58 protein-coding genes (2 of these 58 only partly in view) are annotated in these 55,825 nt (G+C 74.5%); 33 read left to right on the top strand and 25 right to left on the bottom strand.

Annotated elements, in window-relative coordinates:
* From pstC to HL663_RS01320, 7 genes are all read right to left on the bottom strand, one after another.
* Positions 1 to 122 carry the beginning of a phosphate ABC transporter permease subunit PstC gene (gene pstC, locus HL663_RS01350; RefSeq protein ID WP_173026710.1) on the bottom strand. Its footprint begins 898 nt before the window's first position, so only the first 122 of its 1,020 coding nucleotides appear in the window; it begins with the start codon at positions 120 to 122; the stop codon falls past the left edge of the window.
* A gap of 110 nt (positions 123 to 232) precedes the next feature.
* Positions 233 to 1,357, bottom strand: a complete 1,125-nt coding sequence (gene pstS / locus HL663_RS01345; RefSeq protein WP_173026709.1) for a phosphate ABC transporter substrate-binding protein PstS — start codon at positions 1,355 to 1,357, stop codon at positions 233 to 235.
* Between the two features lie 342 nt (positions 1,358 to 1,699).
* Positions 1,700 to 2,644: an NUDIX hydrolase gene (locus tag HL663_RS01340; RefSeq protein WP_286175843.1), complete on the bottom strand. Its 945-nt coding sequence runs from the start codon at positions 2,642 to 2,644 to the stop codon at positions 1,700 to 1,702.
* 11 nt (positions 2,645 to 2,655) lie between these two features.
* Complete coding sequence (locus tag HL663_RS01335) at positions 2,656 to 4,968, bottom strand: RNA degradosome polyphosphate kinase (RefSeq protein WP_173026707.1); 2,313 nt, start codon at positions 4,966 to 4,968, stop codon at positions 2,656 to 2,658.
* Positions 4,969 to 5,020: 52 nt separating this feature from the next.
* Positions 5,021 to 6,115: a beta propeller repeat protein gene (locus HL663_RS01330; protein WP_173026706.1), complete on the bottom strand. Its 1,095-nt coding sequence runs from the start codon at positions 6,113 to 6,115 to the stop codon at positions 5,021 to 5,023.
* Between the two features lie 143 nt (positions 6,116 to 6,258).
* Positions 6,259 to 7,140: a mycothiol synthase gene (mshD, locus tag HL663_RS01325; RefSeq protein ID WP_173026705.1), complete on the bottom strand. Its 882-nt coding sequence runs from the start codon at positions 7,138 to 7,140 to the stop codon at positions 6,259 to 6,261.
* Position 7,141: 1 nt separating this feature from the next.
* Positions 7,142 to 7,849 (bottom strand): winged helix-turn-helix transcriptional regulator, encoded by a 708-nt coding sequence (locus tag HL663_RS01320; RefSeq protein ID WP_173026704.1) that lies wholly within the window; start codon positions 7,847 to 7,849, stop codon positions 7,142 to 7,144.
* Between the two features lie 21 nt (positions 7,850 to 7,870).
* Here HL663_RS01320 and HL663_RS01315 point away from each other — a divergent pair, with 21 nt between their 5' ends.
* Together HL663_RS01315 and HL663_RS01310 are read left to right on the top strand one after the other, a co-directional pair.
* Positions 7,871 to 8,164, top strand: a complete 294-nt coding sequence (locus HL663_RS01315) for a MoaD/ThiS family protein (protein WP_173026703.1) — start codon at positions 7,871 to 7,873, stop codon at positions 8,162 to 8,164.
* A 16-nt stretch (positions 8,165 to 8,180) separates the two neighbouring features.
* On the top strand, positions 8,181 to 9,155 hold the full coding sequence (locus tag HL663_RS01310) for a hypothetical protein (protein WP_173026702.1): 975 nt from the start codon (positions 8,181 to 8,183) through the stop codon (positions 9,153 to 9,155).
* 116 nt (positions 9,156 to 9,271) lie between these two features.
* Here the strand turns inward: HL663_RS01310 and HL663_RS01305 are convergent, their stop codons facing one another.
* Positions 9,272 to 9,643 (bottom strand): DsrE family protein, encoded by a 372-nt coding sequence (locus HL663_RS01305; RefSeq protein WP_173026701.1) that lies wholly within the window; start codon positions 9,641 to 9,643, stop codon positions 9,272 to 9,274.
* 12 nt (positions 9,644 to 9,655) lie between these two features.
* Here HL663_RS01305 and HL663_RS01300 point away from each other — a divergent pair, with 12 nt between their 5' ends.
* Positions 9,656 to 10,165, top strand: a complete 510-nt coding sequence (locus HL663_RS01300; RefSeq protein WP_173026700.1) for a heme-binding beta-barrel domain-containing protein — start codon at positions 9,656 to 9,658, stop codon at positions 10,163 to 10,165.
* A gap of 35 nt (positions 10,166 to 10,200) precedes the next feature.
* Here HL663_RS01300 and HL663_RS01295 read toward each other — a convergent pair whose 3' ends face one another.
* A complete protein-coding gene (locus HL663_RS01295) occupies positions 10,201 to 11,268 on the bottom strand; it encodes an LCP family protein (protein WP_286175842.1) in 1,068 nt (355 codons plus the stop codon).
* Between the two features lie 58 nt (positions 11,269 to 11,326).
* Here HL663_RS01295 and HL663_RS01290 point away from each other — a divergent pair, with 58 nt between their 5' ends.
* From HL663_RS01290 to HL663_RS01250, 9 genes are all read left to right on the top strand, one after another.
* Positions 11,327 to 11,746, top strand: a complete 420-nt coding sequence (locus tag HL663_RS01290; RefSeq protein ID WP_173026699.1) for a Fur family transcriptional regulator — start codon at positions 11,327 to 11,329, stop codon at positions 11,744 to 11,746.
* On the top strand, positions 11,743 to 12,774 hold the full coding sequence (gene ygfZ, locus HL663_RS01285) for a CAF17-like 4Fe-4S cluster assembly/insertion protein YgfZ (RefSeq protein WP_286175841.1): 1,032 nt from the start codon (positions 11,743 to 11,745) through the stop codon (positions 12,772 to 12,774). The genes HL663_RS01290 and ygfZ overlap by 4 nt, the downstream gene beginning before the upstream one ends.
* A 75-nt stretch (positions 12,775 to 12,849) precedes the next feature.
* Positions 12,850 to 13,710, top strand: a complete 861-nt coding sequence (locus HL663_RS01280; protein ID WP_173026698.1) for a beta-keto acid cleavage family enzyme — start codon at positions 12,850 to 12,852, stop codon at positions 13,708 to 13,710.
* A 160-nt stretch (positions 13,711 to 13,870) separates the two neighbouring features.
* Positions 13,871 to 14,368: a DUF4395 domain-containing protein gene (locus tag HL663_RS01275; RefSeq protein WP_173026697.1), complete on the top strand. Its 498-nt coding sequence runs from the start codon at positions 13,871 to 13,873 to the stop codon at positions 14,366 to 14,368.
* Between the two features lie 145 nt (positions 14,369 to 14,513).
* Positions 14,514 to 14,888 (top strand): helix-turn-helix domain-containing protein, encoded by a 375-nt coding sequence (locus HL663_RS01270; RefSeq protein WP_173026696.1) that lies wholly within the window; start codon positions 14,514 to 14,516, stop codon positions 14,886 to 14,888.
* Between the two features lie 83 nt (positions 14,889 to 14,971).
* Positions 14,972 to 15,676: a hypothetical protein gene (locus tag HL663_RS01265; protein WP_173026695.1), complete on the top strand. Its 705-nt coding sequence runs from the start codon at positions 14,972 to 14,974 to the stop codon at positions 15,674 to 15,676.
* A 117-nt stretch (positions 15,677 to 15,793) separates the two neighbouring features.
* The gene (locus HL663_RS01260) at positions 15,794 to 16,804 is read left to right on the top strand and encodes an asparaginase (protein WP_286175840.1); all 1,011 of its coding nucleotides are present in this window, start codon (positions 15,794 to 15,796) and stop codon (positions 16,802 to 16,804) included.
* Complete coding sequence (gene dtd / locus HL663_RS01255; RefSeq protein WP_173026694.1) at positions 16,801 to 17,226, top strand: D-aminoacyl-tRNA deacylase; 426 nt, start codon at positions 16,801 to 16,803, stop codon at positions 17,224 to 17,226. Before HL663_RS01260 ends, dtd begins: the two co-directional genes overlap by 4 nt.
* Positions 17,227 to 17,242: 16 nt before the next feature.
* Positions 17,243 to 17,575 (top strand): DUF2516 family protein, encoded by a 333-nt coding sequence (locus HL663_RS01250; RefSeq protein WP_173026693.1) that lies wholly within the window; start codon positions 17,243 to 17,245, stop codon positions 17,573 to 17,575.
* On the opposite strand, the gene HL663_RS01245 is transcribed toward HL663_RS01250, so the two are convergent.
* A complete protein-coding gene (locus tag HL663_RS01245; protein ID WP_173026692.1) occupies positions 17,560 to 18,363 on the bottom strand; it encodes a class I SAM-dependent methyltransferase in 804 nt (267 codons plus the stop codon). The two genes, HL663_RS01250 and HL663_RS01245, sit on opposite strands and share 16 nt — an antisense overlap.
* Positions 18,364 to 18,460: 97 nt before the next feature.
* Here HL663_RS01245 and HL663_RS01240 point away from each other — a divergent pair, with 97 nt between their 5' ends.
* The 4 genes from HL663_RS01240 (at position 18,461) to HL663_RS01225 (ending at position 21,912) form a co-directional block, all read left to right on the top strand.
* Entirely contained in the window at positions 18,461 to 19,261 is an 801-nt protein-coding gene (locus HL663_RS01240; RefSeq protein WP_173026691.1) for a hypothetical protein, read from the top strand.
* Positions 19,258 to 20,574, top strand: a complete 1,317-nt coding sequence (gene mshA / locus HL663_RS01235; RefSeq protein ID WP_173026690.1) for a D-inositol-3-phosphate glycosyltransferase — start codon at positions 19,258 to 19,260, stop codon at positions 20,572 to 20,574. Before HL663_RS01240 ends, mshA begins: the two co-directional genes overlap by 4 nt.
* The gene (locus tag HL663_RS01230; protein WP_173026689.1) at positions 20,571 to 21,092 is read left to right on the top strand and encodes a type III secretion system chaperone family protein; all 522 of its coding nucleotides are present in this window, start codon (positions 20,571 to 20,573) and stop codon (positions 21,090 to 21,092) included. The genes mshA and HL663_RS01230 overlap by 4 nt, the downstream gene beginning before the upstream one ends.
* An 82-nt stretch (positions 21,093 to 21,174) precedes the next feature.
* The gene (locus HL663_RS01225; RefSeq protein ID WP_173026688.1) at positions 21,175 to 21,912 is read left to right on the top strand and encodes a phosphoglyceromutase; all 738 of its coding nucleotides are present in this window, start codon (positions 21,175 to 21,177) and stop codon (positions 21,910 to 21,912) included.
* Between the two features lie 30 nt (positions 21,913 to 21,942).
* On the opposite strand, the gene HL663_RS01220 is transcribed toward HL663_RS01225, so the two are convergent.
* From HL663_RS01220 to phoU, 4 genes are all read right to left on the bottom strand, one after another.
* Entirely contained in the window at positions 21,943 to 23,919 is a 1,977-nt protein-coding gene (locus tag HL663_RS01220; RefSeq protein ID WP_173026687.1) for a hypothetical protein, read from the bottom strand.
* Positions 23,920 to 24,352: 433 nt separating this feature from the next.
* Positions 24,353 to 26,266, bottom strand: a complete 1,914-nt coding sequence (locus tag HL663_RS01215; RefSeq protein WP_173026686.1) for a SigE family RNA polymerase sigma factor — start codon at positions 26,264 to 26,266, stop codon at positions 24,353 to 24,355.
* A 57-nt stretch (positions 26,267 to 26,323) separates the two neighbouring features.
* Entirely contained in the window at positions 26,324 to 27,241 is a 918-nt protein-coding gene (ppk2, locus tag HL663_RS01210; RefSeq protein ID WP_173026685.1) for a polyphosphate kinase 2, read from the bottom strand.
* A 56-nt stretch (positions 27,242 to 27,297) separates the two neighbouring features.
* Positions 27,298 to 27,987 carry a phosphate signaling complex protein PhoU gene (phoU, locus tag HL663_RS01205; protein WP_173029928.1) on the bottom strand — a complete coding sequence of 230 codons (690 nt, stop codon included), beginning with the start codon at positions 27,985 to 27,987 and terminating at the stop codon, positions 27,298 to 27,300.
* A gap of 191 nt (positions 27,988 to 28,178) precedes the next feature.
* On the opposite strand from phoU, the gene HL663_RS01200 reads away from it, so the two are divergent.
* A complete protein-coding gene (locus tag HL663_RS01200) occupies positions 28,179 to 29,372 on the top strand; it encodes a sensor histidine kinase (RefSeq protein WP_173026684.1) in 1,194 nt (397 codons plus the stop codon).
* Entirely contained in the window at positions 29,369 to 30,049 is a 681-nt protein-coding gene (locus HL663_RS01195; protein WP_173026683.1) for a response regulator, read from the top strand. The genes HL663_RS01200 and HL663_RS01195 overlap by 4 nt, the downstream gene beginning before the upstream one ends.
* 55 nt (positions 30,050 to 30,104) lie before the next feature.
* On the opposite strand, the gene HL663_RS01190 is transcribed toward HL663_RS01195, so the two are convergent.
* Positions 30,105 to 30,623, bottom strand: coding sequence for a hypothetical protein (locus HL663_RS01190; RefSeq protein ID WP_173026682.1), 519 nt, complete (start codon positions 30,621 to 30,623; stop codon positions 30,105 to 30,107).
* A gap of 266 nt (positions 30,624 to 30,889) precedes the next feature.
* On the opposite strand from HL663_RS01190, the gene HL663_RS01185 reads away from it, so the two are divergent.
* Genes HL663_RS01185 through ispF form a run of 3 tightly spaced genes read left to right on the top strand, consistent with a single transcriptional unit; the run spans position 30,890 to position 32,602 of the window.
* Positions 30,890 to 31,372: a CarD family transcriptional regulator gene (locus HL663_RS01185; protein ID WP_173026681.1), complete on the top strand. Its 483-nt coding sequence runs from the start codon at positions 30,890 to 30,892 to the stop codon at positions 31,370 to 31,372.
* 30 nt (positions 31,373 to 31,402) lie between these two features.
* Entirely contained in the window at positions 31,403 to 32,104 is a 702-nt protein-coding gene (ispD, locus tag HL663_RS19300; RefSeq protein WP_286175838.1) for a 2-C-methyl-D-erythritol 4-phosphate cytidylyltransferase, read from the top strand.
* 9 nt (positions 32,105 to 32,113) lie between these two features.
* Positions 32,114 to 32,602 carry a 2-C-methyl-D-erythritol 2,4-cyclodiphosphate synthase gene (gene ispF / locus HL663_RS19295; protein ID WP_286175837.1) on the top strand — a complete coding sequence of 163 codons (489 nt, stop codon included), beginning with the start codon at positions 32,114 to 32,116 and terminating at the stop codon, positions 32,600 to 32,602.
* 121 nt (positions 32,603 to 32,723) lie between these two features.
* On the opposite strand, the gene HL663_RS01175 is transcribed toward ispF, so the two are convergent.
* Both HL663_RS01175 and HL663_RS01170 read right to left on the bottom strand, forming a co-directional pair.
* Positions 32,724 to 35,435: a fibronectin type III domain-containing protein gene (locus HL663_RS01175; RefSeq protein WP_173026680.1), complete on the bottom strand. Its 2,712-nt coding sequence runs from the start codon at positions 35,433 to 35,435 to the stop codon at positions 32,724 to 32,726.
* Between the two features lie 133 nt (positions 35,436 to 35,568).
* The gene (locus HL663_RS01170; RefSeq protein WP_173026679.1) at positions 35,569 to 35,898 is read right to left on the bottom strand and encodes a transcriptional regulator; all 330 of its coding nucleotides are present in this window, start codon (positions 35,896 to 35,898) and stop codon (positions 35,569 to 35,571) included.
* A gap of 153 nt (positions 35,899 to 36,051) precedes the next feature.
* Between HL663_RS01170 and HL663_RS01165 the strand changes: the two genes are divergently transcribed.
* From HL663_RS01165 to HL663_RS01145, 5 genes are all read left to right on the top strand, one after another.
* A complete protein-coding gene (locus HL663_RS01165; RefSeq protein WP_173026678.1) occupies positions 36,052 to 37,146 on the top strand; it encodes an S-(hydroxymethyl)mycothiol dehydrogenase in 1,095 nt (364 codons plus the stop codon).
* Positions 37,143 to 37,811, top strand: coding sequence for an MBL fold metallo-hydrolase (locus HL663_RS01160; RefSeq protein WP_216842646.1), 669 nt, complete (start codon positions 37,143 to 37,145; stop codon positions 37,809 to 37,811). Before HL663_RS01165 ends, HL663_RS01160 begins: the two co-directional genes overlap by 4 nt.
* A 136-nt stretch (positions 37,812 to 37,947) precedes the next feature.
* On the top strand, positions 37,948 to 39,381 hold the full coding sequence (gene cysS, locus HL663_RS01155; RefSeq protein ID WP_216842645.1) for a cysteine--tRNA ligase: 1,434 nt from the start codon (positions 37,948 to 37,950) through the stop codon (positions 39,379 to 39,381).
* 1 nt (position 39,382) lies between these two features.
* A complete protein-coding gene (gene rlmB / locus HL663_RS01150; protein WP_173026676.1) occupies positions 39,383 to 40,336 on the top strand; it encodes a 23S rRNA (guanosine(2251)-2'-O)-methyltransferase RlmB in 954 nt (317 codons plus the stop codon).
* Positions 40,337 to 40,465: 129 nt separating this feature from the next.
* Positions 40,466 to 41,113: a hypothetical protein gene (locus HL663_RS01145; RefSeq protein WP_173026675.1), complete on the top strand. Its 648-nt coding sequence runs from the start codon at positions 40,466 to 40,468 to the stop codon at positions 41,111 to 41,113.
* Positions 41,114 to 41,224: 111 nt separating this feature from the next.
* Here HL663_RS01145 and HL663_RS01140 read toward each other — a convergent pair whose 3' ends face one another.
* The 5 genes from HL663_RS01140 to HL663_RS01120 all read right to left on the bottom strand — a co-directional run bounded on the left by HL663_RS01140 (position 41,225) and on the right by HL663_RS01120 (position 45,499).
* Entirely contained in the window at positions 41,225 to 41,647 is a 423-nt protein-coding gene (locus tag HL663_RS01140; protein WP_173026674.1) for a DUF2752 domain-containing protein, read from the bottom strand.
* Position 41,648: 1 nt separating this feature from the next.
* A complete protein-coding gene (locus HL663_RS01135; RefSeq protein ID WP_173026673.1) occupies positions 41,649 to 42,110 on the bottom strand; it encodes a DUF4190 domain-containing protein in 462 nt (153 codons plus the stop codon).
* 108 nt (positions 42,111 to 42,218) lie between these two features.
* Positions 42,219 to 42,935, bottom strand: coding sequence for an RDD family protein (locus tag HL663_RS01130; protein WP_173026672.1), 717 nt, complete (start codon positions 42,933 to 42,935; stop codon positions 42,219 to 42,221).
* Positions 42,936 to 43,041: 106 nt separating this feature from the next.
* Complete coding sequence (locus tag HL663_RS01125; protein WP_173026671.1) at positions 43,042 to 44,283, bottom strand: DUF4032 domain-containing protein; 1,242 nt, start codon at positions 44,281 to 44,283, stop codon at positions 43,042 to 43,044.
* A 115-nt stretch (positions 44,284 to 44,398) separates the two neighbouring features.
* Complete coding sequence (locus HL663_RS01120) at positions 44,399 to 45,499, bottom strand: ABC transporter ATP-binding protein (protein ID WP_173026670.1); 1,101 nt, start codon at positions 45,497 to 45,499, stop codon at positions 44,399 to 44,401.
* A gap of 199 nt (positions 45,500 to 45,698) precedes the next feature.
* Between HL663_RS01120 and HL663_RS01115 the strand changes: the two genes are divergently transcribed.
* The 4 genes from HL663_RS01115 to HL663_RS01100 all read left to right on the top strand — a co-directional run bounded on the left by HL663_RS01115 (position 45,699) and on the right by HL663_RS01100 (position 50,919).
* Entirely contained in the window at positions 45,699 to 46,127 is a 429-nt protein-coding gene (locus HL663_RS01115) for a CBS domain-containing protein (RefSeq protein ID WP_173026669.1), read from the top strand.
* A gap of 403 nt (positions 46,128 to 46,530) precedes the next feature.
* Positions 46,531 to 48,264: a serine/threonine-protein kinase gene (locus tag HL663_RS01110; RefSeq protein ID WP_173026668.1), complete on the top strand. Its 1,734-nt coding sequence runs from the start codon at positions 46,531 to 46,533 to the stop codon at positions 48,262 to 48,264.
* Positions 48,261 to 49,721 (top strand): threonine/serine exporter family protein, encoded by a 1,461-nt coding sequence (locus HL663_RS01105; protein ID WP_173026667.1) that lies wholly within the window; start codon positions 48,261 to 48,263, stop codon positions 49,719 to 49,721. Before HL663_RS01110 ends, HL663_RS01105 begins: the two co-directional genes overlap by 4 nt.
* A 55-nt stretch (positions 49,722 to 49,776) precedes the next feature.
* Positions 49,777 to 50,919, top strand: a complete 1,143-nt coding sequence (locus HL663_RS01100) for an LCP family protein (protein ID WP_173026666.1) — start codon at positions 49,777 to 49,779, stop codon at positions 50,917 to 50,919.
* Positions 50,920 to 50,930: 11 nt separating this feature from the next.
* Here the strand turns inward: HL663_RS01100 and csrA are convergent, their stop codons facing one another.
* The 3 genes from csrA to flgN are packed head-to-tail and all read right to left on the bottom strand — an operon-like array spanning position 50,931 to position 52,208.
* Positions 50,931 to 51,248, bottom strand: a complete 318-nt coding sequence (csrA, locus tag HL663_RS01095; RefSeq protein ID WP_173026665.1) for a carbon storage regulator CsrA — start codon at positions 51,246 to 51,248, stop codon at positions 50,931 to 50,933.
* A 34-nt stretch (positions 51,249 to 51,282) separates the two neighbouring features.
* Entirely contained in the window at positions 51,283 to 51,687 is a 405-nt protein-coding gene (fliW, locus tag HL663_RS01090; protein ID WP_173026664.1) for a flagellar assembly protein FliW, read from the bottom strand.
* Between the two features lie 8 nt (positions 51,688 to 51,695).
* Positions 51,696 to 52,208: a flagellar export chaperone FlgN gene (gene flgN / locus HL663_RS01085; RefSeq protein ID WP_286175836.1), complete on the bottom strand. Its 513-nt coding sequence runs from the start codon at positions 52,206 to 52,208 to the stop codon at positions 51,696 to 51,698.
* 249 nt (positions 52,209 to 52,457) lie between these two features.
* On the opposite strand from flgN, the gene HL663_RS01080 reads away from it, so the two are divergent.
* From HL663_RS01080 to fliD, 3 genes are all read left to right on the top strand, one after another.
* Positions 52,458 to 53,321: a sigma-70 family RNA polymerase sigma factor gene (locus tag HL663_RS01080; RefSeq protein WP_173026662.1), complete on the top strand. Its 864-nt coding sequence runs from the start codon at positions 52,458 to 52,460 to the stop codon at positions 53,319 to 53,321.
* A 157-nt stretch (positions 53,322 to 53,478) separates the two neighbouring features.
* The gene (locus tag HL663_RS01075; protein WP_216842644.1) at positions 53,479 to 54,306 is read left to right on the top strand and encodes a flagellin N-terminal helical domain-containing protein; all 828 of its coding nucleotides are present in this window, start codon (positions 53,479 to 53,481) and stop codon (positions 54,304 to 54,306) included.
* A 92-nt stretch (positions 54,307 to 54,398) separates the two neighbouring features.
* Positions 54,399 to 55,825: the 5' portion of a flagellar filament capping protein FliD gene (fliD, locus tag HL663_RS01070; RefSeq protein WP_173026661.1), read on the top strand. It continues 439 nt past the right edge of the window; only the first 1,427 of its 1,866 coding nucleotides appear in the window; it begins with the start codon at positions 54,399 to 54,401; its stop codon lies off the right edge, out of view.

Raw genomic sequence — 55,825 nt, 5'->3', positions numbered from 1 at the left:
GCCCCGCCGAAGAGCCGGTCACCGAGGCGACCGGTGCCGGCGCCGTCCCCGTGGAGCGGTGGGCGTCCGTCGGGTCCGGGCAGCTCGTCGGCGGCCGAGCGGCCGGTGATGGAGGTCGACACGGCTTCCTCGCAGTTCTCTCGTCGGATGGTGGTCGTGCCGGAGGGGGCGGGCCGGTCGGGCCCGCCCCCTCGCGGTCAGGTCAGCGGCCGCGGCCGCCGGCCGATACTGGTCAGGACAGGGCCTCGATGGCGGCCTCGACCTTGGTCTGGACCGAGCTGGGGAGCGGGGCGTAGCCGATCTCCTCGAGGCTCTTCTGCACGTCCGCGGAGGCGAAGTGCTTGAGGAAGGACTTGATGTTCTTGCCCTTCTCGGCGTCCTTGTTCTTGGAGCAGACGATCTCGTAGGTGACGAGGAGGATCGGGTAGGCGCCGGCCTCCTGGGTCGCGTAGTCGAGCTTGAGGCGCAGGTCGTTGCCCTCGCCGTCGGGCTGGGCGGCCTCGACGGCCTTGCCGACGGTCTCGCCGGTCAGCTCGACGGCGCCGGCGCCGTTGTCGACCTTCGCGACACCGAGGTCGTTGTCCTTCGCGTAGCTCCACTCGACGTAGGTGATGCCGCCGTCGGTGGACTTGACGCCCTCGGCGACACCGGCGGACTTCTCCTTGCCCTCGCCCGTGCCGGTCCACTTCTTCGCCGGCTCGGCCGTCCAGCCACCGTCGGAGGCGGCCGAGAGGTACTTGGTGAAGTTCTCGGTCGTGCCCGACTCGTCGGAGCGGAAGAAGACCTTGATGGCGGTCGACGGGAGGGTGACGCCGGAGTTGACCGCCGCGATCTTCGGGTCGTTCCAGGTGGTGATCTTGCCGGCGAAGATGTCGGCGGCGACGGCCGGCGTCAGGGTGAGCGAGTCGACGCCCTTGACGTTGAACGCGATCGCGATCGGACCGGTGACCATCGGGAGGTTCCAGGCGGGGGAGCCGCAGGTCTGCGCGGCGGCGTCGGACTCGACGATCCCGTCCTTCTCCTCGGTCTTCAGCGCCGAGTCGGAGCCGGCGAAGTCGACCTGGCCGGCGATCATCTGCTTGATGCCCGCGCCGGAGCCGGTCGGGTTGTAGTTGACCTGGGCGCCGGTGCATGCGGCCTTGTAGGAGGCGGCGGCCTCGTCGAACGCGTTCTTCTGGGCGGAGGAGCCCTCGGCGTTCAGGGTGCCGTCGAAGCAGTCCGCGGTGGCGGCGGAGCCGCTCGAGCCGCTGCCGGCGGTGGCGCCGGTGCCCGCGTTGTTGTCCGAACCGCACCCCGCAAGGGCGATGGAGCCGACCAGGGCGATGCTCGCGAGCTGGCCGAAACGGAGGGTCTTCACTGGTGTGCCTCTCGGAGGTCAAGGGAGTCGTGGTGCCGGACATCGATGTCCGACGCTGAGGACGGTAAGGAGGCCGGGTGACGCCGTGGCCCGTCACCGGTGAACGGGGCGTGAACAGCACCCGAGCATCGGCCGACGGGTTGGTCAGGCCACGGGGACGGGTGCGTGTCGCGGGCGACGACGACGCCCCGGGACGCCCCCGCACCGCCCTGCGAACGTGTGTGAAGGACGTCGGCATGACGACGTTCTTCACACACGTTCGCGATGGGGGCGCGGGTGGGGTCGGGCTCCGGGGTGGGGTGGGCCGCGGATGGGGTCGAGCTTCGGGGTGCGAGGTGCGGGTCAGGGCAGGTGGCGCTCGACGGCGACGACGCGGGCCGCCGCCCCGGTGCCGGCGACGTGCAGGACGAGGGCCTCGCCCTTGACGAGCTTCGCGTCGGCCGCCGCGAGCAGCAGCGCCCGGTCGGCCGCGGAGGCGTCCGCCGCCAGGGGCGCGAGCACCTCGAGCACCGCGGGGAGCACCGGGCCGTGCGAGCAGAGCACGGTCGGCCGGCCCGCCTCGAGCAGGCGCAGGACGCGCCGCGGGGCCTTCGTGGGGTCCTCCTCGAAGCCCTCCTCCGACAGCCCGCCGCGGGTGCGGACGCCGAGCCCGGCCGAGTCGGCGAAGGGCGCCACGGTCGCGACGCAGCGCACGGACGGGGAGCTGACGACCCGTCGGGGCGCGTACGCCGCGAGCACCCCGACCAGCGCCGAGGCCCGGGTCACGCCGGCGGCGTCGAGGGGCCGCAGCGTGTCGTCGCCCCCGGACCACGCGCCGCGCGCGACGGCGCGGGCGTGCCGGACGACCACGAGCGGCCAGGTGTCGAGCGAGCCGGCCTGGTGGTGGCGGACGAGGGCGCGCAGCTGCTCGCGGTCGCGGGCGTAGTCGAGCCGGTCGTGGGCCTCGCGCGGGTCGAGCCACGCGACGTCGTCGATCTCGTTGACCAGCTCGCCGCTGCCCCCGACGACGCGCGCCGCCCAGTAGCGCACCACCTTGTCGGCGGGCCGGCCGTCCTTGTCGAGCATCGTGTACCGGGCCTCGGGCAGCGGCACCCCGAGGCGCACCCGCAGCCCGGTCTCCTCCTCGGTCTCCCGGGCGGCGGCCGGCGCCCACTCCTCGCCGGCGTCGAGCTTGCCCTTGGCCCAGGCCCAGTCGTCGTAGCGCGGGCGGTGCACGAGGGCCACCTGCAGCGCGTGGCCGCGCACCCGCCAGGGGAGGGTCCCGGCGGCCGGGATCGTCGTCGGCACGGCGGCGCCGATCAGCGGCGCCGGGCCTTGCGGCGGCGCTTGGCGTGCATCTCGACGAGCGCCGACTGCAGGTCCTCGAGCGGCTGGCCCTCCTCGTCGAGGTGGTGGCGCGTCCATCGACCGTCGGGCCCCAGCGCCCAGTGCGAGTACTTCTCTGCCGCACCGCGTTCCATGAGCGAGCGCAGGTCGTCGATGTGCCGCGGGTCGGTGAGCCGGACGAGTGCCTCGACGCGGCGGTCGAGGTTGCGGTGCATCATGTCGGCGCTGCCGATGTAGACGAGCGGGTCGCCCCCGCCGCCGAAGAAGAAGATGCGCGAGTGCTCGAGGAAGCGCCCGAGCACCGAGCGCACCTCGATCGACTCGGACAGCCCCGGCACCCCCGGCCGCAGCGCGCAGATGCCGCGCACCCACAGCTGCACCCGCACGCCGGCCTGCGAGGCGCGGTAGAGGGCGTCGATGATCTGCTCGTCGACGATGGAGTTGACCTTGAGGCCGATGTAGCCGCTGCCCGGCTCCGCGCGCTCGTGCTCGATCTCCTGGTGGATGTGCGCGACGAGGCCCGAGCGGACCGAGCGCGGCGCGACGAGGAGGCGGCGGAACTTGCTGCGCGGGGCGATGCCCGACAGCTGGTTGAACAGGCGGCTGAGGTCCTCGCCCACCTGCTCGTCGTCGGTGAGCAGCCCGAGGTCCTCGTAGAGGCGCGCGGTCTTCGGGTTGTAGTTGCCCGTGCCGACGTGGCAGTAGCGGCGCATCCCCTCCGCCTCCTGGCGGATGACGAGGCAGAGCTTCGCGTGGGTCTTGAGCCCGACGATGCCGTAGACGACGTGGACGCCCGCGTGCTCGAGCTTGCGGGCCCAGGAGATGTTGTTCTCCTCGTCGAAGCGGGCCTTGATCTCGACGACCGCGAGCACCTGCTTGCCGGCCTCGGCGGCGTCGATGAGGGCGTCGATGATGGGGCTGTCGCCGCTCGTGCGGTAGAGCGTCTGCTTGATCGCGAGGACCTTGGGGTCGGACGCGGCCTGCTCGAGCAGCGCCTGCACCGAGGTCGAGAACGAGTCGTACGGGTGCTGGAGCAGCACGTCCTGCTTGCGGATCGAGGCGAAGATGTCGCGCGCCTTGGCCGACTCGGTCGGCGCGAGGTCGGCGTTGGTGCGCGGCACGAACGGCTCGAAGTGCAGCTCGGAGCGCTCGAGGTCGGCGATGACGTTGAGCGCGCGCAGGTCCAGGGGCGCGGGCAGCCGGTAGACCTCGGTGCCGTTGACCCCGAGCTCGCGGACGATGAGGTCGAGGACGTGGTCGTCGATGTCCTCCTCGACCTCGAGGCGCACCGGCGGGCCGAAGCGGCGCCGGGTCAGCTCGCGTTCGAGCGCGGTGAGGAGGTTCTCGTTGTCGTCCTCCTCGACCTCGAGGTCCTCGTTGCGCGTCACCCGGAAGGTGAAGTGCTCGCGGATCTCCATCCCCGGGAAGAGCTGGTCGAGGTGCGCCGCGATGACGTCCTCGAGCGGCACGAACCGGGTGTCGTACATGTCGGCGAGCGGGGACTCGTCCGGCCCGGGCTCGACGCGCACGAGCCGCGGGAGCATCGGCGGCACCTTGACGCGGGCGAAGTGCTCCTTTCCGGTGCGCGGGTTGACGAGGATGACCGCGAGGTTGAGCGAGAGGCCCGAGATGTACGGGAAGGGGTGCGCCGGGTCGACGGCCAGCGGGGTGAGCACGGGAAAGAGGCGCGAGGTGAAGACGCCGCCCAGCCGCTCGCGCTCGTCGTCGGAGAGGGCGTCCCAGTGGACGATCGTCACGCCCTCGGACTCCAGCGCCGGGCGCACCTGCTCGGCGTAGACGCGGGCCTGCATCGTCATCAGCTCGTGCGCGACGAGGCTGATCTGCTCGAGGACCTCGCGCGGCTCGAGGCCGGACGCCGAGCGCACGGCGATGCCCGTGGCGATGCGCCGCTTGAGCCCGGCGACGCGGACCATGAAGAACTCGTCGAGGTTCGAGGCGAAGATCGCGAGGTAGCGCGCGCGCTCGAGGAGCGGGACGTTGTCGTCGGCCGCGAGCTGGAGGACACGCTCGTTGAACTGCAGCCACGAGATCTCGCGGTCGAGGAAGCGGTCGGCGGGCAGGCCCTCGTCGTCCTCGGGCTCGGCGTGGTGCGCGCCGCGGACGAAGCGACCGTTGGCGCTGCGCGGCTGCTGCCGGGTCTCCGTGGCCGAGGCGCTCGCGATGGAGACCTCGCTGACGATGGCGCCCTCGGCCGACGCGTCGGCCGCGGCGTCGCGCGCCGTCCCGCCCTGCTCCTCGACGTCCACCGCCGTCTCGTCCGTCATGCGTCCATCCTGTCAGGTCCGTGCCCGGGCGGTCAGCCCGCTCACGGCCGGTTCAGCCGATGGACACCCGCGCGACACGGCCCTTGCCCCCGGCGGCCCAGCAGGAGCCGTCGGTGGTGCAGTCGACGGTGTGGAACCCGGTGTCGGAGAGCCGGTACCAGGAGCGCCCGGCATCCAGCGTCACGCTGACGCCGCCGACCTCGCCGCTCTCGCCGACCGTGACCGCGCCCCGGCGGACGCCGGGCAGCCAGGCGACGTCCTCGCCGAGGTGCTCCAGGTCGCCGGCCGAGGCCCAGCGCCGGCCGTCGCGGCTCACCGAGGTGGCGTCCGCGCCGTCGTCCGGGGCGGAGAAGTCGCCGCCGACGGCGAGCCCGCCGACACCCGGTCGGACCGCGATGCCGAAGACGCCCGCCGCCTCGCCGGCCGGGATGCGCGAGTCGGTGGCCGTCCAGGTGCGGCCGAGGTCGCCCGAGCGGAAGACCCGCGAGCGCTCGCCGCCGCTGCCGAACCACGCGTCGCGCCCGGAGACGGTGAGGCACTCGCCGCTGGCGGAGAAGTTGGCCTCACCGGTGCTGTCGGGCATCCCGGTGCTCGGCAGGACCCGCCACGAGCGCCCGCCGTCGGTGGTGCGGGCGATGCGGAAGCGGCCGTCGACCGGGTCGCTCACCGCGAGGCCGGTGCGGCCCCCGGGGAAGAACGCGAGGCAGTTGTAGAACGCGGCGGGCTCGGTGCTGCGGAAGGTCTCGGTCCACGTCCGACCGTCGTCGCGGGTGCGGTAGATGCGGGAGGCCTCGCCCTCGCCGATGGCCAGCACGGTGACCGTGCCGCGCCCGGTGACCTCGACGTCGCGGAAGTTCAGCCCCTCGGTCTGCGGCGGCGAGACGTCGGTCCAGTGCCGGCCGCCGTCGTGGGTGCGCCACACGCCGCCGGGGCCGCCCGACACGCTGCCGCCCGCGACCCAGGCCGTGCGCCGGTCGACGGCGTCGAGGCCGCGGAAGGACTGGTCGGCGTCGACCACCCGGGTGGAGGTGGCGAGGCGGGGGGCGTGGTGACGGTCAGCGCCCGCGGCGTGCGCCGGAGCGGCGGCGACGAGGGAGGCCGCGAGCGCGGCGACGGAGACGAGGGCGGCGGGCAGCGATCGGCGCATGCGGGCACTCTCCCGCTGCCCGCCCGCTCGCGCCACCCGGGGCGCCCGGCGTGCCCTCCCGAGGCCCGTCGCGCGCTACACCGCAGTAAGTGTTGCTGCAGCGACGGGTACTGCGGTGTAGCCGGGACGGAGGCGGGGGAGGGTCAGCGGGGGACGGTGTACTGCACGTCGACCGCGGCGTCCTCGAAGCCGAGCCGCGCGTACGTGCGCCGCGCCGCGGTGTTGTCGCCGTCGACGTAGAGCTCGACCTCGGCCAGGCCGCGGCGGGCCAGGTGCGCCGTGCCGAGGCGGGTCAGCGGGCCGCCGAGGCCGTGGCCCTGCTCGGCCGGGTCGACCCCCACGACGTAGACCTCTCCGCTCCTGGAACCGGGTTCGACCTTGGTCCAGTGGAAGGCCACGACGCGGCCGTCGCGCTCGACGAGGATGAAGCCCTCGGGGTCGAACCAGTCCTGCTCCATCCGCTCGCGCAGGTCGGCCACCGTGAGCCGGCCCTGCTCGGGATGGTGCGCGAAGGCGGCGGCGTTGAGCGCGACCCAGTCCTCGTCGTCGCGCCCCGGCTCGAAGGCCCGCGCCGTGCAGCCCTCGGGCAGGACCGGGTCGGTGGCGTCGTCGGCGGTGAGCGGACGGGCCATCCGGAACAGCTCGCGGGTGCGCTCGAGCCCGGCGGACGCCGCGAGCGACCGGGCGGCCGGCAGGTCGCCGTGCGCCCACACCGAGCGGGTGTCCTCGGCGAGGGCGGCGTCGAGCAGCGCGCAGCCGTGCCCGGCGCGCCGGTGCGCCGCGTCGACGACGAGCTCGGCGACGGCGTCGGGGGTTCCGGCGGACGCGACCTGCGCGTACCCGACGACCTCGTCGCCCTCGCGCCGCACGAGGTGGACGACCCCGTCGCGCGCGGGACCGACGGCCAGCCGGAAGGCCTCCGAGACCGCGCCGACCCCGTCGGCCTCCTCGGCCCGGGCCCACAGCCCGCGCAGGGCCGCGGCGAGGTCGCCGTCGACGGCCTCCAGGTGGATGGTGTCGCCCACGTCAGCCCTCGACCTCCTCGAGCTCGCCGTCGACGCCCGCGGCCTCCGGGACGAAGCGGTAGCCCACGTTGCGCACCGTGCCGATGAGCAGCTCGTGCTCGGTGCCGAGCTTCGCCCGCAGCCGGCGCACGTGGACGTCGACGGTGCGGGTGCCGCCGAAGTAGTCGTAGCCCCAGACCTCCTGGAGCAGCTGCGAGCGCGTGTAGACACGGCCCGGGTGCTGCGCGAGGTACTTGAGGAGCTCGAACTCCTTGTACGTGAGGTCGAGCAGCCGCCCGCGCAGCCGCACGGAGTAGGTGGCCTCGTCGATGACGAGCGCCCCGGCCGTGATGGGCCCGGCCTCGTCGTCGGCCGTCTCGGCGCGGCGGCCGAGCGCGAGCCGCAGCCGGGCCTCGACCTCGGCCGGGCCGGCGGTGTCGAGGAGGACGTCGTCGAGGCCCCACTCGCTCGTCAGGCCGGCGAGCCCGCCCTCGGTGACGACGGCGAACAGCGGCCCCGACACCCCGGTCGTCGTGAGGACGCGGCAGAGGGAGCGTGCCATCGCCAGCTCGCGGCGGGCGTCGACGAGCACCCCGTCCGCGTCGGGTGCGTCGACGAGCGCCGACGCCTCCGCCGGGAGGATGCGAACATGGTGGCTGAGCAGCCCGAGCGCCGGGAGGACCTCGGCCGCGGGGGCCAAGGTGTTCGTCAACAGCAGCAGGTGGGCCATCGCCCCACAGGATAGGCGGTCATGGACGTACGGCACGGGGCCACGGCCTCCGATGGGACAGACGCCTCCGCGGGGGCGGTCGTCACGGTGCGCTACTGGGCCGGGGCCCGGGCCGCGGCCGGGGTCGACGGCGAGAGCGTGCCGGCGCCGCCGACGGTCGGCGGCCTGATCGCCGCCCTCGCGCAGGCCCGGCCGGGGCTCGCCGCGGTGCTGCCCGTCTGCTCGGTCCTCGTCGACGGCCTCGCGGCCTCCGGGGACGACCCCCTCCCGCCGGGGGCCACGGTCGAGGTGCTCCCGCCGTTCGCCGGTGGGTGATGCGAGGATGCCGGGCGTGGACGAGCACCCGGACGGCGCAGGCGCCGAGGCATCCGACGCGCCCGTGGGGGCCGACGGTGCCTCGGGGGACGGCGCGCCCGGCGTGACGGCGCTCGACACCGTCCCCGCGGACGCGCCGGTGGACGGCGCCTCGGGGGACGGCGCCTCCGCCGTCGAGACGCGGGCCTCGCGCCGCGCCCGGCTGGAGTCGCTGCGCCGGCACCCGGTCCTGCCCGAGATGGCGACCGTCGTGCGGCCGCTGGTCGTGGCCGTCACGCTCGTCCTCGGCGCGCTCCTCGTCCTCGCCCTGCGCACCGACGCCGTCGTCCTCGCGGCGGGCCTCGCCTGGACCGGCCTCGTCGTCGCGTGGGGCTGGCCGCGCCTGCTCGGCAGCTCGAGCCGCTTCGGGGCCTCCCTCGCGGTCGGTGTGGCCGGCGTGCTCGCGCCGGCGGCCGGGGCCGCGACCTCCGACGAGCCGTGGCTGCGGCTCGTGCCGGTGGCGCTCGCCGTCGCGCTCGGCGTGATGTTCGTCCACCAGATCGTCCGGCGTGACGGCCGCCCGCGCCTCACGGAGTCGATCGGCATCACCGCGTTCGGCCTCGGCCTCGTCGCCGTGGGCACGACGTGGCTGCCGCTGGCCCGCTCGCCCCGCCCGACCGACCTCGCGACGGCCGCGCTCGTGGCCGTCGCCGTCGGCTCGCTCGCCGACCTCGCCGCCGGGGTCCGGGTGTTGCGTGGGTGGCTGCTCCCGCTCTCGATGCTCCTCGGCGGCGCGGGTGCGCTCGTCACGGCGAGCGTCCTCGGGGGGCCCGGGGCGGGGACGGCCGCCCTCGTCGGCGTCCTCTGCTCGGCCGTCGCGCACGCGCTGCGCCGCACCCTCGTCGTCCTGCCGCCGGTCACCGCGGTCCGCTGTCAGCTGGCGACCGGGGCCGCGTCGCTGCTCGTGCCGGGGGTCGTCGCCTACGGCATCTCGCTCTGGCTCGTCGGCTGACCGACGCGTGCAGAAAGTGACGAAAGTGTCGATTCCTGCACGCTCCGGGGTCGGTGGTGCGTGCACCAACTGACGAAAGTGTCGATTGCTGCACGCCCCGATGGGCCACCGCCGGCTCAGTAGACGAGCGCCCGCGTCGCCGGCGCCACGACCTCCTCGACGAACGCGGCGGCCCCGCGGATGGTCGCCCCGGGCAGCAGGTCGTCGACGGTGAGGTCCCGCCGGGCCGCGCACTGGCCGCAGACCGTGACCCGGCCGCCCTCCAGCACCGCGTCGCGCAGCTCGGCCAGCGGCGCGGAGTGCGGCAGGTCGACTGCCTCGGCCCGCCCCGGCACCGCCATCCACGCGGCGTCCCCCGTCAGCCAGAGGCTCACCTCCAGCCCGGACGCGAGCGCCGTGGCCGCGACGGTGAGGCCCTGGGCCAGCCGCTCGGGGGCCTCCGGACCGCACGTGACCTTGACGACGAGGGTGGAGGCGGCGTCATCCATAGACTGGACCCTATGGTCTTCACGCTCGACACCACCCTCCACGAGGATCTCGCCCCCCTCGCCTGGCTCGTCGGCACCTGGGCGGGGGCCGGCCTCGTCGGCTACCCGACCATCGAGTCGCAGCGGTTCGGGCAGGAGGTCGTCTGCAGCCACGACGGCCGCCGCTTCCTGCGCTGGGAGTCGCGTACCTGGCTCCTCGACGACGAGGGCAACCAGGTCCGCCCGCTCGCGACCGAGACCGGCTTCTGGCGCCCGGTGACCGAGGCGTCCGACGGCACCAACGTCGAGCTGCTCCTCGCGCACCCCACCGGCTTCGTCGAGATGTACGCCGGCGTCGCCGAGCCCGCCAAGGTCGAGCTGCGCACCGACGGCGTGATGCGCAGCCCCGACGCCAAGGAGTACACGGCGGCGCACCGGCTCTACGGGTACGTCAACTCCAACCTCATGTGGGTCATGGACATGGCCGCCGTCGGGAAGCCGCTGCAGTCCCACGTCTCCGCGGAGCTCAAGCGCGTCGAGTGACGCCGGGCGCCCCCGGGCCCCTCTGGACCTGGGGGTCAGGGGGCGACGTAGACGTCGAGGTAGTCGTCCATCCGGTCCGCGCGCAGCGCCTTGCCGAGCAGCGCCATGCCCTGCTCGTCGACGATGTCGATGCTGCCCGCGTTCGGGTCCGTCCCGAAGCCGGAGAACGGCGCCGTCGCGAAGACGACGTCCGAGGCGCGGATGCCGCGCAGCTCGAGGGCGTAGTCCTTCATCGTCCCGATGCTCAGGTCCCGGTCGACGACGAGGTTCTTCGTCGCGGCGTCGGCGAACCGGGCGACGGCCAGCGGGTTGCGGACGGTCTCGCCGCTCGTCGCCTTGAGCAGCAGCGCCTTGACGAACGCCAGCTGGCGCTTGCCGCGGGAGATGTCGCCCTCGCTCAGCTCGTAGCGCTCGCGGACGAACGCCAGCGCCTGCTCGCCGTCGAGGGTGTTCCAACCCTTCTGGATGGCCTTGCCGCCGTTGCCGTTCGCGTCGTTGCCCTCCTCGGCGTAGACGCGCACGCCGCCGACGGCGTCCGTCATGTTCTTGAAGCCCTCGAAGTCGGTGCGGGCGACGTGGTCGATCTTGATGCCGACGAGGTCCTGGAGGGTCTCGACGAGCAGCGGCTCGCCCCCGAACGCGTAGGCGGCGTTGATCTTGTTCTTGCCGTGGCCCGGGATGTCGACGAAGAGGTCGCGGGGGAAGTGGACCATCTGGATGGACGTCGGGTCCTTCGGCACGTGGACGAGGACGATGACGTCGGCGCGACCGCGGTCGGCGCCCCGGCTGTCGGACCCGATCAGCAGGAAGTTCGTGCCCTTGTCGCGGCCGATCGTGATCGGCGTGCCGTCGGAGGCGACGGTCGGCGGCGGCGCGGTCGGCAGGAGGTCGGCCTGCGTGACGTTGTCGGAGACGCGCCAGCCGAGGTAGCCGACGAACCCGCCGACGGCGAGCGCGACGAGCAGGACGAGCACGCCGACGACGGTCAGCACCCGGCGCAGGCGCCGCCGCGGGGGGCGCTGCCCGCCCTCGTCGGGGGCGTCGTCGGGGCGCTCGGGGCGGTCGTCACCGAACCCGAGCAGGTCGAGGTTCTGTCCGCTCACCGGGTCAGTGTAGGAAGGCGGGCTGGGTGACGTCCGGGGGTCGGCCTACATTGGAGGGGTGAGCGACCTCGGTGAGCGCCTGCGTGCGCGCGGCAAGCGTCTGACGACGCAGCGCGAGCGCGTGCTCGCGGCCGTGGGCCGGCTCGGGCACGCCACCCCCGACGAGGTGGCCGACGCCGTCGCCACCGACGGTGGGGGCGCCGTGCCGGTCTCGACCGTCTACCGCTCGCTCGACGCGCTCCAGGAGCTCGGGCTGATCGCCCACACGCACGTCGACCACCGCAGCCCCAGCTACCACCTGGCCGAGCACGCGACCCACCTCCACCTCGTCTGCCGCGGTTGCGGCTGGGTCGGCGAGCTCCCGCTCGACGTCGCCGACGAGCTGGTGGCCCGGGTCGACGACCGCCTCGGCTTCGCCGCCGACGTCGGTCACGCCGCCGTCCACGGGCTGTGCCGCACCTGCCGGGAGGACCCGTGACCGCATCCGTCCAGACCACCCGCTCCCCGCTGCTCGACCGCCACGGTGCGGTCGAGGGCGAGGGGCTCGACGCCGGGGTCGCCGCCCACTACGGCGACCCGATGCGCGAGCAGCGCCTGCTGGCCGAGGGGCTGGCCGTCGTCGACCTCTCGCACCGCGGCGTCGTCACGGTGAGCGGCCCCGATCGGCTCACCTGGCTGCACTCGATGACGACCCAGCAGCTGGCCGGGCTGGCGCCGCGCAGCTCCGCGGAGTCGCTCGTGCTCTCGCCCAAGGGCCACGTCGAGCACGCGCTGCACGTCGTCGACGACGGCGCCACGACGTGGCTCTCGCTCGAGCCCGGCACCGCGCCCGCGCTCGTCGCGTGGCTGGAGTCGATGCGCTTCATGCTGCGCGTCGAGGTCGCCGACGTCAGCGACGCCTGGGCCGTCCTCGGCGAGCCCGTCGGCTCCGAGTCCGCCGACGGCGAGCCGCTCGCCTGGGTCGACCCGTGGCCCCGGCTCGTCGGTGACACCGCCGCCTACGGCCCGGTCGAGGGGCACGCCGGCGAGGGCCGGGCGTGGCGCGAGCTGCTCGTGCCGCGCGGCGGGATCGAGGCCGCCGTCGGTGACCGGCCGCTCGCCGGCACCTGGGCGGCCGAGGCACTGCGCGTCGCCGCGTGGCGCCCGCGGTTCGGGCACGAGACCGACCACCGCACCATCCCGCACGAGGTCGACTGGCTGCGCACGGCCGTGCACCTGCACAAGGGCTGCTACCGCGGCCAGGAGACGATCGCCCGGGTCCACAACCTCGGGCGGCCGCCGCGGCGGGTCGTCTTCCTCCACCTCGACGGCTCCGGGCACGTCCTGCCGGCCGTCGGGTCGCCGGTCACGCTCGAGGGCCGCGAGGTCGGGCGGCTGACGAGCGTCGCGCGCCACCACGAGGACGGGCCGGTCGCGCTCGCCGTCGTCAAGCGGTCGGTCGCCGAGGACGTCGATTTCGTCGTCGACGGCATCTCGGCCGCACAGACCGTCGTCGTTCGGGGCTGATTGCCGAAGATCCTCCGGCGTGGGTGCATCGGCGCCGGATGGCGGTCGGGCGGTCGAGCCTGACAGGATGACGCCATGACGACGCCGTCCGCCGGGGTGACCGGCACCCTCATCACCGTCGCGCCGACCGGGGCGGAGCACGCCAAGGCCGACCTCCCGCAGCTGCCGACGACCCTCGAGGAGGTCGTCGAGACCGCGCAGCGCTGCGAGGCCGCCGGCGCCTCGCTCGTCCACCTGCACATCCGCGACGCCGAGCACCGTCCGACGCTCGACGGCGGGTACCTGCGCGCGGCGGTCGACGCGCTGCGCGAGGCCACCGACCTCGTCGTCCAGCTCTCGACCGGCGGCTCGGTGCACGACCCGCTCGAGCAGCGCCTCACCGTCCTCGACGCCGAGCCGGACTCCTGCTCGCTCACCTGCGGCACGACGAACTTCGGCGACGACGTGTTCCTCAACCCGTGGGGGTTCATGAGCGACCTCTACGTCCAGGCGCAGGAGCGCGAGGTCGTCCCCGAGTTCGAGCTCTTCGACCTCGGGCACGTCCACGCCCTCGCGCGGCTCCTCGACACCCACGGGCTGCCGTTCGGCGGCCGGGTGCACGTCGACTTCGTCACCGGCGTGCCCGGTGGGATGCCCGCGACGACCGCGGCGCTCATGGCCGGCGTGGCCATGCTGCCGCCCGAGGTGACCTCGTGGTCGGCGACCGGCATCGGCCGCGGACACCTGCCGGTGATGGCCGCGGCGCTCTCGGCCGGCGGGCACCTGCGGGTCGGGATGGAGGACAACGTCGTCTACCGGCGTGGCCAGGTCGTCCAGCACAACGACGAGCTCGTGGCCCGGGCCGCGGAGCTCGCGGCGACGATGCAGCGCCCGGCCCTGACGAGCGAGCAGGCGCGCGAGCTGCTCGGCATCAAGGACCGCCGCCCCACCCGCTGACCCTCGCGGCACCCTCCCCCTCCCGCGAACGTGTGTGAACACGCCGGTCTTCACCGGCGTGTTCACACACGTTCGCGGTGGGGCCTGGCGGTGGGGTCCGAGGGGTGGACCGGGCGGCAGCCGGGGAATGCCGGTCGCATAATCCAGCGTTATGGCCTCCATGCGTTCACTGATCGGTTTCCCGGCGGTCGTCAACGAGAAGGCCGCGCGGGCCGTCGCCGCGCAGGTCGTCCTCGTCGCCGTCGTGGCGCTCGCGACCGGCTGGCTGTGGCTGACCGCCGTCCTCGCCGTCGGCTTCGCCCTGCGCGTCGCCGCCGGCCCCCGCTTCGACCCCTTCGGTCGCCTCGCGACGCAGGTCGTCGCGCCGCGCCTGGGCGAGCCCCGGATGGTCTCCGGCGCCCCGAAGCGGTTCGCGCAGGGCATCGGCCTGGCGTTCACCGCCGCCGGCACGCTCGCCCTCGCGCTCGGCGCCCCGGTCGTCACCGTCGTGCTCCTCTCGGTGCTCACGCTCTTCGCCGCGCTCGAGGCCTTCGTCGGCTTCTGCGCCGGCTGCTTCGCCTTCGCCCAGCTGATGCGCCTCGGCGTCGTCTCGGACGACACCTGCGTCGAGTGCGCCGACATCTCGCTGCGCCGCCGCCACGAGGCCGCCGCCGCCTGACCCCCCAGGCTCTCCGCGAACGTGTGTGAACTCGCCGGTGTTCTCCGGCGAGTTCACACATGTTCGCGGCATGTCGGGGTGGTGTGGCCCGACTCACGCTTGCCCCAGTTTGCATTTTGCTAACTGGAGCAAGCACACTGGAGGCATGAGCAAGAACCCGCTGAACGACCTGGGCGAGAGCCTCGGGGAGTACCTGCGCGAGCAGCGCCGGTCCGCCCGGCTCTCCCTGCGTCAGCTCAGCGAGCTCGCCGGGGTGTCGAACCCCTACCTGTCGCAGATCGAGCGCGGGCTCAAGCGCCCGAGCGCCGAGATCCTCCAGCAGCTCGCGAAGGGCCTCGAGGTCTCGGCCGAGTCGCTCTACGTGCGCGCCGGCATCCTCGACGCCGAGCACGCCGCGTCCCCGGACGACGCCCCCGACGTCCGTCGGGCGCTCGCCGAGGACCCCCGCCTCACCCCGCGGCAGAAGAAGACCCTCCTCGACATCTACGAGTCCTACGTCGAGGACGACGCCCGGCCCTGAGGCCGCACCGCCCCACGGCAGCGCCGCCCGCCGGGCCACCCAGACACCGTCAGCACCGCAGACCCCCCACGAAGGAGCCCACCATGGCCGTCAAGGACGACCTCCGCAAGACCGTCGACACCACCCCCCTCTACGCCCTCGCCGGCGCCACCGACCTCGCCGTCGAGAAGGTCCGTGAGGCCCAGAAGCGCGCCGACGCCCGCCGCGCCGAGATGACCAAGCGTGTCGAGGCCGCTCGCGCCGACCTCGCCCCCGCCGCCATCCAGGCCCGCGTCACCACCGTCGCCGGCCAGGTCAAGGACCTCCCGGCCCTCGCCGTCAACCAGGGCCTCGTCGTCGGCGGCAAGGTCTCCGAGGGCTACGACGACCTCGTCCTGCGCGGCAAGGACATCGTCGCCCGCATCCGTCGCCAGCAGGCCACGAAGGACCTCGTCGCCCAGGCCGAGACCACCGTCGCGCAGGCCAAGGGTGCGGTCACGACCGCCCGCAAGGCCGCCGCCGAGGTCGAGCGCTCCGCCAAGGCCACCGTCACGGTCGGCCGCAAGGAGGCCGCCAAGGCCACCGACGTCGTCACCGAGACCGTCGAGCAGGACGCCAAGGTCGCCGAGACCGAGGTCACCGCCGCCGCCAAGCGCACGCGCACCGCGGCCAAGCGCACGAGCACGACGACCAAGAAGGCCGCGAAGAAGACGACCTCCTCCGCGAAGGCCGCCACGACGAGCGCCCGCAAGACGGTCAAGGCCGTCGAGAAGGCGGTCGAGGCCGGCGCCGCCAAGGTCGGCGACTGACCCGGACGAACGACGAGAACGTGCCGTGTGCCCCCCGGGGCGCACGGCACGTTCTCGTCTCTCGACCGGTGAGGCGGGGGAGCGCCCCGGGGGAGCGGCGGCGCTAGGGTCGCAGGCGTGTCCGAGCCCGCTGCCCGCCCCGCCGCCCTGCCCACCCCGCCCGCGCTGGCGGACGCCCCCGTCCTCGCCCACGTCGTGCGCGGCGGGGTCGTCGAGTCCGCGCACCGCGCGAGCGTCGCCGTCACCGCCCCCGACGGCAGCCTCGAGCAGGCCTGGGGCGCCGCCGACGACCCGGTCTTCCCGCGCAGCTCCAACAAGCCGGTCCAGGCCGTGGCGATGCTGCGCGCCGGCCTGGAGCTGCCGCCGCCGCACCTCGCCCTCGCGAGCGCCAGCCACAGCGGCGAGGCCTTCCACCTCGACGGGGTCCGCGCGATGCTCGAGGGCGCCGGCCTGACCGAGGCCGACCTGCAGAACACCCCCGACCTGCCCTACGACCCGCAGGAGCGCGACGCCTGGCTCGCCGCCGGTCGGGCCGCCTCCCCGCTCGCCCAGAACTGCTCCGGCAAGCACGCGGGGATGCTCGCCGCCTGCCGCGCCGCCGGCTGGGACCCCACGACCTACCTCGACCCGCAGCACCCGCTCCAGCGCCTGATGGACGCCACGCTGGCCGACCTCGCCGGCGAGCCGGTCGCGGCCACGGCGGTCGACGGCTGCGGCGCCCCGGTGATGGCCGTGTCGCTCGCCGGCCTCGCGCGGGCGTTCGGCCGCGTCGCCGCCGCCGACCCGGGCACCGACGAGGGCCGGGTCGCCGAGGCCGTCCGCGCCCACCCCGAGATGCTCGGCGGCACCCGGCGCGACGTCACCGCGCTGATCCGCGGCACGGCGGGCGTCGTCGCCAAGGACGGCGCCGAGTCGGTCTACGCGGTCGGGCTGCCCGACGGCCGGGGCATCGCGCTCAAGGTCGCCGACGGCGGCCAGCGCGCCCGGCCCGTCATCCTCGCGGCCGTGCTGCGCCGGCTCGGGGTCGCGTCGGACGCCTACGCACGGCTCGAGGACGCGCCCGTCCTCGGCCACGGCGCCCCGGTCGGGGCCGTCGTCGCCGTCGGGCTCGACGCGGGGCGCGCGTGAGGACGGTCCTCCAGCGGGTGACGCGGGCGGCCGTCCGCGTCGAGGGCGAGGTCGTCGGTGCGATCGACCGGCCGGGGCTCGTGGCCCTCGTCGGGGCGACCCACGACGACGGGCCCGAGCAGGTGGCGACGCTCGCCCGCAAGATCGCCGAGCTGCGCATCCTCCACGACGAGCGCTCGGTGCTCGACGAGGGGGCGCCGGTGCTCGTCGTCAGCCAGTTCACCCTCTACGCCGACACCCGCAAGGGCCGGCGTCCGTCGTGGAACGCCGCCGCGCCCGGCCCGGTCGCGGAGCCGCTCGTCGAGGCGGTCGTGGCCGAGCTGCGCGAGCGGGGCGTCGAGGTGGCGACCGGTCGGTTCGGGGCGCACATGGAGGTCGAGCTCGTCGGTGACGGCCCGGTGACCATCCTCCTCGACGTCTGACACCTAGGCTGGGGTCATGAGCTGGCTGGCCAACGCGCAGTACGCCGTCTACCTGGTGCTCTCGATCGCCGCGCTCGGCGTCGAGCTCTGGGCCCTCGTCGACTGCGTCCGTCGGCGCCCCGACGCGTTCGTCGCGGCCGGCAAGCGGACGAAGAACTTCTGGATGCTCGTGACGGGCGTCGCCGCACTCATCGGCTTCGCGACCGCGGCGAGCCCGGCGGCCCTCGGCCTGCTCGGCATCGCGGCGCTCATCGGCGCCGGCGTCTACCTCGCCGACGTCAAGCCGGCGCTCGACCAGGTGACGGGCCGCGGCAGCACCGGGCGGCAGGGCCCCTACGGCCCCTGGTGAGGCGCGACGGCGGCCCAGTCGAGCGTCAGCTCGCCGAGCCGCCAGCGTGACGGTCCGCCGACGAGCGGCCAGCCGGCCTCCCGGAGCGCGGCGGCCGTCGCGATGAACCGCTGCCGCACCCCGTAGGACGCGAGCGGCGCCTGCCGCAGCCACGCGTCGTCGAGCGCGCCGAGCAGCGCGTGCACCGGCTCGCCCGGCACGTTGCGGTGGATGAGGGCCTTCGGCAGGCGCTCGGCGACGACGCCGGGCCGCTCGAGCCCGCGCAGCCGCCACGAGAGCGTCAGCGTCTCGGGGCCGTCGGCGCCGACCGCGACCCACGCCGCGAGCCGGCCGAGCTCGTCGCACGTGCCGTCGACGAGCAGCCCGCCGGGCGCCAGCCGCTCGACGACCGTGGCCCAGGCCCGCTCGACCTCGTCCTCGTCGTACTGCCGCAGGACGTTGAAGGCGCGCACGAGCACCGGTCGCGCCCCGCCGGGCAGCGGCACCTCGAAGCCGCCGCGCACGAAGCGCAGCCCCGGACGCTCGAGGGGCCGCGCGGCGGCCACGCGCGCCGGGTCGATCTCGACGCCCACCACCTCGACGTCGGGGCGCACCCGCCGCAGCCGGTCGTGCAGCTCGAGGGCCGTGACGGGGGAGGCGCCGTAGCCGAGGTCGACGACGACGGGGGAGGTGCCGGCCCGGCGCAGCCGCCACGCCTGCGGGCCGGCGAGCCAGCGGTCGCACCGCCGCAGCCGGTTGGGGTTGGTGGTGCCGCGGGTGATGACACCCACGGGTCGCTGGCCGGCCACCGGCCCAGCCTAGGGCGGCGCGCGGCGGCATCCCCACGCCGTCGAGGTCCGGTGCACCCGGCGCCGGGCACCCGGCCCGTCGACATACGCTGGGTCGGTGCTGACGTGGTGGCGCTCCGAGGGGCGCGAGCGGCGGGTGAGCCTGTCGATGGTCTCGCTCGTGCTCTCGCTGACGGCGGCGCTCGTCCTCGGCCTGACCTCGTGGGTGCCCCGCGTCCTGGCCCGCGACATCGGCATCGTCGACGCCGAGCCCGGCCTGCTCCAGGTGGCCCAGGGCGCGTTCGGCGTCCAGTCGCTCGGGGCCGGGCTCACCGTCACGCTCTACGACCGCGGCTTCCGGCTGCAGCGGGGCAGCACCGTCCTCGCCGACACCGTGACCAAGGGGGCGCCCGTCGTCGCGATGACCGGCACGGTCGACGCCGACGGCGAGCACCCGCGCGAGGAGGTCTCGCGCGTCTACTCGGCAGTGAGCATCGACGCCGTGAGCCGCGACGACGAGACCGTCACCTACAGCGGGGTCGTCCACGACGCGACGGGCAGCCTGCCGTTGCGCATCCGGTTCGAGCCGACCGACGGGCGCATCCGGATGGACGTCGCCGTCCCCGGCGCCTCGGCCGTCGCGGTCAACCTCGACTGGCGCCCGGCGACGACGGGCATCGCCCCGGCCCTGCCCGAGCGCAACCTGCGCGAACGGGCCTACTGGGTCGACCCGGTCGAGACCGAGCAGCCGGCGTTCACCTGGGTGCTCGGGACCGACGTCTCCATCGCCCCGGTGCGGGTCCCGCGCGCGGTCGACCTGCGCCAGGACGGCCGCATCGGCATCCACGTCTGGTCGCCGCGGGCCGTCGTGACCGTCACGGACACCCCCAGGGCCGACGTGGAAGACTCGATCCCATGACCGACCCCGCCGGTGCCCCGCGCCCGCACCGGGTCGCGATGGTCACGGTGCACACCTCCCCGCTCGCGCAGCCCGGGACGGGTGACGCCGGGGGGATGAACGTCTACGTCCTCGAGGTCGCACGCCGGCTGGCCCGCCTCGGGACGCAGGTCGACCTCTTCACGCGGACGACGAGCGCGGCCCAGGCCGAGGTCGTCGAGGTCGAGCCCGGGGTCGTCGTCCGGCACGTCGCCGCCGGCCCGTACGAGGGCCTCTCGAAGGAGGACCTGCCGGGGCAGCTGTGCGCCTTCGCCGCCGGCATGATGCGGGTCGCGGCCCACGCGCCGCTCGGCTACTACGACCTCGTGCACTCCCACTACTGGCTCTCGGGGCAGGTCGGCTGGCTCGCCGCCGACCGGTGGGGCGTGCCGCTCGTGCACTCGATGCACACGATGGCCCGCGTCAAGAACCTCCACCTCGCCGACGGCGACGAGCCCGAGCCGCGCGGCCGCGAGATCGGCGAGTCGCAGGTCGTCGAGGCGGCCGACCGGCTCGTCGCGAACACCAGGCGCGAGGCGCGCGAGCTCGTCGAGCTCTACGACGCCGACCCGGCGCGCGTGGCCGTGGCGGCCCCCGGTGTCGACCTCGCGACGTTCACGCCGGGCCCGGTCGCGCAGGCCCGCGCCGAGCTCGGCCTGCCCGCCGACGCCGTCCTGCTCCTCTTCGTCGGTCGGGTCCAGCCGCTCAAGGCCCCGGACGTCCTCGTGCGCGCCGCAGCCGAGCTCGTGCGCCGCCGCCCGGACGTGCGCGAGCGGCTCGTCGTCGCCGTGCTCGGGGGTGCGAGCGGCACCGGCGCGCGGACGCCGATGGGTCTGGACGCGCTCGCGACCTCGCTCGGCATCGGCGACCGGCTGCGGCTCGTCCCGCCGGTCGACCGGGCCACGCTCGCCCGCTGGTACCGCGCGGCCGACGTCGTCGCCGTGCCCTCGCACAACGAGTCGTTCGGCCTCGTCGCCGTCGAGGCCCAGGCGTGCGGGACGCCGGTCGTCGCCGCGAACGTCGGCGGCCTGCCGACCGCGGTCGGGGACGGCGGCCTGCTCGTCGACGGGCACGACACCGCCGACTGGGCGACCGCGCTGGGGCGGGTCGCGCTCGACCCGGTGCTGCGGGCGACGTTGTCCCCGAAGGCGGTCGAGCACGCCCGCGGCTTCGGGTGGGAGCACACGGCCGAGCGGCTGCTCGAGGTGTACGGCGAGGCGCTGGCCCGGCCGAAGGACGTCTCCATCCACGGGGCGCAGCGCATCGCGGGCGTGCCGCAGGCGGTCATCCCGTGAGCACCCCCGACGTGCTCGCCACCGTGCGGGCGTTCCTCGACGAGTCCGGCCTCGAGTGGGAGGCCGGCGCCCGCGACGACGAGGTCGTCGTCGCGCTGCCGGGCGAGAAGAAGCTCAAGACCGTCGTCTCGCTCGTCTGCGGCGAGTCGGCGCTGTCGGTGTCGGCGTTCGTCATCCGCAACCCCGACGAGAACCACGGCGAGGTCTACCGCTTCCTGCTCAGCCGCAACCTGCGCCTGCCCGGGCTCGCGTACGCCGTGGACCGTTCCGGCGACGTCTTCGTCACCGGCCGGGTACCGCTGGCCGGCGTCGACGCCGACTACCTCGACCAGGTCCTCGGGGTCGTGCTCGCCGCGGCCGACGAGCCGTTCAACGAGCTCCTCGTCATGGGCTTTCTCTCCTCGATGCGCAAGGAGTGGGAGTGGCGGGTGTCGCGCGGTGAGAGCCTGCGCAACCTCGAGGCCTTCCGCCACATCCTCGAGCGGCCGGGCGACCCGCCGCGCGAGGACCCCGCCTGACGCCGGCGGCGCGCGTCCGCGGGCGTGTCCACGGTGGCGGATGGCCGGTTCCGTGCGCGCCCCGGCTCGCTAGGCTGGCGGCATGACGGAGCACACGCTGATCCTCCTGCGCCACGGCGAGTCCGACTGGAACCAGAAGAACCTCTTCACCGGGTGGGTCGACGTCGACCTCACCGAGAAGGGGCGTGCGGAGGCCGTGCGCGGCGGCCAGCTGATGCGTGACGCCGGCCTCCTGCCGGACGTCGTCCACACCTCGGTCCTGCGCCGCGCGATCACGACGGCCAACCTCGCGCTCGACGCGTGCGACCGCCACTGGGTGCCGGTGCACCGCAGCTGGCGCCTCAACGAGCGCCACTACGGCGCCCTCCAGGGGCTCGACAAGGCGGCGACCCGCGACAAGTACGGCGACGAGCAGTTCATGCTCTGGCGTCGGTCCTTCGACACCCCGCCGCCGCCCATCGCGGCCGGCAGCGAGTTCGACCAGGCCGGCGACCCGCGCTACGCCGGGGTCGACGTGCCGGCCACCGAGTGCCTCGCCGACGTCATCCCGCGGATGATGCCCTACTGGGAGAACGAGCTCCGCTCCGACCTCGCGGCGGGGAGCACCGTCCTCGTGACGGCGCACGGCAACAGCCTGCGCGCCCTCGTCAAGCACCTCGACGGCATCAGCGACGACGACATCGCCGGGCTGAACATCCCCACCGGGATGCCGCTCGTCTACCGGCTCGGTGACGACTTCATGCCCACCGGCCCGGGTGAGTACCTCGACCCCGAGGCCGCGGCGTCCGCTGCCGCGGCGGTGGCGAACCAGGGTCGCTGAGGCCCGTCCGGGGCGCCTGCCCCGGAGCGGTCAGGCCGGGTTCGGCAGCACCGGGACGGTGTCGCGGCTGCCGCGCGCCGGCAGCCCGAGCCAGCCGGTGTCCTCGTCGCCGAGGAGGTCGCGCCCGACCGGCGGGACGCCCCGGTAGGTGAGGCGGCCGCCGGCGTCGCGCACCACGAGGCGGAACGCGGCCGCGTCGTCGGCGTTGACGACGGAGACGACCGCGGTGCGCCGCTTCATCGGCGTGACCTTGGAGACCGGGTAGGCGTTGGGGCTCGTCGCGAGCAGCTGGCAGGTGGACCCGCCGCCGGGGACGACGACGAGGTAGCGGCCGGTGCCGGGCGGGTCGTCGTCGAGGCGGTAGACCGCCGGTGCGTCGGCGAGCTCGGCCGGTACGGCGACGGCGGGGACGACGAGGAAGCCGCTGCGCCCGGAGCGGCCGTCGTCGCGGACGTCGAGCCGGCGCACGACCCCGCCCCCGGGGAGGCGGACGCTCGAGAGCACGACGCGGCCGTCGCCGCCGGTGGGGGAGTCCGCGGCGGTGTCGAGGACGCTGCCGACGACCGGTGAGTCGCAGAGGACCTCGCCGCGCAGGTCCTCGCGGGCGAGGCCGGTGGCGGAGGCGACCTGGTCGAGGAGGCCGTCGAGCGGGGACGCGGTGAGCGAGGTGAGCGTGCCGTCGCCCCACGCCCGGGGGGCGACCGGCGGCCCGTCGTAGGCACCGCAGGCGAGGCGCCCGGCGACGCCCCAGGGTCGCAGGGTGAGGGCGCCGACTCCGTTGCGCAGGCGGATGGGCCGCGAGTCGCGTTGCACCGCACCGGAGCTCGTGGGCCGCACGAACGGTGAGAAGCGGGCCGACTCGACGGTGGGCCGGGTGAGGACGACGAGGGCGGCGTCGTCCGCACGCTCGACCCCGACGGCGACGACGTCGGTGACCCCGAGGACGGCGTCGAACCCGAGGGGGGTCTCGTCGAGGTCCTCGGCGGCGGCGCCGGAGCGGCCCGTCCACACGCGCACGGAGGTGCTGTCGGCTCGCTCGCCGAGGAGGGAGGAGGCGATGACGACCCGGGTGTCGTCGAGGTCGCCGGCCCAGAGCAGGCGCGTGCCGGCGCCGGCCCGCGCCACGAGGGCCTGGATGCCGAGGTCGGCGCGCAGCGGGCCGCGGGCGGGCCAGCGCGAGGAGTCGGCCCAGGCGGGGTCGTCCGGGCCGGCGGTCGTCGGGGCGGTGGAGGGGCGGGGGGAGGCGGTGGTGGGGGTGGCTGCGCCGTTGCGGCGCAGGAGCGCCCACCCGGCGGCGCCGGCGGCCACCGTCGCCGCGCCGGCCAGGAGGAGGGTGCGTCGGGCGCCCCGGCGGGTGCGGTCGTCGACGAGCGCTGCGGGGTCGGGCGGTTCGGGCTGGGCGCGGGCGAGGCGCAGGAGCAGGTCGTCGAGGTCGGCGTCGAGGCGGGCGTCGTCCGGGGCCCGCCCGGCGGCGGCGCGGGCCGCACGGTGGGCGGCGAGCATCCGGTCGTGTGTGGCGGCGAGGACCGGTGCGGTCCCGGGGGCGAGGTCGCCGTCCCACAGCACGTCGGCGGCGAGGGCGGTGCGCTCGGCGCGGGTCGAGGCGGCGAGGGCGTCGAGGAGGGCGGCCGGGACCGGGTCGTCGGGGTCGGTGGCGGCAGTGCGCAGGCTCGGGTGGACGGGGTCGGCGGGTGGGGCGGGACGGGCGAGGTCGTCGGGGCCGGTGGCGGTGGGCCGCCCGGTGCGGTGCGTGTGGTCGGGGGGGCGGGCGGTCGGCGGGTGGGCGGCGAGACGGTCGATCAGGTCGCGACGGGCGGTGGCCGTGGGGGCACCGTCCTCGACGACCTCGCTCCAGCGGCGGCGCAGCGCGACGAGCGTGCTGAGGGTGACCTCGCGGGCGGCGCCCGGGTCGAGGAGGGAGACGAGGGCCACGGCCTCGAGGTCGGGCCAGCGGGCGGCGACGAAGCGGGCGGCGTCGTCGGCCGCCACCGTCGGGCTCGTCGTCATGGGCCCATGATCACCCGCCGCGGCCCCGGGTGGGGCCGACCGCGCCACCGGCCGGGCGCCGGGTCGAGCGCGGCGCGCGTCCGAACCGGCCGGCGACGGTGTGCTCTCCCGGACTCCACGCACCCTGGGAGGAAAACCTCCCGGGGTGGGAGCAAGACGTCCCTGGCCGGGAGGAAACGTCCCGCGCCGGCAGGGAAACCCACTCTGGTGGGAGGGAAACCTCCCGGGTGAGAGGGAGACGTTGCCGGGTGGGAGGGAAACGCCCCGCGGTGGCGGGGAAACCTTGCCGGGTGGGAGGGAAACGCCCCGCAGTGGCGGGAAACCTTGCCGGGTGGGAGGTAGACCTCCCGGACCGGGTGGAGGCCGGGAGAGCACACCATCGGGCCGGTGGTCGTGGCGCCGGCCCGTCGTCGACGGCCGCCGGACCGTCCGCTCAGCTGTAGTAGGTGCCCGAGCCGGTGCCGAAGAAGTCGTAGAGGTCGAAGACGTCGCGTCCCTTCGGGGGCACGTCGTCGTACAGCAGCCGCCCGTCGGCCCCGCGCGCCACCACCCGGACGTCCTCGTCGTTGGTCCCCGTGACGAGCTGCGCCACCGCGGCCCGCCCCCGGACCCGCGTCGGCCGGCTGAGTGCCACCCCGGTCACGGTGCGCAGCTGGACCGTGGCCGAGCCCTGCGGGACGGTGACGAAGTAGCGGGCCCTCTCCTGGGTGCCGATGAGCGCCGCCACGTACGGCGCCCGGACGGCGGCCGCCGGGACGACGAGCGGTGGGTCGCCGTACTCGGCGGACTCGCCGTTCGAGCCGCCCCGGAAGGAGGCGAACCGGATGACGGCGCCCTCGGCGGTGCGTACGACGACGGTGTCGGCGACCGAGGTGCCCTTCACCCCGAGGACGTCCCGGAAGCTGTCGTCGGGCAGGACGTGGCTCGTGCGCTCGACCGTCAGCGACCGCCGCGCGACCCCGAGCGCCCGGGCGATCTCCTGGACGGTGGACTCGGTGAACCCACCCGGCCCGACCCCCATGTCGGTCGGCGTCAGCTCACGGGCGAGCGGGCCGTCGAGGTCGCCCAGCTGGATGCGGGCCGCCGGCCCGGCGTCGCGGCCGAGCACGGTCGTCGCGACCCCGTCACGCAGCGTGAAGCGCGTCCACTCGCGCCGGACCTGGCCGTCCTTCGTCGGGCGGACCACGAGCGAGTAGCGGCCCTCGCGCACGGACGGGCGGCTCAGCGCGACGAGCACGGAGCCGCGTCCCGCGGTGACGGCGAGCGCGAGGGCGTCGCGGGTGTCACCGGCCCACCCGTAGCCGATCTGCACGTCGGTGAGCCGCCGCGGGGAGGTGCCGGCCGGGCCGCCCCAGGCCCGCAGCACGAGCCCGCTCTCGGACGGCACCTGGGGGTCGGTGGAGATGACGAGCCGCCGGCCCTCGACGTCGTCGGCGAAGAGCAGCCGCGCCCCGGGCGTGACCCGCGCGAGCATCGCCTGGACCTCGGGGTCGCGACCCAGCGCCCCCCGCGGGGGCCAGCGGTCGGCCGATGCCCACGCCGGGTCGTCGGGTCCGGCCGTCGACGGGGCCGGGCGGGCCCGGGGCGAGGCCGCGGTCGGGGTCGGCGAGCCCGACGCCATCGCCCACGTGCCCGCACCGACCCCGGTGACGGCGAGGGCTCCGACGACGACGAGCGAGCGGCGGCGCACGCCGCGCTGCCGGGCGCGCACGAGCTCGTCCGCGGCGGGCGGGCCGGGCAGCGAGGCGGCGAGCCGGTCGAGGAGGTCGGCGAGGTCGCCCGGGGCCCGGTGGTCGGCCGGCGCCGAACCGGTGGAGGCGAGGGCGGCGCGGTGCGCGGCGAGCAGCCGGCCGCGCGCGTCGTCCAGCGCCCCCAGCACGCCGTCCCGGCCCCCGTCCCGGCCACCGCGCGACGCCCGGCCCCCCGCCGGCGCGAGCGCCGCGACCTCGTCGTCGACGAGCTCCCACAGGGTCACGGCCGCGAGCCGCGCCCGGACCCACGCGGGCTCGGCCGCCAGCGCGGTGAGCAGCGCCCCGGGCACGGGGTCGGCGGGGGCGGACGGGTCCCGGGCGGCGTCGAGGAGCTCGGGGGGCACCGGGGGCCCGGAGGTCGCGATGTCGCGCGGGCCCCGGTCGTCCAGGCGGGCCAGCAGCCCGGATCGCGCGGCGGCCGTCGGAGCGCCGTCCTCGACGACGGCCGACCATCGCCCGTGCAGGGCCGTGAGGGTCGCCGTCGTCACCTCGCGCGCCACGGCGGGGTCGAGGGTCACGGCGAGCGCGACGGCCTCGAGGGCCGGCCAGCGCGCGGCGACGAAGCCCTCGAACTCGTCCCCCTCGGCGTGCCTCACGCCGCCATGATCACCCACCGGGCCCGGTGGGTGCAGCACATCCGGGCGAGCAGTCGCTCAGAGGCGCGGCAGGACCCGCTCGGTGTGCTCGCCCGGCTCGAAGATGCGCGAGGCCGGCCCGACGATGAGGGGGTCGGGGGTGCCCACGAGGCCGACGTCCTTGGAGGCGTAGTCGACGCCGCTGAGCAGGACCCGCATCGCCTCGAGGCGGGCGCGCTTCCTGTCGTTGCTCTTGACGACCGTCCACGGTGCGTCACCGGTGTCGGTGTAGAAGAACATCGCCTCCTTGGCCTCGGTGTAGGCGTCCCACTTGTCCAGGCTCGCGAGGTCGGTCGGCGAGAGCTTCCACTGGCGCACCGGGTCGTTCTGGCGGGAGGCGAAGCGCGCGGCCTGCTCCTCGCGGCTGACCGAGAACCACAGCTTGACGAGGTGGATGCCCGAGTTGACGAGCATCCGCTCGAGCTCGGGCGCCTCGCGCATGAACTCGAGGTACTGGCTGGGGGAGCAGTAGCCCATCACCCGCTCGACGCCGGCGCGGTTGTACCAGGAGCGGTCCATGAAGACGAGCTCCCCGCCGCTCGGCAGGTGCTGGACGTAGCGCTGGAAGTACCACTGCGTCGTCTCGACCTCGGTCGGCTTCTCGAGCGCGACGACCCGCGCACCACGCGGGTTGAGGTGCTCCATGAACCGCTTGATGGCCCCGCCCTTGCCGGCGGCGTCGCGGCCCTCGCAGATGACGAGCACCTTGCCGCCGGTCTCCTTGACGTGCAGCTGGAGCTTGAGCAGCTCGATCTGCAGCCGGCGCTTGGTCCGCTCGTACTCGTCGCGGGGGAGCTTGGTGTCGTACGGGTAGCCGTGCTGCCAGGCCTTGCCCGGACGGGATGCCCCCGCATCTGCGGTCTCGTCGAGCTCATGCAGCTCGTCGAGCTCCTCGACGTAGTCCTCGGTCACGGACCGGCGCTGCTGCTCGTCCACGTCCCGAGCCTAGCGGCGGGGTGGGCCTGCCGGCAGGCGCTCCGGGACCTGCTGCGTCACACGACGGTGTGGTCGGACACCTCGTCGTGACCGCCGGCGGCCTCGTCGCCCCACTCGCCGGTGACGATCCAGATGACGCGCTCGGCGACGGACACCGCGTGGTCGGCGAACCGCTCGTAGTACCGGCCGAGCAGGACGACGTCGACGGCGGTCTCGGTGCCGTGCGGCCAGTCGCTGCCCGTCACGTGCGTGAAGAGGGCGCGGTGCAGGCGGTCCATCGCGTCGTCCTCGCGGGCCACGTCGCGGGCGGCGTCGACGTCGCGCGCGGCGATGACGGAGCCCGCCTTCTCGACGACGAGCTCGGCGACGGTCCCCATCTCGCGGAAGGTGCCGCGCAGCTCCGCCGGCACGGCCGACGCCGGGTAGCGCAGGCGCGCGACCTTGGCGACGTGGCGGGCGAGGTCGCCCATCCGCTCGATGTCGCTGCTCATCCGCATGCTCGTGACGACGACCCGCAGGTCGGTGGCGACGGGCTGCTGGAGCGCGATGAGGTCGAAGGAGAGCAGGTCGACCTGCTCGCGCATCCGGTCGATCTCGGCGTCGGCGGCGATGACGGAGTCGGCGAGGCTGACGTCGGCGTCGAGGAGGGCGGTCGTCGCGCGGCTCATCGCCGACGCCGCGAGGTGGGTCATCTCGACGAGGCTCTCGGCGATCCGGTCGAGCTCCTCGTGGTAGGCCTTGCGCATCACGGCTGGGGTCCTTCGTGGCTGGGGGTGCGTCGGCGCGCGACGGGGACCGGGCGGTCGCGCCGTCGCCCGGGAACCATCGCACCCGGGGGTGAACCGCAGACGTGGCCGAGGTGAACTTCGGGCGTCCGTGGGCGCCGCGGCCCCCGGATGGCCGGGCGGGCCCGACGCGCCCCCGTACCCTTGACGACGTGGATGCGACCATCGCGGCGAGCCTCGGCGGGGCGGCCGGCCTCGTCGTCGGGGCCGTCGCCGTGCTCGCGGCGCGCTGGTCCGAGCGCAGCCTCAGCGAGGCACCGGTGCTCGAGGAGCCCCCGCTGGCCCGTGGCGTCGGTGACGTCCTGTCGGTGCTGCGCTCCATCGCCGTCGTCGTCGACGCCTCGGACGCCGTCGTCAAGGCGTCGGCCCCCGCGGTCACCTACGGCCTCGTGCGCCACCAGGAGCTCGTCCACCACGAGCTGCGCCACCTCGCGCGCCAGGTGCGCCGCGACGGCGTCATCCGCGAGGCCGAGCTCGACCTCGCCCGCGGCCCCAACCCCGACGGCAGCGTCGTCATGCGCGTGCGGGTCGCCCCCCTCGGCGTCGCGCACGTGCTCCTGCTCGCCGAGGACCACACGCACGCGCGCCGGGTCGAGGAGGTGCGCCGCGACTTCGTCGCCAACGTCAGCCACGAGCTGAAGACGCCGGTCGGCGGCATCTCGCTGCTCGCCGAGGCCGTGCTCGACGCCAAGGACGACCCCGTCGCGGTCACCCGCTTCGCCCAGCGCATCCGGGTCGAGGCCACCCGCCTCGGGCGCCTGGTCCAGGAGATCGTCGACCTCTCGCGCCTCCAGGTCGCCGACACCCTCCACGAGCCCGAGCTCGTCGACGTCGGCACCGTCGTCGTCGAGGCCGTCGACCGGGTCAAGGTCGCCGCCGAGGCCAAGGACATCGAGCTGGGCCTGGCGACCGAGCGGGGCCTGCGCGTCTTCGGCGACCGCGAGCTCCTCGTGACGGCCGTGACCAACCTCCTGACCAACGCGGTCAACTACAGCGACCCCGGCACCAAGGTCGGGCTCGGCGCCCGCCGCGTCGGCGAGACCGTCGAGGTCGCCGTCACCGACCAGGGCCAGGGCATCCCGGCCGCCGAGCAGGAGCGCATCTTCGAGCGCTTCTACCGGGTCGACGCCGCGCGCTCGCGGGCCACGGGCGGCACCGGCCTCGGCCTCGCGATCGTCAAGCACGTCTGCGCCAACCACGGCGGCGAGGTCACCGTGTGGAGCCAGGAGGGGCGCGGCTCGACGTTCACCATGAGTCTGCCCGTCGCGGCCACCCCGGTCGACGACGACGACGCGCCCGAGCCGGATCCCGGCCTCGAGGTCGCCCGAGAAGAGAGCACGGCATGACGCGCATCCTGATCGTCGAGGACGAGGAGTCGTTCTCGGACCCGCTGAGCTACCTCCTGAACAAGGAGGGCTACGAGGTGTCGGTCGCCGACAACGGGCACGACGCCCTGAGCGAGTTCGACACCGGCGGAGCCGATCTCGTGCTGCTCGACCTGATGCTCCCGGGCCTGTCGGGCGTCGACGTCTGCCGCGCGCTGCGCCAGCGCTCGAACGTGCCGGTCATCATGCTCACCGCCAAGGACAGCGAGATCGACAAGGTCGTCGGCCTCGAGCTCGGCGCGGACGACTACGTGACCAAGCCGTACTCCTCGCGCGAGCTGCTGGCGCGCATCAAGGCCGTCCTGCGCCGCGGCGCGGAGCCCGAGGAGCTCCTGCCGACGACCCTCGAGGCCGGCCCGGTGCGGATGGACGTCGAGCGGCACGTCGTCACGGTCCGCGGCGAGCAGCGCTCGCTGCCGCTCAAGGAGTTCGAGCTGCTCGAGATGCTGCTGCGCAACACCGGCCGGGTGCTGACCCGCGGGCAGCTGATCGACCGCGTCTGGGGCAGCGACTACGTCGGCGACACCAAGACCCTCGACGTCCACGTCAAGCGGCTGCGCGCCAAGATCGAGACCGACCCGGGGGCGCCGCAGCACATCGTCACCGTGCGCGGGCTCGGCTACAAGTTCGAGGCCTGAGGGCCCCGGTCGTCGTGGTCCGTCGCCCCGGCGCGGGGTGGCGGTCGGCGCGGGGTCAGCTCGCGGTGGGCGAGGGGGTCGCGGTCGGCGTGGCCGACGGCGAGGTCGTGGCGGAGGGGCTCGGCGCGAGGCCCTCGTAGTAGAGCTCGGGGCTGAGCACCGGCACGAGCACGAGGTTCTGGCCGCCCTCGCGGGTGGCGACGGTCAGCTGGACCATCGCACCGGGCGCGACCGGGACGGCCTCGAGGCGGACCTTGGCGTCGGCCAGCCCCTCGCCCGAGTACGCCGGCAGCGAGGTGGTCGCGGCCTGGCCGCCCTCGATGGAGAAGCTGATCTCGACCGGCTCGGCGGCGTTGTTGACGGCCTGGCCGATGAGCGTGCCGGCCGCGCCCTCCTCGGCGCTGACGATCGCGATGTTGCGCAGGTCGAGCCCGGGCAGCGTGAGGTCGACGCCGTCCGCCGGGATGTACGGGTAGTCCGTCTGGACCGGCGAGAAGACGCCGCAGGCGGAGACCGTGAGGGTGGCGGCGGCGAGTCCGGCGAGCCGGAGGGCGGAGGCGGCGCGGGTCGTCACGCGCCCAAGGATAGCGGTGGGCCGGCGAGCGCTCGCGCCACCTCCCGCACCGGGTCGCCGGGCGGGTCGGGCGCACCCCTCCGGGACCGCCTCGTCGGCGCGCCCGCGTCGCGCGCGAAGCATGCAGCGGACCGTTCTGTCAACCCCCGAATTTCTCGTGTGGATCGTCATTTCACCCCTCTGACCTGCACAAACGCCCTCCGTTCCCGTTGGGTCGGATCGGCGTGTCGTGGTATTCTGGGGCTCTCGAAAGGGGACAACACCACATGGTTTTCAAGGTCGGCGAGACGGTCGTGTACCCGCATCACGGGGCCGCGCGCATCGAAGAGATCAAGCACCGCACGATCCGCGGAGAGGAGAAGCTCTACCTCAAGCTCAAGGTCGCGCAGGGTGACCTGGTCATCGAGGTTCCTGCCGAGAACTGCGATCTCGTCGGCGTCCGCGACGTCGTCGACAAGGCCGGTCTGGACCGCGTCTTCGAGGTTCTCCGCACGCCGTACGCCGAGGAGCCGACCAACTGGTCGCGCCGCTTCAAGGCCAACCTCGAGAAGCTCGCCTCCGGCGACGTCATCAAGGTCGCCGAGGTCGTCCGCGACCTGTGGCGCCGCGACAAGGACCGCGGCCTGTCCGCCGGTGAGAAGCGGATGCTGGCCAAGGCGCGCCAGATCCTCGTCTCCGAGCTCGCGCTCGCCGAGAAGACCGACGAGGACAAGGCCGAGTCCATCCTCGACGAGGTCCTCGCGTCCTGACGCACCGGTCGCTCCGGCGACCTCACTGACGTGACCACCGACGCCCACACCGCCACCCGCGGTGTGGGCGTCGTCGTCGTCGCGGCCGGGTCCGGGTCGCGGCTGGGGGCCGGGATGCCCAAGGCGTTCGTGCCGCTGGCCGGGCGGCCGCTGCTCGGCTGGGCCCTCGACACCGTCGCGCAGGTGCCCGGTCTGCGGTCGGTCGTCGTCGTGGCGCCGGCCGACCTGGCCGACCCCGGCGGGCCGGCGTGGGCGGGCATCGACCCGCCCCCCGGGACGCACGTCGTCGCCGGGGGCGCCGAACGCACCGACTCGGTCGCCGCCGGGCTGGCCGCCCTCGACCCCGGGTGTGACGTCGTGCTCGTCCACGACGCCGCGCGCTGCCTCACCCCCGTCGCGGTCTTCGCCCGGGTCGTCGACGCCGTCCGCGCCGGGGCGGCGGGGGTCGTGCCCGGCATCCCCGTCGTCGACACCGTCAAGTCCGTCGACGCCCGCGGGGTCGTCACGGGCACGCCCGACCGCGGCGCGCTCCGGGCCGTCCAGACGCCCCAGGGCTTCCGGCGGGCGGTGCTCGAGTCGGCGCACGCCGGCGGGGCCGGGGCCACCGACGACGCGGCCCTCGTCGAGCAGCTCGGGCACGACGTGCTCGTCGTCGACGGCGACGCCCGGGCCTTCAAGGTGACGACCGTCGACGACCTCGCCCATGCCGAGCGCCTGGTCGCCGGGGCCTAGCATCGGGGGATGAGCGTGCTGCCCCGGGTCGGTGTCGGAGTCGACGTCCACGCGGTGGCGCCGGAGGGGTCGGGGCGCGAGCTCTGGGTCGCCGGCCTGCACTGGCCGGGCGAGCGCGGGCTCGACGGCCACTCGGACGCCGACGTCGCGGCCCACGCGGCGTGCGACGCGCTCTTCTCGGCCGCCGGCATCGGCGACCTCGGGGCGCACTTCGGCACGGCCCGCCCGGAGCTCGCCGGCGCCTCGGGCGTCACGCTGCTCGCCGAGGCCGCCCGGCTCGTCGGCGAGGCGGGCTTCGACATCGGCAACATCGCGGTCCAGGTCGTCGGCAACCGACCCAAGGTCGGCACCCGCCGGGCCGAGGCGGAGGCGGCGCTGTCCGCGGCCGCGGGGGCGCCGGTGTCGGTGAGCGGCACGACGACCGACGGCCTCGGGCTGACCGGCCGTGGTGACGGCGTCGCCGCCGTCGCGACCGCCCTCGTCGTCGCGCGCGCCTGATCCCGGCCGCGCCCGTCAGCTGCCTGTCGGCGCTCCGGTCCTCCCTCGAGAGGAGGGAACACGCAGGCCGCGGGTCGTGCGGCTCGGCGTGTTCCCTCCTCTCGAGGACCGGAGGTGGCGATCAGCCGACGGCGGCCGGGTCCACGGTCCAGGTGGCCTCGACCGGACCGACCACGACGCACTGCCGTGCGGTGGGGCAGTCGACGGAGTCGCCGTAGGTCTCCCGGCCGTAGGGGCCGGCGTCCTGCCACCCGTCCCCGGACCAGCGGACCGGCGCCGTGGTGTTCGTCCAGGGGTAGACCCCCAGACAGGTGGTGGCACCTGAGCACGACAGGTCAGCCAGCCGACTCCCGAGGGTCCGTCCGTTGGTGAGCGCCAGCTCGGTCCACTCGCGGCCGTCGTAGCGCGCGGTGGCTCCCGACGCCACGACGGCGAGGCACATCGAGGGGCTGGCGCAGTCCATGACGACGGGCCCTGCGCCGAAGAGGGCTCCGGGGAGGGGGGCGCGGGTCCGCCACGTCGAGCCGGTCCACCGCGACCACCATCCGCCGGCCGAGACCGCCACGCAGAGGGTCTCGCTCGCGCAGCGCACCTGCGCGTCAACCCCGGCGTCCACGGTCCCGGTGAAGGGGCTGCCGGACTTCACGAGCGACGTGCCGTTCCACTGCCACGCCACGCCCTGGGTGTCGATGACCATGCACAGCGTCGACGAGTAGCAGCCGGGGGTGCCGAGCTGCGACGCCCCGGAGACGCTGCGCACCGAGGACCAGGCGCCGGCGCTCGACAGCGTGCGGTAGCGGGCCGGCGCGACGGACTCGACGGCGAGGCAGAAGCCGGAGGCGGCGCAGTCGAGCTCGGCGGGGCCGGTCAGCGGCTTGCTCGGCGAGCGCCAGCTCGTGCCGTCGAAGCGGTAGAACCAGCCGCGCGCGTCCATCGCCAGGCAGCTCGTCGCCGACGGGCACGCCACGCGGGTCAGCCCGCCGGAGGTGGGGTCGAAGGTGCTGATCCGCCGCCAGCCGGCGGAGGTGCTCCAGCGGTAGTCGCTCCCGCGGTCGTCCACCGCCGTGCACGGGGTCGCTCCCTTGGCGCAGGAGGCCGCGGTGAGGATCACGCCGGCCGGGACGACGGTCGTGACCGACCCCCACGAGGACCCGTTCCACCGCACCCCGCGCCCGTTCCGGTCGAGCCCGATGCAGGTCGATGCCGAGGCGCAGGTCATGACGTGGCCCGCGTTGACGGACGACGGCGCGCGCCGGGCGCTCCACGTCGTGCCCGACACCGTCCAGGTGCCCCACTGGCTGGAGGCGATGCACCAGCTGCTGGTGGGGCAGTCGACCTCGGAGACCGGCTGGCCGACCTTGTCGAGGGAGGCGGTGCTCCACCGGCCGGAGACGAGGGTGGCCCGCCACGCCGAGAAGCTGGTGGGCGAGTACCCGACGGCGAAGCAGCGGCCGGCAGCCTGGCACGAGACGTCGTAGAAGTCGACGCCGCGCAGGGTCGACAGGGGCTGCTGCGCGGACCAGCCGGTGCCGTCGAAGACGGTGGCCCGGGTCCCGCTCGTCATCGCGACGCACCACGTGGGCGAGGTGCAGGTCAGGGCGGTCACCGTGGTGCCGGCCGGCGGCTGGGGCACCGACGACACCGGCTGCCAGGCGCTGCGCGTGTACTGCCGCACGCCGTCCGCCGAGACCGCGAGGCACCAGCCCACGACGGGACAGGAGAGGTGGCTCGGCCCGGTCGACACCGCCGGGTCGATGGCGACCGGGCTCGACCAGCCCGTGCTGCCGAGCACCTGGTAGCGGTTCGCGGCGTCGGTGGACAGGCACCACGACGTGCGCGGGCACTGGACGTGCTGGGGGGAGCCGGTCATCGGCGCGACCGTGGCGTGCGTCCACGTGTGGACCGTCGTCGCGTCGACCGATGCGAGGGGGGAGGCCTTGCCGTCCGCGGTCTTGGCGTTGACCGTGTAGAGATACTGCTGCTCCGGCAGGAGGTTGCGGTTGGTGATGCTCGTGCCGCTGCCCCGATAGACCTCGACCGCCGAGGTGTTCGGTGCCTGGCGCATCACGACGACCTCGGCCGGGGCCGGGTTCGTCGGTCGGGTCCAGCGGACGGTGACCGTGGTGCCCGACACCGTGGCCGTCAGGTCGGTGACGGGGTCGATCCAGAGGGTCGTGAACGCGCGGCGCTGCGGGGTGCGCTGCGCGCGGCCGTCCTGGTCGTAGGTGCGGGTGTCGTAGCAGCGCTGGGTCCCGGCCGGGACCCCGGTGTCGGTCCAGGAGCCGGTGCCGCGGGGCACGTCGACGCTGCTGACCTCGGTCCACGGGCTGGAGCACCCGATCCGGGCGACCCGCATGCCCGCGACCCGCGGGTCGGCCGGGAGGGTCCAGCTCAGGGAGATCTGCGAGGCGGTGGTGCTGGAGACGACCGAGGCGCCGGGCAGGTCGAGGGCGCCGCCGGTCACCGACGCGGGGGTGGACCACTGGCCGCCCGTGTCGCGGGCGAAGACCGAGTAGGACCAGGTGTCGACGAAGTCCAGGCCGGTGTCCTGCCAGCGGGTGATCAGGCCGCTCGCGATCTCCGTGCCGTCCGTCGGGGTCGCCGGCGCCGTGGTGCCGGGCAGGCGCCGCACGACGACGTCGGCGAGGTCGGCGTCGGGGGGGAGGAGCCACGCGAGGGTGACGCGGTCGCTCTCCGGGCTGAGGAAGAGGGCGGTGACGGGGCCGGGCGGTGCGTCGACGGTCGGCGCGGCGAGGGCGCCCGTCGGGGCCCCCGCGAGGAGGACGACGAGCAGGGTCGTCAGCAGTAGGCCGAGTCGGCGGGTCGTGCGCACGCGGTGGTCCTCGAGAGGGGCGACGGGCGCTGTCGTTCGGCCCGGATGCCGAGAGTGTAAGGACGCGCACCGACGCCGAACAGGGGTTCTGCGAGAACCTGCAACGAACGGTGGATGGCCGTGCGACGCATGGTCAGCGGGTGCGCGGGCCGCCCTGGACACGACGGTCGGCACCGACGATGCGGGCCATCCGCTGCAGCTCCGCCACGTGCCCGCACAGGGCGTCGCGGCCGGCGCCGGTGAGGACGACCGTCGTCACCTGGCGGCCCTCGCGGGCGCCGCGCTCGAGGCGGGTGTAGCCCTTGCCCGAGAGCGCCTTGAGGTGCTTGGACAGCGCGGAGTCCGACAGGCCGATGGCGTCGCGGACCTCGCCGAACTCGCGACCGGAGGCGGGCACGAGGAAGGCGCAGATCCGCAGGCGGTGCGGTTCGTGGATGACGTCGTCGAACACCGGGTACGGCATGCCCGCAGGATACGTCGGCTTGCCCGTCGGGAAAGCGGCGTCGGGCCCCGCCGGTGGCGACCCCGTCGAGCCCGGGCCCGCCCGCCACTGCCGTCGCGCGCCCCGGGTTCGCTAGCGTGGCGAGACCCCAGCACCGCCCATCCAGGAGGAACCGTGCCGCAGACCGTCAAGGGCGTCGTCGCCCGCGCCAAGGGCGCCCCCGTCGAGCTCGTCGACGTCGTCGTCCCCGACCCCGGGCCCGGTGAGGCCGTCGTCGTCGTCGAGGCGTGCGGCGTCTGCCACACCGACCTGCACTACCGCGAGGGCGGCATCAACGACGAGTTCCCGTTCCTCCTCGGCCACGAGGCCGCGGGGCGCGTCGAGGCCGTCGGCGAGGGCGTGACCGAGGTGGCCCCCGGCGACTTCGTCATCCTCAACTGGCGCGCCGTCTGCGGCGAGTGCCGCGCCTGCCGCAAGGGCAAGCCCTGGTACTGCTTCGCGACGCACAACGCGACCCAGAAGATGACGCTGACCGACGGCACGGAGCTCTCGCCGGCGCTCGGCATCGGGGCGTTCATCGAGAAGACGCTCGTCGCCGCCGGCCAGTGCACGAAGGTCGACGAGGCGGATGCCGCCGCCGTCGGCCTGCTCGGCTGCGGCGTGATGGCGGGCTTCGGCGCCGCGGTCAACACCGGCAGGGTCGGGCGGGGCGACTCGATCGCCGTCATCGGCTGCGGCGGCGTGGGGGACGCCGCGATCGCCGGGGCGAAGGTGGCGGGGGCGACGACGATCATCGCCGTCGACGTCGACGCCCGGAAGCTCCGGTGGGCCGAGGACCTCGGCGCGACGCACACCGTCGACGCCTCGTCCGAGGACGCCGTCGAGGCGGTGCGCGCGCTGACCGGCGGTCACGGCGCGGACGTCGTCGTCGAGGCGGTCGGGCGGCCGGAGACCTACGAGCAGGCGTTCTACATGCGCGACCTGGCCGGCACCGTCGTCCTCGTCGGGGTGCCGACCCCGGAGAAGGAGGTGACCCTGCCGATGATCGAGATCTTCGGGCGCGGTGGGGCGCTGAAGTCCAGCTGGTACGGCGACTGCCTGCCCTCGCGCGACTTCCCGATGCTCGTCGAGCTCTTCCGGCAGGGCCGCTTCCCCCTCGATGCCTTCGTCTCCGAGCGGATCGGCATCGAGGACGTCGAGGCGGCCTTCACGAAGATGCACGACGGCGACGTCCTGCGCTCGGTCGTCGTCATGGGCGGGTCCGCGTGAGCGGCGCGACGGGCGTCGACGGGGTCGCGACCTCGCCGGGCGGCGTGCGGGTCGAGCGGCTCGTGACCTCCGGCGTCTTCGAGCTGGACGGCGGCTCGTGGGAGGTCGACAACAACGTGTGGCTGCTCGGTGACGACGACGAGGTGCTCGTCGTCGACGCCGCGCACGACGCGCGCGCCATCCTGGACGCGATCGGCGGCCGGCGGGTCGTCGGCATCGTCTGCACCCACGGCCACAACGACCACGTCAACGCGGTGCCCGACCTCGTCGCCGAGACCGGGGCCGCCGTGTGGCTGCACCCGGACGACCGGGTGCTGTGGGACATGAGCCAGGACGAGGCGCCGGACGAGGACCTCGCCGACGGCAGGACCTTCACCGTCGGCGACGTCGGCGTCGTCACGCTGCACACGCCGGGCCACGCACCGGGGGCCTGCTGCCTCCACGCGCCCGCACTCGGGGTGCTGTTCAGCGGCGACACGCTCTTCCAGGGCGGCCCCGGCGCGACCGGGCGCTCGCACAGCGACTTCCCGACGATCGTCGAGTCGATCAGTACCCGCCTGCTGTCCCTGCCGCCGGAGACCGTCGTGCTCACCGGCCACGGCGATCCCACGACCATCGGGGACGAGGCGCCGCACCTCCAGGAGTGGCTCGACCGCGGCCACTGACCCGTCGTATCCGCGAACGTGTGTGAACTCGCCGGGGATCTCCGGCGAGTTCACACACGTTCGCGAGGGGGCCGACCGAGCGGGGGCGGGCTCGCGGATGCGAGGCCCTCGCGGCCCGGCCGGTAGCCTGTCGCGGGTGACCCTCAGGCTGTTCGACTCCCTCACGCGCGAGCTGCGTGACTTCGTCCCCGTCGTGCCCGGCAAGGCGGGGATCTACATCTGTGGGCTCACGACGCAGGCGCCGCCGCACATCGGGCACGTCCGCTTCGCCGTGGCGTTCGACGTCCTGCGCCGCTGGCTGGCGACCGGGCACGGCTACGACGTCACGCTCATCCGCAACGTCACCGACATCGACGACAAGATCCTCGCCAAGTCGGCGGAGGCCGGCGAGCCCTGGTTCGCCCTCAGCTACCGCAACGAGATGGAGACCGCCGAGTCGCTCGCCGCGCTCGGGGTGCTCCCGCCCACGTACGAGCCGCGCGCCACCGGCCACGTCCCCGAGATGGTCGAGCTGATGCAGACCCTCGTCGACTCCGGCCACGCCTACGCCGCCGCGGACGACTCGGCGGACGTCTACTTCGACGTCCGCAGCTGGCCGAGCTACGGCGAGCTGACCCGGCAGAGCGTCGAGGACATGTCCGACGCCGAGGACGCCGACCCCCGCGGCAAGCGCGACCCGCGCGACTTCGCCCTCTGGAAGGGCCGCAAGGCCGACGAGCCCGAGACCGCGTCGTGGCCGACCCCGTTCGGCGCCGGCCGCCCCGGCTGGCACCTCGAGTGCTCCGCGATGGCCCGCAAGTACCTCGGCGACACCTTCGACATCCACGGCGGTGGGGTCGACCTGCGCTTCCCGCACCACGAGAACGAGGTCGCGCAGTCGCGCGCCGCGGGCCTCGGGTTCGCCAACTACTGGCTGCACAACGCCTGGGTGACGATGGGCGGCGAGAAGATGAGCAAGTCGCTCGGCAACTCGCTGCGCGTCTCCGAGGTCGTGCGCGAGCACCGTCCGCTGGCCGTGCGCTACTACCTGACCGCCGCGCACTACCGCTCGACGATCGAGTACCACGAGGGCTCGATCGAGGAGGCGACCGCCACCGTCGAGCGCATCGAGGGCTTCCTGCGTCGTGCGCTGCCCGGGGTCGACACCCTCGTCCCCGACGGCAGCGCCGAGCTGCCCGCCGACTTCCGCGAGGCGATGGACGACGACCTGGGCGTGTCCGACGCCCTCGCCGCGCTCCACCAGGCGGTGCGCGCGGGCAACGTCGCGCTCGACGACGGCGACCAGGACGACGCCGCGACCATCGCGCGTCAGGTCGTCGCGATGGCCGACGTCCTCGGGGTCAACCCGCTCGACCCGCACTGGGCCTCGGGCGGGTCCGAGTCCGACGACATGACGGCGGCGCTCGACGCGCTCGTCGCCGACCGCGTCGCCGCCCGGGCCCAGGCCCGCGCCGCGCGCGACTACGAGACCGCCGACGCCATCCGCGACGCGCTGACCGCCGCGGGGATCGCCGTGGAGGACACCGCCGCCGGAGCCCGGTGGACCATCATCCGAGGAAAGGGCGACTGACGTGGCCGGCAACTCCCAGCGCCGTGGCGCCGTGCGCAAGAGCAACAAGAAGGGCTCCACCGTCGGCTCTGGTGGCCAGCGCCGCCGCGGCCTCGAGGGCAAGGGCCCGACCCCCAAGGCCGGTGACCGCCCGAACCACAAGGCGCACAAGATGGCCAAGGCGGGCGAGAAGCGCGCCGGCGGTCGTCCGCCGCAGCGCTCGCCGAAGAAGGCGGCCGCCTCGAGCGAGGTCGTCGCCGGGCGCAACTCCGTCCTCGAGGCGCTGCGCGCACACGTGCCGGTGACGACGATGTACGTCGCGGGCCGCATCGACTCCGACGACCGCGTCCGCGAGGCGATCAAGACCGCCACCGAGCGCTCGATCCCCATCCTCGAGACGCCGCGCGGCGAGCTCGACCGGCTGACCGACGGCGCCGTGCACCAGGGGCTCGCGCTCCAGGTGCCGCCGTACTCCTACGCCGACCCGCGCGACCTCGTCGACCCCGAGCAGCCGGGCATCCCGCTCGTCGTCGCGCTCGACGGCATCACCGACCCGCGCAACCTCGGTGCGATCGTCCGCTCCGTGGCGGCCTTCGGCGGGCACGGCGTCGTCGTCCCGAGCCGCCGCTCCGCCGGGATGACCGCCAGCGCGTGGAAGACCTCCGCCGGTGCCGCCGCGCGCATCCCGGTCGCCCAGGCCACCAACCTGACCCGGGCGCTCGAGGACTACCGCAAGGCCGGCTTCTTCGTCATCGGTCTCGACATGGAGGGTGACGTCGAGCTGCCCGACCTCGAGCTGGCGTCCGAGCCGCTCGTCATCGTCGTCGGCTCCGAGGGCAAGGGGCTCTCGCGGCTCGTGCGCGAGACGTGCGACCAGATCGTGTCGGTGCCGATGAGCTCGGCCGTCGAGTCGCTCAACGCCGGCATCGCCACCGGCGTCACGCTCTACGAGGTCGCGCGCCGCCGTCGCCGCTGAGCCTTCGGTTGCGCGACAGGCCGGTCCGGCTTGTCGCGCTACCGGCGGCGACGTCGGGTGTGCCACGATCGGTGGGCGAGCGGTCCACCGACGACCTCCGTCGCCGCTCGCGAGGAGGGATGACCGACGATGTCCGACCAGTACCCGCCGCCCCCGCCCCCCGGTGAGCCCACCGGCCCCGGGACGCCCCCGCCGCCGGGTGGCTCGATGCCCCCGGCTCCTCAGTACGGCGCGCCCGCACCGGCCGAGAACCCTTACGGCGCACCGCCGCCGGCACCCGCCTACGGCTACGCCGCTGCGCCGCAGGCCGGCCCGGTGACGCGCCCGAAAACGATGGACACCGCCGTGCTGCTCATGCGCGTCGGCGCCGCGCTGTCCCTCGTCTCGCTCGTGCTGAGCTTCGTGTTCGCCGGCGACATCCGTGAGCAGGCCACGCAGGCGCTGGAGGACTCCGGCCAGACGGTCGACCCGGCGCTCGTCGACGGCGCCGTGACCATCGGCATCGCCGTCGCGGTCGTCTTCGGCCTGCTGGGTGCCGGCCTCTGGCTGTTCATGGCCTGGGCCAACGGCCGGGGGAAGTCGTGGGCGCGGATCACCGCCTCCGTCCTCTTCGGGCTCTCGCTCGTCTCGTTCCTCGTCGGGCTGACGCAGCCGGCCGCGGCCCTCTCGCGGGTCCTGAGCATCGTGAGCATCGCGCTCGGCGGGTACATCGTGTACCTGCTGTGGCGCAAGGAGTCCTCGGCGTTCTACGCGGCGAGCAACGCCCCCCGCTACTGACCGACGCGGCAACGTCGATGCCCCCGCACCGCTCGCCGGCGCGGGGGCATCGACGTGCGGGGGCGTCGTCGTGCGGGCTCGACGATCAGGCCGGTGAGTGGTGGGCGCGCGTCAGGCGGGGGAGAGGAACTCCGCGCCGGGGAGGTTGCGCAGCACGCCGAAGACGAGCACGCCCACCCCGATCGCGACGGGCAGCCAGTTGGGGATGACGACGCGCACGGGCCGTCCCTGCCGCGCCCGCACGAGGCGGTAGGCCAGGTAGAGCGCGACGGCGAGGTAGAGCGGCGGGACGAGGGGGTGGCGCGCGAAGGCGGCGCCGACGTCCCCGTGGAGGAGGTCGTAGGTGGCCCGGGTGCCGCCGCACGCGGGGCAGTACAGCCCGGTGGTCGAGTAGAGGAAGCAGCCGGGGTAGTGACCGGCCTCGTACGGCGAGTGGGTCGCCAGCCAGGCGGCCCCACCGGCGACGGCGACCCCGGCCGCCCCCCACCACACGCGTGGTGAGAGGGAGCCGAGGCCGCCGACGTGGGTCGTCATCTCAGTTGGTGTAGTTCGCGGCGAAGTTGGCCGCGCCCAGCGCCATCATGATGATCGCGAGGACGACGGCGATGATGCCGGTGACGAAGCCGCCCTGGGCCAGACCGCGGCCCGCCTGGCCGGTGCGGCCGATCTCCTGCTTGGCCATGTAGCCGAGCACGGCGCCGCCGATGCCCAGCAGCAGCCCGAGGATCGAGCAGCAGATGGCGAAGACCAGGCCGAGGATGCCGAGGACGAGGGCGATGACCGCCTTGGTGTTGTTGCCACCGAGGCCACCACCGGGGGTGCCGCCGGGGACGGGCATGCTCGGCGGGGCGGTGTAGCCACCGGCGCCACCGGGCGGCGGCGGGGGCGGCGGGTAGCCACCGGCCGCGGACGAGTCGCCCGTCTCCTCGGGCTCCGGCGGGGGCGGGTAGCTCCCACCGGGCGGGGGCGGCGGGGGCGGGGGCGTGCTGCTGCTCATGGGTCCTCCGTCGTCTGGGGCCGGCGACCGCCGGCTCGCGATCACCCTAGCGGCCACGGGCGGCGCCGCCACGGCATCCGCGCGGTCGTGGGGCGCGGGTCGGGCGCGTCAGGCCTTCGGCACCTTGATGACCGTCGAGTGGACCGCCTTGTCGGCGACGGTCTGGCGGTTGTCGTCCCAGAGCATCCAGAGGTAGGAGAGGTAGACGGCGCTGTTGACGACACCGCTGACCAGCTCGCGCACGAAGCAGCTCCCCGCGCCGATCGGGGCGCCGGTCCGGGCGTCGACGAGCTTCAGCCCGACGACGGACTTGCCGATGCTCTGCCCGCGCCGGCCCATCCGGAAGACCCGGTTCCAGAGCTGGAAGCCGACGCCCACGAGCCAGAACAGGACGATGACGGCGATGCCGACGGCGATGAGCGCCCCGTTGGTGTCGCCGTACGTCGTCATCCCGTACTCGTCGACCCCCGTGCGGTCGGGCGCCCCGGCGACGATGAAGGGGATGCCGGCGAGCATGAGGAGTAGCGGCAGGAAGCTCGCGGCCGTGTCGATGAGCAGCGCGAGGACGCGGTCGCCGAAGGACGCGACCGGCCCGAAGTGGGCCTCGACGTAGGGCACCGACTCGGGGGGTGCCTGCCCGCCGGAGAAGGCCGGCGCCGTGGTCCACCCGCCGTACGGGTTCTGCTGTGCTCCGGGCGGCGGCTGCTGCGGCGGGTACCCCTGTCCCGCAGCGGGAGCGGGGTACGGCTGCGGGGCCGACGCCGGCGCTCCCGGGGTCGGCGGGGTCTGGGGGGAGGTCGGCTCCGGGGGGTGCTGGTCGCTCATCGGGGTCCTTCGTCGGTGCGTGGCGTGGTGGCTGGTCCGCGGTGGGGCGGCGCCGTCCCGTCGATCCCGGGGCGCGCGCCGCAGCGCCTCGGCGGGGTCAGCGGGGTCACTGGTCGGCGATGACCGGCAGCTCCTCGGTGTCGACGCCGAGGACCGCGCGCTCGTCCGGCTTGCCCGGCAGCACCTTCGCGACGTAGTCCTCGAGGACGTCCCGGATGGGGACGTCGTGCTGCGCGCGCTCGGCCATGTACCAGCGGTGCTCGAGCACCTCGTGGAAGACCTCGGCCGGCTCGAGCTTCGCGACGAGGTCGCGCGGCACGCCCCGCGTCACCGGCTCGTAGACCTGCGCGAGCCAGTCGTGCGCGATGATCTCCTCGTCCTCGCCCTGCCGCCCCGTGGCCGCCGAGTACACCTCGAGGTCGTTGAGCAGGCGGCGCGCCTGGTTCTCGCGGACGTCCAGCCCGGTGAGGCGCAGCAGCCGGCGCGAGTGGTGACCGGAGTCGACCACCTTGGGCTGCAGCCGGATCGAGGTGCCGTCGATGTCGGTGGTGATCTCGAGCTCGTCGACGTCGAAGCCCAGCTTGTTGAGCCGTCGGATGCGGTCGTCGACCCGCCAGCGCTCGGTGTCGTCGATGGTCTCGGCGTTCGTCAGCTCGGCCCACAGCTCGCGGTAGCGGGTGACGATGCGCTCGCTGACGTCGACGGGGTCGCGCTCCTCCTGGAGCAGGCCGCCGGCATCGAGGTCCATCAGCTCGCCGGCGATGTTGACCCGTGCGATCTCGAGGTCGTGCTCGCGCTGCCCGTCGCTCAGGCGGTTGCGCAGCTCGCCGGTCTCGGCGTCGACGAGGTACGCGGCGAACGCCCCGGCATCCCGGCGGAAGAGGGTGTTGGACAACGAGACGTCACCCCACCAGAACCCCGTGAGGTGCAGCCGGACGAGGAGCACCGCGAGGGCGTCGATGAGCCGGGTCGCCGTCCCCTTGCGCAGCGACTGGCTGTAGAGCGCGCGGTAGGGCAGCGAGTACTGGAGGTGCCGGGTGACGAGGCAGGCGTCGAGCGGCTCGCCGTCCAGGCCGATGCGCCCGCTGACGACCGCGAACGGCTCGACCGAGGGCATGTGCAGCCGTCGCAGGTTGCGCAGCATCTCGTACTCGCGGCGGGCGATGTCGTCCTTGATCTCCTTGATGGCCAGGACGCGCCCGGAGAGGCGGACGAAGCGCACGACGTGGCGCGAGATGCCGCGGGGGAGGGCGGCGAGGATCTCCTCGGGCCACTCCTCGAGCGGGATGCGCCAGGGCAGGTCGAGGAGCGCGGGGTCGGGGCGGGCGGCGGTGAGCTCGAGGGCCATGACGGGCTTCCGGGGTCGGTGGGCACGGGCGGCGGGCGGGCCGGGGACGGGCGACGCCCCGGACGAGTGTCTCGTCCGGGGCGTCGTCGCGTGCGGGCGAGTCGGCGGGTGGGCCTCAGAGGCGCTTGCCGCTGTCGGGGTCGAAGACGTGCATGTGCTGCGCCTTGGGGTAGACGTAGACCTTCGAGCCCTTCTCGGGGACCGAGCGGCCGTCGACGCGCGCGATGAACGGCTTGGCCAGGTTGTCGTCGCCACCGACGAGGCTGATGTTGCTGTCGGTCGGCGTGCCGTAGACGTACGCGTCGGCGCCGAGCTCCTCGACGACGTCGACGGTCAGCTCGAGGCCGTCGTTGTTCGTCGTGATCTCGACGTCCTCGGGGCGCACGCCGACGACGACGTGCGAGCCGCCGTGCTCGAGGCCCTCGCGGGGGATGGCGACCGAGTGGTTGCCGAACTTCGCGCCGTCGGACGAGGCCGGGACGGTGACGAGGTTCATCGCGGGGGAGCCGATGAAGCCGGCGACGAAGAGGTTGGCCGGGTTGTCGTACATCTCGCGCGGGGTCGCGCACTGCTGGAGGATGCCGTCCTTGAGCAGCGCGATGCGGTCGCCCATCGTCATGGCCTCGACCTGGTCGTGCGTGACGTAGACGGTCGTGACGCCGAGGCGGCGCTGGAGGCTGGCGATCTGCGTGCGGGTCTGGACGCGGAGCTTGGCGTCGAGGTTCGACAGCGGCTCGTCCATGAGGAAGACCTGCGGGCTGCGGACGATCGCGCGGCCCATGGCGACGCGCTGGCGCTGGCCACCGGAGAGGGCCTTCGGCTTGCGCTCGAGGTACTGGGTGAGGTCGAGGATCTTCGCGGCCTCCTCGACGCGCTTGCGGATCTCGCCCTTGTCGACGCCGGCGATCTTCAGGGCGAAGCCCATGTTGTCGGCGACCGTCATGTGCGGGTACAGCGCGTAGTTCTGGAAGACCATCGCGACGTCGCGGTCCTTCGGCGAGAGGTCGGTGACGTCGCGGTCACCGATCCAGATCTTGCCGCCGTTGACCTCCTCGAGGCCGGCGAGCATGCGCAGCGAGGTGGACTTGCCGCAGCCGGAGGGACCGACGAGGACGAGGAACTCCCCGTCGGCGATGTCGATGTTCAGCTTGTCGACCGAGGGGGTGTCGTTGCCCGGGTAGATGCGGGTGGCCTCGTCGAACTTCACAGTTGCCATGGCGTCGTTGCCTTTCCTTCACCGGCAGGAACGTGCCGGACGATCCGTTGTAAAGGGGTGGAGCTCCCGCCTGCGTCGGTGCAAACGGTTTCGCCAGTATGCCGGACGACCCGCCCGCACCGCGAGGACCGTCCCACGGGGTGGCGGGGCGCCCCTCCTTCCTCTGGCGCGTCCCGCCGGGAGTCCCTACGGTTGGGCCATGAGGATCGCGGACGTCGTCAAGCGCAAGGGTGATGTGGTCGTCACGGTGCGGCCCGACGCCACCGTCACCGAGCTGCTGGCCCTCCTGGCCGAGCACCGGATCGGCGCGGTCGTCGTCAGCGGTGACGGCTCGACGGTGCACGGCATCGTCAGCGAGCGCGACGTCGTGCGGCACCTGCACTCCGACGGCGCCGGCCTCCTCGACGCCCCGGTGGAGCGGATCATGACCGCCGACGTGCACACCTGTACCCCCGAGGACTCCCTCGAGGACCTCGCCTCGCGGATGACCGAGCGGCGCATCCGGCACGTCCCGGTCGTCGTCGACGGCGCACTTGGCGCGATCGTCAGCATCGGCGACATCGTCAAGTTCCGGATCGACACGCTGCAGGCCGAGCGCGACCAGCTGCGCGACTACATCCAGCAGTAGCCGGCCGGTACATCCAGCAGTAGCCGGCCGGCGTCGCCCCGGTGTGCACAGATCGACGCTTTCGACGATCGGTGCACGGTCCGCTCGCGTGAGGTGTGCAGAAATCGACACTTTCGACGATCGGTGCACGGTCCCGTCGCGTGAGGCGTGCAGAAATCGACACTTTCGACGATCGGTGCACGGTCCGCTTGCGTGAGGTGTGCACAGATCGACACTTTCGACGATTGATGCACGGTCCGCTCGCGTGAGGCGTGCATAAATCGACACTTTCGACGATCGGTGCACGGTCCGCTCGCGTGAGGCGTGCAGAAATCGTCGCTTTCGACGATCGGTGCACGGGGGAGGGGTGATGGGGGCTGCACCCGTCCAGCGCGCACCCAGCCCCAGCGCCTACCGTGGAGCCATGACCGCCGACGCCCCCGTGGACGGACATCCGTCCCCGGACCCCGACGACCCGGGGACGCATGCCCGGCTCGGGCCGTACCGGCTGGTCCAGCGCCTCGGCGAGGGCGGGATGGGCGTCGTCCACCTCGGGCTCGACCGCCACGGCCGGGCGGTCGCCGTCAAGGTCCTGCGCGCCCACGTCGCCCACGACCCCGACGCCCGCCGCCGCCTGGCCCGCGAGGTCGACACGCTCGGACGCATCCGCAGCCCCTTCGTCGCGCCGGTCGTCGACGCCGACGTCGACGGCGACACCCCCTACGTCGTGACCCGCTTCATCGACGGGCCCGCGCTCGACCACCACGTCGCGGCGCGCGGCCCGCTGCCCCCGCCCGAGCTGCACCGCCTCGCCGACGGCCTGGCCCAGGCGCTCGAGGCCATCCACGCCGCCGACGTCGTGCACCGCGACGTCAAGCCGGGCAACGTCCTCCTCGTCGACGGCGACCCCGTGCTCATCGACTTCGGCATCGCCCACGTCGTCGACGACGTGCGCCTCACGAGCGTCGGCCTCGTCATGGGCACGCCGGGCTACCTCGCGCCCGAGGTCGTCCACGGCGACGACGTGACCGACGCGACCGACTGGTGGGGATGGGCGGCCACGACCGCCTTCGCGGCGAGCGGCACCCCGCCCTTCGGCAGCGGCGGGATGAACGCCGTCCTGGCCCGGGTCGCGGCCGGCGAGCCCGACCTCGTCGCGGTCGACCCCCGCATCGAGCCCCTGCTCTATGCGGCGCTCTCGCCCTACCCGGACGAGCGGCCGCACCAGCACGAGGTCGTGCGCGCCCTCGAGCGCTACGCCCGCGGCGAGCTCGCGACCTCGGCGATCGAGGTGCGCCGGGCCCGGCCCGCGACCCAGGCCCTCCCGGCCGCCGGCACCGCGGTCCTCCCCGCCCCGGTGGGCCCCACCACCCCGGCGGCCTCCGCCGCGCTGCCGCCGGTGGCCCCCCGGGTCCAGCGCCAGCCGCAGGTCCAGCCCCTCCCGCCGCCCCCCACCGGCGCCGGCCGCCCGGGCCCGCCGCCCCACGCCCTCCCGCCCGCCCCCTATACCGGCGAGCGCGACGACGACGTCCTCGAGGCGCGCACCGACCCGCGCATCGGCCTGCCGACCCGCTCCGGCGTGCTGCTGGCGCTGCTCGCCCTCCTCGCCGGGCTGGCCGCCGCGGCGCCGCTCGTCGCCCTCGGCGCCCTCGCGGTGTGGATGGTCCTCGCCCGCACCGCCGACCGGTCGGTCACCTCCCTCGTCGTGCGCCGCCACGAACGGGGCGCGCGCGGCAGCGACGTCGCGGTCGCCGTCGTCAGCAGCCCGTGGCACGCGGTCGTCGGGGCCGTCGGCACCCTCGTGACGCTCGCCCTCCCGCTGCTCGTCGGGGTCTCGGCGATGTTCGCCGGCGCCCTCGTCGTCGGGGGGCTGACCGGCGGGTCGACCCGCGCCGACGGCGTCGTGCCCCTCCTCGCCGGCGGGGTCTTCACCGCCCTCACCGCGTGGTGGGGGCCCGGCGGCGCGAGCCTGCGCCGCGGCAGCCGCAGCCTCGTGCGCGGAGGCACGGCGCACCCCGGCGTCCGGCAGGTCCTCGTCGTCGCGCTCCTGCTCGGCGGGGCCCTCCTCACCGCGCTGACCGTCAGCCGCGGCGGGCCGTCGTGGTGGCCGCTCCAGGAGGCCCCGGGCTGGGTCGACCAGGTGGTGCCGCAGCTGTGAGCGACCCCCGCACCCGGCGCGCCCGCATCCTGCGCGGCGACCTGCCCACCGAGCCGATGCCGATGGCCGACCTGCTGCGCCGCACGCCCTACCGGCACGCCCGCATCCCCGGTGCCTCCGCGCCCGACCCGACGATCGAGCGCGGGCTCGACCTCGCGCTGCGCGTCGGCGCGCTGATGCTGCGCTGCGGCGCCGGCGCGCCCCAGGTCGAGGGCGCGATCGCCGCCACGGCCGCCGCCGCCGGGGTCGACCAGGTCGAGCTCGACATCACCCTCCAGTCGATCCTCGTCCAGGCGCGCAGCGCCGAGGGCCGCCAGCACACGATGCTCAAGGTCGTGCGGCACACCCGCTTCGACTACGCGCGCCTCGTCGCCGTGCACCGCCTCGTCGAGTCGCTCGTCGCCGGCGAGGTGACCCCCGAGGAGGCCTCCGACCGGCTCCGGCAGCTCAAGCGGACCCCGCGCACCTACCCGAAGTGGGCCATCTCGCTCGCCAACGCCGTCCTCGCCTCCGCCGTCGCGGTCGTCATCGGCGCCAGCGCGCTCGCGGCGCTCGCGACCATCGGGGTCGTCCTCGCGGTCGCCGGGATCGCCCGGCTGCACGCGCGCGTCGACCTGCCCGAGTTCTACGGCAACGCGATCAACGCCTTCGCCGCCACGCTCCTCGCCGGTGGCCTCTACGCGATCGGCGCGACGGGGGGCATCCCCTTCGACGAGAGCGACTTCGCCTTCGTCGTGGCCGGCGGCATCGTCGCGATGCTGCCGGGGCGCACGATGGCCTCGGCGATCGAGGACGTCATCTTCGGCTACCCGCTGACCGGCGCCGGGCGGCTGCTCGCCGTCCTGCTGTCGCTCACCGGGCTGATCATCGGCATCGCGTCCGGGCTCGGCGCGATGCTCACGCTCACCCGCTGGACCAGCAGCAGCTTCGTCTCACCGGACGTGCTGGACCTGCGGGTCACGCAGGCGCCGATCCTCCCGGCCCTGCTCGCCTCGCTCGTCGTCGGGCTGGCCGCCGGTGTCACCGTGCAGAGCCGCCGGGAGCTCATCCTCCCGATGGGGCTGCTCACCATCGTCGGGGTCGCGGTCTCGGCGGTGCTCACCCGCGGCCCGGGGGTCGGGTCCGTCACGGCCACCGGCATCGCGGCCGTCGTGGTCGGGGTGCTCGGCCGGCTGCTGGCCCAACGGATGGACGCTCCCTCCCTCGTCCTCGTCGTGCCCGCGAGCTTCGGCCTGCTGCCCGGCCTGACGATCTTCCGCGGCCTCTACGAGCTCGTCGCCCAGGGTGAGGACTCGGGGCTGCTCACCTTCCAGTCCGGTCTCTCGACCCTGCTGTCGGCCGGTGGCGTGCTGCTGGCCATCGCGACCGGCACCGTCCTCGGCGAGTACCTCGCCGCGCCGTGGGACCGCCACGTGCGTGGGTCGCGCCGCCCGCGCACCGACCAGGTGCCGCGCTGAGACACGCCTGAGGCCGGTCCCGGGGCGTCCGGGACCGGGGCCTACCCTCCTGCCCATGCCCTCCGCGTTCCCGCTCGCGTCCCCGCGCCCCCCGGCCGCCCGCCGGCGACCCGTCGCCGTGGCCTCCGTCGCCACCGCCGCCCTGCTCCTCGCGGGATGCACCGGCGACCCGGCGCCGACGGCGTCGTCGGCGGCCCCCACCACGGCGACGACGAGCGCCACGCCCTCGCCGAGCCCGACGCCGGCCGCCCTCACGGTCGAGGGGGCCGACGCGGCCCTGACCAAGGCCGTCGCCGCCGTCTACGAGGGACGCACCGGGGTCGAGGCGAAGGCCTCGCTCGGCACCTGGGGCAAGGAGAAGGTCGCGGTCGTCACCTCCGGTGACGACGTGACGCTGGCCGTCGGGCCGCGCTGGAAGGTCGTCGGCGGCTGGTGGCCCTCGCTCGACAAGGGCCCCTCGCTCGGCAAGGGGCCGCGGTTCGTGCTCGTCATGGGCAGCGACTCCCGCTCGACGAACCTCGAGGGGAGCCGGGCCGACACCCTCCAGGTCGTCGGCGTCGACGGCAAGGGGGGCGCCGGCGTCGTCGGCATCCCGCGCGACCTCTACGTGCCGCTGTCGACCGGCGGCTCCTCGAAGATCAACGCCGCGTTCGCCTACGGCGGCGGCCGGGCGCAGGTGCGGACGGTCGAGTCGCTGAGCGGCCTGCCCCTCGAGGGCTACGTCGTCACCGGGTTCTCCGGCTTCCGCAAGATCGTCGACGACGCCGGGGGCCTGCCGCTGACCATCGCCCGCAGCTTCACCTTCCTCGGCCTGCTCGACGTGAAGAAGGGTCGCCAGACCGCCGACGGCAACACCGTGCTGGCGTACGCGCGCGAGCGCAAGTCGCTGCCCGACGGCGACTTCGGCCGCTCGCGCCACCAGCAGGAGATCATCCTCGCGGCGGCCGCCGCCGCGAAGAGCCAGGGCGTCGGCTCGCTCGCGCGGGCGATGACCATCACCTCACGGCACTCCGAGACCGACCTCGGCGCCGAGGAGGCGCTGACCTTCCTCGCGACCTTCTACCGCGTCGACCCGAGGAAGATCGGGCACACCGTCGTCGACGGCGCGATCGGCACGAGCGCCGACGGGCAGTCCATCGTCAAGGTCACGTCCTCGACGCGCACGCCCTTCCGCCGGCTGGCCGACGGCCGCCTCTGACCGACCCGGCGTCAGGCGTCGCGGGGCGGCCGCGGGGCCGCGGGGCGGGCGGGCGCCGGCGGGGTCGTCGGGGCGGGCGCCGCGGCGGGTCGCGCCGGCGGGGTGACGTTGCCGAGCGCGCGGGCGAGGTCGCCGGCCGCGCCGGGGCGGGCCGAGGCCTCCTCGTTCGCGGCGCGCACCGCGAGGTAGATCTCCTCGCGGTGGATCTGGACGTCGGACGGCGCCTCGATGCCCAGGCGCACCTTGTCGCCACTGATCTCGAGGACGGTCACGACGATGTCGTGCCGGATGCGGATGGCCTCGTGCGGCCGACGGCTCAGGACGAGCACGACGACACCCCCGAGGGACGCGACGCGGAGAGGGTCATGCGGCCACCAGCGGCGCGCGCAGCGGGTGGTCCTGACCGGTGAGGACGACCTGCTCGGCGTCGGAGGTGCGGGTGTTGACGACGAGCGGCGCGAGGAGGTTGGCCGTCGAGCGGGTGATGTCCTCGGCGATGGTCACGACGACGAGGACGAGCGCGTCCTCGGCGGTGCTCAGGTGCAGCCGCCCGGCCGTCGCGTCGTCGATCTCGGGGTGGTAGTCCGGGAAGAACGCCGCGGCGTCGGCCGTGACGAAGCTCGGCCCGCTGTCGCCGACGGGCGCGAGGTCGAACAGGCCGGTCGCGACCGCCCGCACCTCGTACTCGGTGGCGGGGAAGCCGACCAGCCCCTCGGGCAGGTGGATGCGGCGCACGTCGAGGTCCGCCTCCTGGGTCTGCTGGGTCATCGCGTCCCTCACGTGGTCTCGTCGAACAGGCGCCCGGCGGTGTCGCGGTCGCGGGTGCCGCTGGCGGTGTAGGTGGAGCCGGCGCCGCTGCCGTGGAAGCGGGAGAGCGCCTCCTCGATGGCCTGCGCGCTCGAGGCGAGCAGCTCGCGGTTGGACAGGGCGGCCTGCAGGAGGGCGGCCGTCGCCTCGCCGAGCGCGTTCCGGTGCTCGGCGAGCACCTGGTCCCAGGGGGCCGGCACGGCCTCGGTCAGCTCGCGCAGGCTGGCGTCGGGGGAGAGCCCCAGCGCGGTGGTCAGGGGGACGAGGTCGACCGAGCGGGCGAGCTCGGAGGAGCGGATCGTCGCGATGACGTCGTCGACCTCGCGGGTCGAGCGGGCGAGCCACCCGGAGCGGGCGGTCTCGACGAGGGCCCGCTGGACCTCGATGCGGTAGGCGAGCACGTCGAGGAGCTCGCGGGTGCGCCACAGCGACTCGGACAGGTCCGCGCAGGCGGCGGCGATGTCGGTCTGGCTGTCGGGCACGGTGTCCTCATCGGGTCGGGGGGAGCGGACTTGAGCGGCTCCGCGGCACGGATCCGGGGCAGGTCCTCCCAGCCAGTCTGCCACGCGCGCGCGTACGCGTGGCGCAGGCGCGGATCGGCACGACAACCGGCCGTTCGGACGACCCCCACCGACCGGTCGGAGACCCCCGTGGTGGCCGAAGGTCCCGAAGTCGGCCCCGAGTCCTTCTACGGCTGGCGACATGCCCGGGACTCCCTCGACAGTGGGTCCATGACCACCACGGCCTCCCCTGCGGCCTCCCGGCACGACGTGGACGCTCTCTGCCGAGAGCACCTCCCGATCGTCACCTACGAGGTGCGCTCCCTCAGCGCCCGCCTCCCCTCCCACGTGGCGACCGACGACCTGACGTCGGCCGGCCTCTTCGCCCTCGCGTCGGCCGCCGAGTCGTTCGACGCGAGCCGGGGCGTCCCCTTCGGTCGCTACGCCGCGACCCGCATCAAGGGCGCGCTCCTCGACGAGCTGCGCTCGATGGACTGGGCGACGCGCTCGGTCCGCACCCGGGCCCGCCACCACGACGCCGCCCGGGGGGCCCTCACCTCCGAGCTCGGCCGCGAGCCGGGCACGCACGAGGTCGCGGAGCGGCTCGGCGTCGGGGTCGAGGACATCCGCCAGGTCTCCGAGGCCGTGCACCGCTCGGTCGTCGTGCGCCTCGACGCGCTCGTCGACGCCGGGATCGCCGACGCGGCCCTGCCCCGCGACGAGCGCACCCCCGAGGACGTCGTCGTCGAGCGCGAGCGCGAGAACTACCTCACCGCCGCCGTCGCCGCGCTGCCCGAGCGGCTGCGCATCGTCGTGCGCGCCACCTTCTTCGACGACCGCCTGCTCAAGGACGTCGCCGAGGAGCTGGGCGTCACCGAGTCCCGGGTCTCGCAGCTGCGGGCCGAGGCGCTCGGGATGCTCCGTGACGGGATGCGCGCCACCCTCGGCGAGGAGCGCCCGGCCGCCGCGGCCGCCGCGACGACCGCTGCCGCCCGCCGCCGCGCCGGCTACTACGCCGACATCGCCCAGCGCGCCACCCTGGCGCAGCGGGGCACCCTGGCCGGCCGCTCGGCCGGCGTCCGGCACGCGGGCTGAGCCCGCGCACCACCCCCCGAACGTCCCCGGCGGAAAAAGTCCGACCGGGGCCTCAAGTCCCTCACGGCCCCGCCGATGAGGGGAGTGCCGCCCCGACTGGGAGCGGCACGGATCGCCACGGACGGCGGTCCGAGACCCCATCCAAGGAGGAAACATCATGGGTCTGCAGGTCAACACCAACGTCGCCGCTCTGAACGCCTACCGGCACCTCAACTCCACCCAGAGCTCGATGAACACCAGCCTCGAGCGCCTGTCCTCGGGTCTGCGCATCAACCGCGCCGCGGACGACGCCGCCGGCCTGGCGATCAGCGAGAAGCTGCGCGCCCAGACCAACGGCCTCTCCCAGGCCACGTCCAACGCCCAGGACGCGATCTCCCTCGTCCAGACGGCTGAGGGTGCGCTCAACGAGACGCACTCGATCCTCCAGCGCATGCGTCAGCTGGCGGTCCAGTCGGGCAACGACACGAACACCGCGGACGACCGCACCGCGATCCAGAGCGAGGTGACCGCCCTCAACGACGAGCTCGACCGCATCGCCAGCACCACCCAGTTCAACGGGCAGAACCTCCTCGACGGCACCGGCGGCACCGCCGGCACCTTCACGTTCCAGATCGGCGCCAACAGCGGCCAGACCGTCGACGTCGCGTTCGCGCAGGCCGACACGACGACCCTCGGCACCGACGCCCTGGACGTGTCGACCTCGGCCGGCGCGGCGACCGCCCTGACCGCGATCGACGCCGCCATCAAGACCGTCTCGGGCAACCGGGCCGACCTCGGTGCGGTGCAGAACCGTCTGCAGCACACCATCAACAGCCTGAGCGTCGCGTCGGAGAACGCGGCCGCCGCCGAGTCGCGCATCCGTGACACCGACATGGCGAAGGAGATGAGCTCCTTCAGCCGGAGCCAGATCCTCTCGCAGGCCGGTGTCTCGATGCTCGCCCAGGCGAACAGCGCCCCGCAGTCCGTCCTCAAGCTCCTCGGCTGAGCCTGAGCACTGACTGACACCGTCGCCCGGGTCCGGCTCTCGCACGGACCCGGGCGCACGGTCAGCCCCAGCAGCGAGGAAGGAACAGGACCATGGCGGGAGTCGACGGGCTGATCTCCGGCCTCAACACGACGCAGATCATCAGCCAGCTGATGACCGTCGAGCGGCAGTCCGGGGCCGGCCTCACCAAGGGCAAGAACGCCAGCCAGACGATGGTCGGCGTGCTGCAGAACCTCAACACGCAGATGCTGTCGCTCCGCGACGCCGCGAAGTTCTTCGTCCCCGACCCGCTCCTCAAGACCTCGGGCTGGACGACGACCACCTCCACCTCCTCCGCGCCGACCGCCGTCTCCGTCGTCACCGACGGGACGGCCCTGCCCGGGACCACGACCTTCACGGTGTCGAGCGTCGCCTCCGCCGGGTCCGCGGTCTCGAAGGGCACGGTCGCCTCGACCTCGACAGCGGTGGCCGCCGGCCCGGTCGTCGCCGCCAAGGGCCTCGGCGCCCTCGGCGCTTCCGCCCTCCTCGCCGGCACGACCCTCTCCGCCGGGTCCCACACCGTCAAGGTGACCCAGGCCTCCGGCGCCGCGACGCTCTCCGGCGTCCCCCTCGGGTCGACCGTGACCATCGGCTCGGGCGCCCAGATCGTCGTCGACCTCGGCTCCGGGCCCCAGAGCATCAGCCTCGCCGCCGGCGTCTACACGCCCTCGCAGCTCGCGTCCGAGGTGACGAGGGCGGCCGGCGGGACCCTCACCGCGACCGCGGGCGACGACGGGGCCCTGCGCCTGGCCACGACCCGCGAGGGCAGCGCGGCCTCGCTCCAGGTCGTCTCGGCGGACCCCGCCCTCGGCCTCACCGACACGACGACCACCGCCCACGGCACCGACGGCGTCGTCGAGCTCGACGGCGTCGCCACGACGCTCAGCGACGTCGCCCCGGGCTCGACGGTCACCCTCACGGGGACCGGCACGGACGAGCTGCGGATGTCCCTCGCCGGCGGGCTGCGCACGGGCACGGCCACCGTCGCCGACCTCGGCGTCGCAGCCGGTGCGACCCTCGGCCAGGTGGCCGCGGCCGCGACCGGCTCCGCCCTCGGGCTGAGCGGCACCACCGTCAAGGTCGGCGACGCCGCCTACAAGCTCCAGCTGAGCTCGTCCACGACGGGCGCCGCGTCCGACGTCATGGTCTCCGGCGGCGCGTTCGGGACCAGCGGGCTCGGCGACCTCGTCGAGCTGCAGACTCCGAGCGACACCGTCCTGCGCGTCGGCACCGGCCCGGGCGCGTTCGACGTCCGCTCGGCGAGCAAGGACGTCACGGGCCTGCTGCCCGGCGCGACGATCACCGCGACCAAGGCCGACCCGACGACGCCGGTCACCGTCACCGTCACCGGCGACTCCTCCGGCATCGCGGACAAGATGCAGGCCCTCGTCGACGCGGCGAACTCCGCCATCTCGTTCATCGGGGCGCGCTCGGGGTTCAACGGTGACACCAAGACCGCCGGTGTGCTGCTGGGCAACTC

The organism is Arthrobacter sp. NEB 688, from assembly GCF_013201035.1.
GTDB lineage: Bacteria > Actinomycetota > Actinomycetes > Actinomycetales > Dermatophilaceae > Phycicoccus.
Note: the sequence above shows the minus strand (reverse complement) of the source record. Positions and strands in the feature narration are given on the sequence as shown.

Coding starts and splice junctions, on each gene's coding strand:
- HL663_RS01335 (WP_173026707.1), bottom strand. CDS start 4,968: ATGACGGACGAGACGGCGGTGGACGTCGAGGAGCAGGGCGGGACGGCG.
- HL663_RS01330 (WP_173026706.1), bottom strand. CDS start 6,115: ATGCGCCGATCGCTGCCCGCCGCCCTCGTCTCCGTCGCCGCGCTCGCG.
- HL663_RS01320 (WP_173026704.1), bottom strand. CDS start 7,849: ATGGCCCACCTGCTGCTGTTGACGAACACCTTGGCCCCCGCGGCCGAG.
- HL663_RS01315 (WP_173026703.1), top strand. CDS start 7,871: ATGGACGTACGGCACGGGGCCACGGCCTCCGATGGGACAGACGCCTCC.
- HL663_RS01305 (WP_173026701.1), bottom strand. CDS start 9,643: ATGGATGACGCCGCCTCCACCCTCGTCGTCAAGGTCACGTGCGGTCCG.
- HL663_RS01300 (WP_173026700.1), top strand. CDS start 9,656: ATGGTCTTCACGCTCGACACCACCCTCCACGAGGATCTCGCCCCCCTC.
- HL663_RS01280 (WP_173026698.1), top strand. CDS start 12,850: ATGACGACGCCGTCCGCCGGGGTGACCGGCACCCTCATCACCGTCGCG.
- HL663_RS01275 (WP_173026697.1), top strand. CDS start 13,871: ATGCGTTCACTGATCGGTTTCCCGGCGGTCGTCAACGAGAAGGCCGCG.
- HL663_RS01270 (WP_173026696.1), top strand. CDS start 14,514: ATGAGCAAGAACCCGCTGAACGACCTGGGCGAGAGCCTCGGGGAGTAC.
- HL663_RS01265 (WP_173026695.1), top strand. CDS start 14,972: ATGGCCGTCAAGGACGACCTCCGCAAGACCGTCGACACCACCCCCCTC.
- HL663_RS01250 (WP_173026693.1), top strand. CDS start 17,243: ATGAGCTGGCTGGCCAACGCGCAGTACGCCGTCTACCTGGTGCTCTCG.
- mshA (WP_173026690.1), top strand. CDS start 19,258: ATGACCGACCCCGCCGGTGCCCCGCGCCCGCACCGGGTCGCGATGGTC.
- HL663_RS01225 (WP_173026688.1), top strand. CDS start 21,175: ATGACGGAGCACACGCTGATCCTCCTGCGCCACGGCGAGTCCGACTGG.
- HL663_RS01220 (WP_173026687.1), bottom strand. CDS start 23,919: ATGACGACGAGCCCGACGGTGGCGGCCGACGACGCCGCCCGCTTCGTC.
- phoU (WP_173029928.1), bottom strand. CDS start 27,987: ATGCGCAAGGCCTACCACGAGGAGCTCGACCGGATCGCCGAGAGCCTC.
- HL663_RS01195 (WP_173026683.1), top strand. CDS start 29,369: ATGACGCGCATCCTGATCGTCGAGGACGAGGAGTCGTTCTCGGACCCG.
- HL663_RS01185 (WP_173026681.1), top strand. CDS start 30,890: ATGGTTTTCAAGGTCGGCGAGACGGTCGTGTACCCGCATCACGGGGCC.
- ispF (WP_286175837.1), top strand. CDS start 32,114: ATGAGCGTGCTGCCCCGGGTCGGTGTCGGAGTCGACGTCCACGCGGTG.
- HL663_RS01170 (WP_173026679.1), bottom strand. CDS start 35,898: ATGCCGTACCCGGTGTTCGACGACGTCATCCACGAACCGCACCGCCTG.
- HL663_RS01145 (WP_173026675.1), top strand. CDS start 40,466: ATGTCCGACCAGTACCCGCCGCCCCCGCCCCCCGGTGAGCCCACCGGC.
- HL663_RS01140 (WP_173026674.1), bottom strand. CDS start 41,647: ATGACGACCCACGTCGGCGGCCTCGGCTCCCTCTCACCACGCGTGTGG.
- HL663_RS01135 (WP_173026673.1), bottom strand. CDS start 42,110: ATGAGCAGCAGCACGCCCCCGCCCCCGCCGCCCCCGCCCGGTGGGAGC.
- HL663_RS01130 (WP_173026672.1), bottom strand. CDS start 42,935: ATGAGCGACCAGCACCCCCCGGAGCCGACCTCCCCCCAGACCCCGCCG.
- HL663_RS01125 (WP_173026671.1), bottom strand. CDS start 44,283: ATGGCCCTCGAGCTCACCGCCGCCCGCCCCGACCCCGCGCTCCTCGAC.
- HL663_RS01120 (WP_173026670.1), bottom strand. CDS start 45,499: ATGGCAACTGTGAAGTTCGACGAGGCCACCCGCATCTACCCGGGCAAC.
- HL663_RS01115 (WP_173026669.1), top strand. CDS start 45,699: ATGAGGATCGCGGACGTCGTCAAGCGCAAGGGTGATGTGGTCGTCACG.
- HL663_RS01110 (WP_173026668.1), top strand. CDS start 46,531: ATGACCGCCGACGCCCCCGTGGACGGACATCCGTCCCCGGACCCCGAC.
- HL663_RS01100 (WP_173026666.1), top strand. CDS start 49,777: ATGCCCTCCGCGTTCCCGCTCGCGTCCCCGCGCCCCCCGGCCGCCCGC.
- fliW (WP_173026664.1), bottom strand. CDS start 51,687: ATGACCCAGCAGACCCAGGAGGCGGACCTCGACGTGCGCCGCATCCAC.
- HL663_RS01080 (WP_173026662.1), top strand. CDS start 52,458: ATGACCACCACGGCCTCCCCTGCGGCCTCCCGGCACGACGTGGACGCT.
- HL663_RS01075 (WP_216842644.1), top strand. CDS start 53,479: ATGGGTCTGCAGGTCAACACCAACGTCGCCGCTCTGAACGCCTACCGG.